The 57,671-nt window shown below is 46.6% G+C and carries 52 protein-coding genes and 1 tRNA gene (2 of these 53 running past the window's edge); 24 read left to right on the plus strand and 29 right to left on the minus strand.

Translation table 11 applies throughout. The annotated features are described in order from the left end of the window. Together L1N97_RS11210 and L1N97_RS11215 are read right to left on the minus strand one after the other, a co-directional pair. A protein-coding gene (locus tag L1N97_RS11210; protein ID WP_236129842.1) for a Nif3-like dinuclear metal center hexameric protein crosses the window boundary here: on the minus strand, positions 1-636 show its 5' portion. Its footprint begins 123 nt before the window's first position; the window shows 636 of its 759 coding nt (coding positions 1-636); the start codon lies at positions 634-636; the stop codon falls past the left edge of the window. Beyond that, positions 633-1,868, minus strand: coding sequence for a glycosyltransferase (locus L1N97_RS11215; protein WP_236129843.1), 1,236 nt, complete (start codon positions 1,866-1,868; stop codon positions 633-635). Before L1N97_RS11215 ends, L1N97_RS11210 begins: the two co-directional genes overlap by 4 nt. A gap of 188 nt (positions 1,869-2,056) precedes the next feature. Here L1N97_RS11215 and L1N97_RS11220 point away from each other — a divergent pair, with 188 nt between their 5' ends. Continuing rightward, the gene (locus L1N97_RS11220) at positions 2,057-3,115 is read left to right on the plus strand and encodes a mechanosensitive ion channel domain-containing protein (protein WP_236129844.1); all 1,059 of its coding nucleotides are present in this window, start codon (positions 2,057-2,059) and stop codon (positions 3,113-3,115) included. A 13-nt stretch (positions 3,116-3,128) separates the two neighbouring features. On the opposite strand, the gene trhA is transcribed toward L1N97_RS11220, so the two are convergent. Continuing rightward, positions 3,129-3,767, minus strand: a complete 639-nt coding sequence (gene trhA / locus L1N97_RS11225) for a PAQR family membrane homeostasis protein TrhA (protein ID WP_236129845.1) — start codon at positions 3,765-3,767, stop codon at positions 3,129-3,131. 202 nt (positions 3,768-3,969) lie between these two features. Here trhA and trxB point away from each other — a divergent pair, with 202 nt between their 5' ends. The 4 genes from trxB (at position 3,970) to infA (ending at position 6,882) form a co-directional block, all read left to right on the plus strand. Then, entirely contained in the window at positions 3,970-4,926 is a 957-nt protein-coding gene (trxB, locus tag L1N97_RS11230; RefSeq protein ID WP_236129846.1) for a thioredoxin-disulfide reductase, read from the plus strand. 194 nt (positions 4,927-5,120) lie between these two features. Continuing rightward, positions 5,121-5,834, plus strand: coding sequence for a leucyl/phenylalanyl-tRNA--protein transferase (gene aat / locus L1N97_RS11235; protein ID WP_236129847.1), 714 nt, complete (start codon positions 5,121-5,123; stop codon positions 5,832-5,834). Between the two features lie 8 nt (positions 5,835-5,842). Further along, positions 5,843-6,568, plus strand: coding sequence for an arginyltransferase (locus tag L1N97_RS11240; RefSeq protein WP_236129848.1), 726 nt, complete (start codon positions 5,843-5,845; stop codon positions 6,566-6,568). A 95-nt stretch (positions 6,569-6,663) separates the two neighbouring features. Then, positions 6,664-6,882: a translation initiation factor IF-1 gene (infA, locus tag L1N97_RS11245; protein ID WP_008610216.1), complete on the plus strand. Its 219-nt coding sequence runs from the start codon at positions 6,664-6,666 to the stop codon at positions 6,880-6,882. A gap of 136 nt (positions 6,883-7,018) precedes the next feature. Here the strand turns inward: infA and clpA are convergent, their stop codons facing one another. Together clpA and clpS are read right to left on the minus strand one after the other, a co-directional pair. Then, positions 7,019-9,283 carry an ATP-dependent Clp protease ATP-binding subunit ClpA gene (gene clpA / locus L1N97_RS11250; protein WP_226750935.1) on the minus strand — a complete coding sequence of 755 codons (2,265 nt, stop codon included), beginning with the start codon at positions 9,281-9,283 and terminating at the stop codon, positions 7,019-7,021. A gap of 62 nt (positions 9,284-9,345) precedes the next feature. Continuing rightward, entirely contained in the window at positions 9,346-9,666 is a 321-nt protein-coding gene (gene clpS, locus L1N97_RS11255) for an ATP-dependent Clp protease adapter ClpS (protein WP_226750934.1), read from the minus strand. Between the two features lie 201 nt (positions 9,667-9,867). Between clpS and cspD the strand changes: the two genes are divergently transcribed. Continuing rightward, positions 9,868-10,080, plus strand: a complete 213-nt coding sequence (gene cspD, locus L1N97_RS11260) for a cold shock domain-containing protein CspD (protein WP_226750933.1) — start codon at positions 9,868-9,870, stop codon at positions 10,078-10,080. Between the two features lie 232 nt (positions 10,081-10,312). Here the strand turns inward: cspD and L1N97_RS11265 are convergent, their stop codons facing one another. After that, positions 10,313-12,541: an NADP-dependent isocitrate dehydrogenase gene (locus L1N97_RS11265; RefSeq protein ID WP_236129849.1), complete on the minus strand. Its 2,229-nt coding sequence runs from the start codon at positions 12,539-12,541 to the stop codon at positions 10,313-10,315. 301 nt (positions 12,542-12,842) lie between these two features. On the opposite strand from L1N97_RS11265, the gene L1N97_RS11270 reads away from it, so the two are divergent. The 6 genes from L1N97_RS11270 (at position 12,843) to L1N97_RS11295 (ending at position 18,416) form a co-directional block, all read left to right on the plus strand. Continuing rightward, a complete protein-coding gene (locus tag L1N97_RS11270; protein WP_236129967.1) occupies positions 12,843-13,388 on the plus strand; it encodes an rRNA large subunit pseudouridine synthase E in 546 nt (181 codons plus the stop codon). Positions 13,389-13,430: 42 nt separating this feature from the next. Next, complete coding sequence (locus tag L1N97_RS11275; protein WP_229585225.1) at positions 13,431-13,886, plus strand: NUDIX domain-containing protein; 456 nt, start codon at positions 13,431-13,433, stop codon at positions 13,884-13,886. Between the two features lie 69 nt (positions 13,887-13,955). Next, positions 13,956-15,059, plus strand: coding sequence for a tRNA 2-thiouridine(34) synthase MnmA (gene mnmA, locus L1N97_RS11280; RefSeq protein ID WP_236129850.1), 1,104 nt, complete (start codon positions 13,956-13,958; stop codon positions 15,057-15,059). Continuing rightward, positions 15,060-15,683 carry a high frequency lysogenization protein HflD gene (gene hflD / locus L1N97_RS11285; protein WP_229585223.1) on the plus strand — a complete coding sequence of 208 codons (624 nt, stop codon included), beginning with the start codon at positions 15,060-15,062 and terminating at the stop codon, positions 15,681-15,683. A 26-nt stretch (positions 15,684-15,709) separates the two neighbouring features. Further along, positions 15,710-17,080, plus strand: a complete 1,371-nt coding sequence (gene purB / locus L1N97_RS11290; RefSeq protein ID WP_226750928.1) for an adenylosuccinate lyase — start codon at positions 15,710-15,712, stop codon at positions 17,078-17,080. A 181-nt stretch (positions 17,081-17,261) separates the two neighbouring features. Further along, positions 17,262-18,416: a ribosomal protein uL16 3-hydroxylase gene (locus L1N97_RS11295; RefSeq protein WP_236129851.1), complete on the plus strand. Its 1,155-nt coding sequence runs from the start codon at positions 17,262-17,264 to the stop codon at positions 18,414-18,416. A 77-nt stretch (positions 18,417-18,493) separates the two neighbouring features. Here the strand turns inward: L1N97_RS11295 and L1N97_RS11300 are convergent, their stop codons facing one another. Next, positions 18,494-18,919, minus strand: coding sequence for a DUF4826 family protein (locus tag L1N97_RS11300; protein WP_229585221.1), 426 nt, complete (start codon positions 18,917-18,919; stop codon positions 18,494-18,496). 383 nt (positions 18,920-19,302) lie between these two features. Here L1N97_RS11300 and L1N97_RS11305 point away from each other — a divergent pair, with 383 nt between their 5' ends. Beyond that, complete coding sequence (locus L1N97_RS11305; RefSeq protein WP_329605555.1) at positions 19,303-20,349, plus strand: Leu/Phe/Val dehydrogenase; 1,047 nt, start codon at positions 19,303-19,305, stop codon at positions 20,347-20,349. Positions 20,350-20,683: 334 nt separating this feature from the next. Here L1N97_RS11305 and L1N97_RS11310 read toward each other — a convergent pair whose 3' ends face one another. The 5 genes from L1N97_RS11310 to L1N97_RS11330 form a co-directional block, all read right to left on the minus strand. Continuing rightward, on the minus strand, positions 20,684-20,887 hold the full coding sequence (locus L1N97_RS11310) for a hypothetical protein (protein ID WP_236129852.1): 204 nt from the start codon (positions 20,885-20,887) through the stop codon (positions 20,684-20,686). A gap of 39 nt (positions 20,888-20,926) precedes the next feature. Further along, complete coding sequence (locus L1N97_RS11315) at positions 20,927-21,421, minus strand: GNAT family N-acetyltransferase (RefSeq protein ID WP_236129853.1); 495 nt, start codon at positions 21,419-21,421, stop codon at positions 20,927-20,929. 116 nt (positions 21,422-21,537) lie between these two features. Beyond that, positions 21,538-23,853 (minus strand): acyl-CoA dehydrogenase, encoded by a 2,316-nt coding sequence (locus L1N97_RS11320; protein ID WP_229585218.1) that lies wholly within the window; start codon positions 23,851-23,853, stop codon positions 21,538-21,540. 18 nt (positions 23,854-23,871) lie between these two features. Continuing rightward, on the minus strand, positions 23,872-24,534 hold the full coding sequence (locus L1N97_RS11325) for a TetR/AcrR family transcriptional regulator (protein ID WP_236129854.1): 663 nt from the start codon (positions 24,532-24,534) through the stop codon (positions 23,872-23,874). A gap of 265 nt (positions 24,535-24,799) precedes the next feature. Next, the gene (locus L1N97_RS11330; protein WP_236129855.1) at positions 24,800-27,019 is read right to left on the minus strand and encodes a S9 family peptidase; all 2,220 of its coding nucleotides are present in this window, start codon (positions 27,017-27,019) and stop codon (positions 24,800-24,802) included. Positions 27,020-27,135: 116 nt separating this feature from the next. Here L1N97_RS11330 and upp point away from each other — a divergent pair, with 116 nt between their 5' ends. From upp to L1N97_RS11345, 3 genes are all read left to right on the plus strand, one after another. Then, the gene (gene upp / locus L1N97_RS11335) at positions 27,136-27,762 is read left to right on the plus strand and encodes a uracil phosphoribosyltransferase (protein ID WP_229585215.1); all 627 of its coding nucleotides are present in this window, start codon (positions 27,136-27,138) and stop codon (positions 27,760-27,762) included. 60 nt (positions 27,763-27,822) lie between these two features. Next, positions 27,823-28,710, plus strand: coding sequence for an alpha/beta fold hydrolase (locus tag L1N97_RS11340; protein WP_236129856.1), 888 nt, complete (start codon positions 27,823-27,825; stop codon positions 28,708-28,710). Positions 28,711-28,771: 61 nt separating this feature from the next. Continuing rightward, positions 28,772-29,893 (plus strand): META domain-containing protein, encoded by a 1,122-nt coding sequence (locus L1N97_RS11345; RefSeq protein ID WP_236129857.1) that lies wholly within the window; start codon positions 28,772-28,774, stop codon positions 29,891-29,893. 106 nt (positions 29,894-29,999) lie between these two features. Here L1N97_RS11345 and L1N97_RS11350 read toward each other — a convergent pair whose 3' ends face one another. The 7 genes from L1N97_RS11350 to L1N97_RS11380 form a co-directional block, all read right to left on the minus strand. After that, on the minus strand, positions 30,000-30,794 hold the full coding sequence (locus L1N97_RS11350) for a PEP-CTERM sorting domain-containing protein (RefSeq protein ID WP_229585212.1): 795 nt from the start codon (positions 30,792-30,794) through the stop codon (positions 30,000-30,002). A 260-nt stretch (positions 30,795-31,054) separates the two neighbouring features. Further along, positions 31,055-31,411: a 50S ribosomal protein L20 gene (gene rplT / locus L1N97_RS11355; protein ID WP_226750916.1), complete on the minus strand. Its 357-nt coding sequence runs from the start codon at positions 31,409-31,411 to the stop codon at positions 31,055-31,057. 17 nt (positions 31,412-31,428) lie between these two features. Further along, positions 31,429-31,626 carry a 50S ribosomal protein L35 gene (gene rpmI, locus L1N97_RS11360; protein ID WP_082122441.1) on the minus strand — a complete coding sequence of 66 codons (198 nt, stop codon included), beginning with the start codon at positions 31,624-31,626 and terminating at the stop codon, positions 31,429-31,431. 91 nt (positions 31,627-31,717) lie between these two features. Continuing rightward, on the minus strand, positions 31,718-32,287 hold the full coding sequence (gene infC / locus L1N97_RS11365; protein ID WP_442967238.1) for a translation initiation factor IF-3: 570 nt from the start codon (positions 32,285-32,287) through the stop codon (positions 31,718-31,720). Between the two features lie 11 nt (positions 32,288-32,298). Continuing rightward, positions 32,299-34,209, minus strand: coding sequence for a threonine--tRNA ligase (gene thrS, locus L1N97_RS11370; protein WP_236129858.1), 1,911 nt, complete (start codon positions 34,207-34,209; stop codon positions 32,299-32,301). Positions 34,210-34,359: 150 nt separating this feature from the next. Continuing rightward, complete coding sequence (locus tag L1N97_RS11375; RefSeq protein WP_229585210.1) at positions 34,360-34,890, minus strand: DUF6436 domain-containing protein; 531 nt, start codon at positions 34,888-34,890, stop codon at positions 34,360-34,362. A gap of 6 nt (positions 34,891-34,896) precedes the next feature. Further along, complete coding sequence (locus tag L1N97_RS11380) at positions 34,897-36,390, minus strand: methyl-accepting chemotaxis protein (RefSeq protein ID WP_229585209.1); 1,494 nt, start codon at positions 36,388-36,390, stop codon at positions 34,897-34,899. Positions 36,391-36,866: 476 nt separating this feature from the next. On the opposite strand from L1N97_RS11380, the gene L1N97_RS11385 reads away from it, so the two are divergent. The 3 genes from L1N97_RS11385 to L1N97_RS11395 are packed head-to-tail and all read left to right on the plus strand — an operon-like array spanning position 36,867 to position 38,745. Then, positions 36,867-37,751: a fructosamine kinase family protein gene (locus tag L1N97_RS11385; protein ID WP_236129859.1), complete on the plus strand. Its 885-nt coding sequence runs from the start codon at positions 36,867-36,869 to the stop codon at positions 37,749-37,751. Further along, on the plus strand, positions 37,748-38,500 hold the full coding sequence (locus L1N97_RS11390; protein ID WP_229585207.1) for a pteridine reductase: 753 nt from the start codon (positions 37,748-37,750) through the stop codon (positions 38,498-38,500). Before L1N97_RS11385 ends, L1N97_RS11390 begins: the two co-directional genes overlap by 4 nt. Positions 38,501-38,544: 44 nt before the next feature. Next, positions 38,545-38,745 (plus strand): CPXCG motif-containing cysteine-rich protein, encoded by a 201-nt coding sequence (locus tag L1N97_RS11395; protein WP_229585206.1) that lies wholly within the window; start codon positions 38,545-38,547, stop codon positions 38,743-38,745. Here L1N97_RS11395 and L1N97_RS11400 read toward each other — a convergent pair. Beyond that, complete coding sequence (locus L1N97_RS11400) at positions 38,739-39,374, minus strand: riboflavin synthase subunit alpha (protein ID WP_236129860.1); 636 nt, start codon at positions 39,372-39,374, stop codon at positions 38,739-38,741. The two genes, L1N97_RS11395 and L1N97_RS11400, sit on opposite strands and share 7 nt — an antisense overlap. Positions 39,375-39,436: 62 nt before the next feature. Here L1N97_RS11400 and L1N97_RS11405 point away from each other — a divergent pair, with 62 nt between their 5' ends. Beyond that, complete coding sequence (locus L1N97_RS11405) at positions 39,437-40,810, plus strand: MATE family efflux transporter (protein ID WP_236129861.1); 1,374 nt, start codon at positions 39,437-39,439, stop codon at positions 40,808-40,810. After that, positions 40,782-41,795: a DUF3080 family protein gene (locus L1N97_RS11410; RefSeq protein WP_236129862.1), complete on the plus strand. Its 1,014-nt coding sequence runs from the start codon at positions 40,782-40,784 to the stop codon at positions 41,793-41,795. Before L1N97_RS11405 ends, L1N97_RS11410 begins: the two co-directional genes overlap by 29 nt. A 29-nt stretch (positions 41,796-41,824) precedes the next feature. On the opposite strand, the gene L1N97_RS11415 is transcribed toward L1N97_RS11410, so the two are convergent. Continuing rightward, positions 41,825-44,674, minus strand: a complete 2,850-nt coding sequence (locus L1N97_RS11415; protein WP_236129863.1) for a S9 family peptidase — start codon at positions 44,672-44,674, stop codon at positions 41,825-41,827. A 273-nt stretch (positions 44,675-44,947) separates the two neighbouring features. On the opposite strand from L1N97_RS11415, the gene L1N97_RS11420 reads away from it, so the two are divergent. After that, positions 44,948-45,024, plus strand: a tRNA-Val gene (locus L1N97_RS11420). 343 nt (positions 45,025-45,367) lie between these two features. Here the strand turns inward: L1N97_RS11420 and L1N97_RS11425 are convergent. The 7 genes from L1N97_RS11425 to L1N97_RS11455 all read right to left on the minus strand — a co-directional run bounded on the left by L1N97_RS11425 (position 45,368) and on the right by L1N97_RS11455 (position 54,019). Then, on the minus strand, positions 45,368-46,378 hold the full coding sequence (locus tag L1N97_RS11425; RefSeq protein WP_236129864.1) for a nuclease-related domain-containing protein: 1,011 nt from the start codon (positions 46,376-46,378) through the stop codon (positions 45,368-45,370). Between the two features lie 2 nt (positions 46,379-46,380). Further along, positions 46,381-47,247, minus strand: coding sequence for a hypothetical protein (locus L1N97_RS11430; protein WP_236129865.1), 867 nt, complete (start codon positions 47,245-47,247; stop codon positions 46,381-46,383). Between the two features lie 70 nt (positions 47,248-47,317). After that, entirely contained in the window at positions 47,318-48,235 is a 918-nt protein-coding gene (locus tag L1N97_RS11435; protein WP_236129866.1) for a restriction endonuclease, read from the minus strand. Positions 48,236-48,277: 42 nt separating this feature from the next. After that, the gene (locus tag L1N97_RS11440) at positions 48,278-49,429 is read right to left on the minus strand and encodes a hypothetical protein (protein ID WP_236129867.1); all 1,152 of its coding nucleotides are present in this window, start codon (positions 49,427-49,429) and stop codon (positions 48,278-48,280) included. Then, positions 49,429-51,084 carry an AAA family ATPase gene (locus L1N97_RS11445; protein WP_236129868.1) on the minus strand — a complete coding sequence of 552 codons (1,656 nt, stop codon included), beginning with the start codon at positions 51,082-51,084 and terminating at the stop codon, positions 49,429-49,431. The genes L1N97_RS11440 and L1N97_RS11445 overlap by 1 nt, the downstream gene beginning before the upstream one ends. Then, positions 51,084-52,424: a restriction endonuclease subunit S gene (locus L1N97_RS11450; RefSeq protein ID WP_236129869.1), complete on the minus strand. Its 1,341-nt coding sequence runs from the start codon at positions 52,422-52,424 to the stop codon at positions 51,084-51,086. The genes L1N97_RS11445 and L1N97_RS11450 overlap by 1 nt, the downstream gene beginning before the upstream one ends. After that, a complete protein-coding gene (locus tag L1N97_RS11455) occupies positions 52,424-54,019 on the minus strand; it encodes a class I SAM-dependent DNA methyltransferase (RefSeq protein ID WP_329605556.1) in 1,596 nt (531 codons plus the stop codon). The genes L1N97_RS11450 and L1N97_RS11455 overlap by 1 nt, the downstream gene beginning before the upstream one ends. 273 nt (positions 54,020-54,292) lie before the next feature. On the opposite strand from L1N97_RS11455, the gene L1N97_RS11460 reads away from it, so the two are divergent. Together L1N97_RS11460 and L1N97_RS11465 are read left to right on the plus strand one after the other, a co-directional pair. Beyond that, positions 54,293-55,027, plus strand: a complete 735-nt coding sequence (locus L1N97_RS11460; RefSeq protein WP_236129870.1) for a class I SAM-dependent methyltransferase — start codon at positions 54,293-54,295, stop codon at positions 55,025-55,027. Beyond that, a complete protein-coding gene (locus tag L1N97_RS11465; RefSeq protein ID WP_236129871.1) occupies positions 55,024-55,803 on the plus strand; it encodes a hypothetical protein in 780 nt (259 codons plus the stop codon). Before L1N97_RS11460 ends, L1N97_RS11465 begins: the two co-directional genes overlap by 4 nt. On the opposite strand, the gene L1N97_RS11470 is transcribed toward L1N97_RS11465, so the two are convergent. Beyond that, on the minus strand, positions 55,739-57,671 hold the 3' portion of the coding sequence (locus L1N97_RS11470; protein WP_236129872.1) for a glycosyltransferase family A protein. It continues 1,136 nt past the right edge of the window; only the last 1,933 of its 3,069 coding nucleotides appear in the window; its start codon lies off the right edge, out of view; it ends in the stop codon at positions 55,739-55,741. The two genes, L1N97_RS11465 and L1N97_RS11470, sit on opposite strands and share 65 nt — an antisense overlap.

Here is a 57,671-nt window from a genome sequence, read left to right on the forward strand (position 1 = left end):
GCCCAGCTCGCGCGCACAGTGGATAGTTTGCTCTGAAACTTCACCGCTGATAAATAGCTGTGCCCCAGCCGCCGCGGCCTGTTCAATATAGCCTTGGCCGCCGCCGCTACACCATGCTAATTTGGTTACTGCACCAATGCCCACATCTTCCACCAACAGGTCGCGCTGCAATTGTTCTGCTAACAACGCCGCAATGTCGGTTAGTGGCGTTGCTTTGGCGAGCTCACCTTGTTGCAATACGCCAAGCGGCTCGACACCTAACACGGGTGTGGCCGTTTCAAGATGTAAAATCTGGGCTAATTGCGCATTATTGCCTAAGGTTGGGTGCACATCTAACGGCAAATGATAACCCAGTAAATTGATGTCATGCGCTAGCAAAAGCTGTAAACGGCGCTTTTTCATGCCAACCACCATGGGCGCTTCATTTTTCCAGAAGTAACCATGATGCACCAGGATGGCATCGGCATTTAAGGCCGCCGCTTGCTCTAATAGCGCCATGCTGGCGGTGACACCGGTGACCACGGTTTGGATCTGTGCTTTGCCTTCTACCTGCAAACCATTAGGGCAATAATCTTTAATGCGCCCACTATCGAGTAACTGATCCAAATAATCGACTAACTGTTGGCGTTCAATCATGGCATTTTCCTATTTTTCGCTTCTATCCACTGCCCCATATAACGGGTACTACGATAAGCATGCGATTGTAACATCTGGCCAGTAAAATTGCTGGCGCGCCGCTCTGCTCGCGTTAAAGCCGTTTCGATCAACAGCGGTTGTAATCGCTGCCAAAAATACTGAGCTTGATCACTGGCAAAGCGCGTAGCTAAAATGTGATAACCTTGCTGTTGCGCGCTTTGCCAAGCGGCAGCATCTTGATACAACTGACAGGCGGCAGCTGCCTGCTCGCTGCTGGTCTGGGCGATCTGACCGGCCCAGCCACTGTCGATGGTCATCCCTTCAGCACCAATGGGCGTCGTCACACTGGGTGTACCACATTGCATGGCTTGCAATAATTTGCCTTTTAAACCGGCGCCAAAGCGCAGCGGTGCTAAACAGACTCGGGCTTGACGCATAACCTGCTCGGCATTATCTACCCAGCCTTTCACTAAAAAGCCTTCTCGAGCATTATGTAAGGCGGTGGCTTTGGGTGGCGGATAGGCACCGTAAATGTGCAACTCTGCTTGGGGTAACTGCGCTCGGATCTGCGGCCACAACTGCTGCTTTAACCACAATACGGCATCCCAATTGGGCGCATGCCGGAAATTACCAATACTGATAAAGTGATGGCGTTCAGCAAAGCCCGGAGCGCTAGCAACCGGCTCAGTTTGCCAAAATGGGCAATAGGCCAGTAAGTTGGCTGGCAGCTGATAATGCTGTTGTAATAATTGCAGCTCATACTCAGAAATTACCAAGGTAAGATCACAGCGATAAATCGCGGCCACTTCACGCATAGCAAGTTCATTGTTCAAGTCAGCTAGCTGCAACGGTCGCTGCTGCTTAACAGCGTCATGCCGGGCATGGCGCAGCGCATGCACGTCTTCCATATCAAGTAAACGTAAAGCCTCTGGGCAAGCCTCGGCTACGCGCCAGCCAAATTGTTCTTCCAGCATAAAACGATCGAACAATACGGCAGCAGGTTGTAACTCAGCGATCCATTGATCAAAACGGCTGTCGTTCAGTGCAATGCTCTGCTCAGTAACACCAATACTTTCTAAAGCAAAGCGATGTGGGCTTTTTTCCGCCGCGCTGGCAAAGATCACCTGCCAGCCCTGCTGTTGAAATAACTGCAGTAAACTGAGCATTCGGCTCCCCGCCGCCGACGAATTGGGTTCAGGCCAAACGTAACCAATAATCACTAACAGTGGCATGTTGGCTCCTTTTCAAAAAGGCCATATTCTACCTGCTCAGCCTGTAAATAGCATCTATGTTGCCCACCGGCATTTCACTGGCGTTGAGATAAAAAGACATTGATTAAAATCAGGTGATTGGCTAGTGTTCATCATTATCAGCAACATCAGGTTGTCTGCATCACTTTGCGATTAAGGAATACGTCTTTATGTCACTGTTGCAAACAGTTAACGAAACGATACTGCTGTTTTTACCGCTAGCGGTTACGGCGATCATCGTCAGTGCAATCTTGTGGATCTCGCACGTATTGTTAATCCAACGCCATCAGGATGATGGCAATGAACGCCTTTTCCCACGGCAATTAGCCATGTTAACGCTAACGCTGATGGGTGTGATAGCCATCGCTCTGTCGTTGCCGGTGAGTGATAGCTCCCGCAACCAAGTGATTGGGTTAATTGGTTTAGTCATTTCGGGGGTATTTGCGTTTTCTTCTAGCACTATATTTTCGAATATTATGGCCGGTACCATGATGCGTGTGACTAAGCCATTTCGTACCGGTGATTTTATTCAAGTTGGGGAGCTATTCGGTCGTGTGGTAGAACGCGGTTTACTGGATACCGAAATCCAAACCGAAAACCGTGAGTTGGTGGCGATCCCCAATACCCTTCTGGTCAGTACCGCAGTTACTGTGACGCGCAGCTCGGGTTGTATTGTCTCAACAACCTTATCTCTGGGCTATGATGTGCATCATGCTCAAGTTGAAACCCTGCTACTTCAAGCAGCGGAAAATAGCCAGTTAACCGATCCCTTTGTGCAAGTGCTTGAACTGGGTAATTTCGCGATTACTTATAAAATCAGCGGTATGTTGGTTGATGTAAAAAGTTTACTCAGTGCTCGTTCAAATTTGCGCAAACAGGTTTTAGATGGCCTGCATGGTGAGGGTATCGAAATTATGTCACCCAGCTTTATGAATCAGCGTAAAGTGCCGGATGATGGCAAGGTGATCCCTGTAGGGCGCCAACCTATTACACCGAGTCACACTGAAAATGTGGCAGAAAGCGTCGTGTTTGATAAAGCCGAAGAAGCAGAGCAACGCGAAAACGCTAAAGCAGGCTTGCAGGCACAAATTGCCGAGTGTGAACAAAGGTTAGGCGATGCCAAAGATGAGCAAAAAGAACTGCTTCAGCAGCAACTAAAAATGCTAAAAGACCAGCTAAAAATATTAAATGATACCCCGGTTGAGCAAGCCGAATCGCCTGCTCAATAAGCTTAAATCACACTTAGCGGGGTGCGGGTAGCACATACCAGTACACCGCTAAAAAGTGCAAAATACTACCGGCCATCACAAACAGATGCCAGATTAAATGATGCATGTACAAGCTTTTCCAAACGTAAAAAATGACACCAAACGAATAACTTAGGCCGCCGGCTAACAGCAGCACTAAAGCCCCCGGCGCTAACTGCTGTAGCATCGGCTTTAACGCCAAAACCGCCACCCAACCTAAGCCAAGATAAAGCGCCAGCGACAGTTTTTTGTATTTCATCGCAGTGAGCCATTCTAGCAACACACCGCCAATGGCAATGGCCCAAACCAGCGCAAACAACGCCAAGCCCCAATGCCCCCGCAAACTGACTAAGGTTATGGGGCTGTAAGTACCCGCAATTAAAATAAAGATTGCGGCGTGATCTAGCTGTCGAAAGCGAAACTTTAATACCGGATCCACCACCGCATGATACAAACAAGAACTGCTATACAGCAGCACCAAAGCACTGGCATAAAGTAGCGCGGCCACCCACTGCCAAACATCCCCCTCTAGGGTATGTGAAAACAAGGCATAGCCACCGACACAAGCCAGTAAGGCACCAATACCATGGCTTAAACTGTGTAATTGATCTTCTAAACGGCTGTAATGACTCATAACATCTTAAAATAGGTGCGATTATGCAACTCATCTTACCAGCTTTATCGATAATGCCTAACCACAGTCGACAATTTTAACTGTCTGTTCGTCTTTATTTACAGCAAAACACCCGCATATCCGCTTTACGGGGTTTCGCTTTGCTCGGCCTTTGCCGTAGAATCCGCCTACTTGTTTTGATGATTGATAATGGAGCGCTCTGATGTCAGAGATAAAACACAGCAAATTACTTATTCTTGGCTCAGGCCCTGCCGGTTACACGGCCGCCGTTTATGCCGCCCGTGCTAACTTACAACCGGTATTAATTACGGGGATGCAGCAAGGTGGTCAATTAACTACCACCACTGAAGTCGAAAACTGGCCGGGTGATGCGCATGGTTTAACAGGCCCGGTGTTAATGGAACGGATGCAGGCTCACGCAGAAGCCTTCAATACCGAGATCGTGTTTGACCATATTCATACCGTGCAATTACAACAGCGCCCCTTTATTTTAACGGGTGATAACGGCCAATACAGCTGTGATGCGCTGATAATCTGTACCGGCGCTTCGGCTAAATATCTAGGTTTAGAGTCAGAGCAAGCTTATAGCGGCCGTGGCGTTTCAGCGTGTGCTACCTGCGATGGTTTCTTCTATCGTAACCAAAAAGTGGCAGTGATCGGTGGCGGTAATACCGCAGTGGAAGAAGCGCTGTATTTAGCCAATATCGCTGCAGAAGTACATTTAGTGCACCGCCGCGATACCTTCAAAGCGGAAAAAATCTTAATCGACCGTTTAATGGCTAAAGTGGCCAGCGGTAACATTATTCTGCACACGCACCGCACCTTAGAAGAAGTGCTAGGCGATGATATGGGCGTGAATGGTGTACGTTTGGCCTCAACCCAAGGGGAAGCGACTAAAGATATCGCCTTACAAGGCGTCTTTATTGCCATTGGTCATAAACCGAATACCGACATCTTCGCTGGCCAGCTAGAAATGAACGGCGGCTACCTGAAAGTACACAGTGGTACTGAAGGCAACGCGACGCAAACCAGTATTGAAGGCGTTTTCGCTGCCGGTGATGTTGCCGACCATATTTATCGTCAAGCCATCACTTCAGCCGGTTCAGGCTGTATGGCTGCACTGGATGCCGAGCGCTACCTAGACGCCCTTGCCAAATAAGCCATCCCCGTTAACATCTTAAACGTCTCAGAGTGAGGTCCAACCACACTCTGAGACAGGTTAGACCACACTCAGAGACAGGTTGGATCACACTCAGACACTGGTCAGACCGCACTCTGAGACAGGTTAGACCACACTCAGAGACAGGTTGGCGTTGTGACGGGGTTTTTAGCGCTTTTTAACCGGACATTGCTATGCCGATTTATTTGCCTGAGCTAACTGTTAATTCACTTGTTTTCCCCCCGGTAAGTCAAGCGTTGACCGAGCCGGATGGTTTGTTGGCGATGGGCGGGGATTTATCGGTGGCACGGTTAACGTTGGCCTATCAATCTGGTATTTTTCCTTGGTTTGCCGATGGCGACCCGCTGCTATGGTGGAGCCCGGGCACGCGTACGGTATTTCCTCCTAACACGCTGCAATTAAATCGCACCTTACGTAAACAATGGCAAAAATCCGAGCTGCAGATTACCCTTAATCATGACTTTGCTGCCGTGGTGAAACTTTGCGCGGCCCCCCGACCAAGCCAAGCACAAACATGGATCTTGCCTGATATTCAGCAAGCCTATATTGCGCTTCATCAACAGGGCTTAGCGCACAGTATTGAAATCTGGCAACAGCAGCAGTTAGTTGGAGGGTTGTACGGTGTACAATTAGGCCAGTTGTTTTGTGGAGAATCGATGTTCAACCGTATCGACAATGGCGCTAAATTCGCGCTCGTCGCGCTACAACAACATTTACAGCGTTATGCACCGGGCTGGATTGATTGTCAGCTACCCAACCCTTTTTTATTAAAACAAGGTGCCAGTACCATGCCAAGAGCCGATTACCTCGAATTGCTGCAACAACTCCGCACTCTACCTGCTCCGGCAAAACATTGGCAAGCGCAAACCTTAACGTTGCAGTATTAAGGCTCTGAATGGAAAATATTGCCTTACAATTTGGTTTAACGCAGCCGACAACCTGCAGTTATCTCCCTGAACAACAAGAACAATTAGCCGTATTGATTGGTCCTGAGCCAATTGAAGCCGATACCTATAGCCAACTCATCGCCTATAATTTCCGGCGCAGCGGGGATCAAATTTATCGACCGCACTGTGCAGCATGCAGTGCCTGTCAATCATTACGGATACTGGTGAGCGATTTTCAACCCAGTGCCGCACAGCGACGCATATTAAATAAAGCACAGCGCGAACATTGGCATTATCAATTGAGTGACGCCCCCCAAATTGATAGCGCAGAATACACTGAGCTATTTACCTTATTCAGCCGCTATATCGCTTTTAAACATGCCGACAGTGTGATGTTTCCGGCTACAGATGAACAATTACACTCGTTATTACATAGCCACTGGCAACCTATCCGCTTGTTAAAGCTGTATCAAGCTGATGTGTTAATGGCAGTCAGTATCATTGATGATCTCAGTGATAGCTTTTCAGCGGTCTATACTTTTTTCGCTGCTGAAGGGGCTCGGTTTTCACCGGGTAAGCTGGCGATTTTATATCTATTAGACTTCGCCGCGACCACCGATCGGCGTTTTGTCTACCTTGGCTATCAAATTGAAGGCTGCCAAAAAATGGCCTATAAGAGCGAATTTCGACCTCATCAGCGTTTTTTTAATGGTTACTGGCATTCATTTGCGTAAAAAAGCGCTTGCTGCTTTACTTATCGACGGCTTTTCGGCACAATCTGCGCTGTTTTTCGAAGGCACCCAATTTTTTATAGAGGCGAGTACGCTGAATGGCGAAAGAAGATGTAATTGAGATGCAAGGTACCATTTTGGATACCCTGCCAAATACGATGTTCAAAGTTGAACTTGAAAACGGTCATGTTGTGATCGCTCATATCTCTGGCAAAATGCGTAAGAACTATATCCGCATCTTAACTGGTGACAAAGTAACGGTTGAACTGACGCCGTACGACTTAACCAAAGGCCGGATCGTTTTCCGTCAGCGTTAAGCATTAGCCAAAAACGAACACGCGTTTCGTTTATTGGACAAACCCGGCATTAGCCGGGTTTTTGCGTTAAATCATTTTTGATGATGCGCAGTAAAGCAAGCAGCCACTACCCTATTAGGCAGCGACTGCTTACTCATCAGGCATCCGCTAAAGCTTGGCTCGATTGATAATCAAACTGCAGCGCATCAGCAACTAAGCTGACTTTCACGTCGCCGCCACTGCTTAAACTACCAAATAAGATTTCGTTCGCTAACGGCTTTTTCAAATGCTCTTGAATAACCCGCGCCATCGGCCGTGCGCCCATTGCCGGATCATAGCCTTTGTCTGCTAACCATTGTCTTGCTTCGGCAGTTAACTCTAACGACACCTGTTTTTTATCTAACTGCACTTGCAGATCACAGATAAACTTATCAACGATTTGCAAAATAATGGCAGGATCTAAATGCTTAAACCAAATAATGCCATCTAAGCGGTTACGAAACTCAGGGCTAAAAGTCCGGTTAATTTCGGCTAACGCATCATGGCTGTGATCTTGTTGCTTAAAGCCAATGGTTTTACGGATGGTTTCTTGTACACCCGCATTGGTGGTCATCACCAACACCACGTTTCTAAAATCAATCTTGCGGCCATTATTATCGGTTAGGGTGCCATGATCCATAACCTGCAGCAGAATGTTGTAGATATCGGAGTGCGCTTTCTCAATTTCATCTAACAACACCACCGAATAGGGATGCTTTGACACGGCATCGGTTAGCATGCCGCCTTGTTCAAACCCGACATAGCCTGGCGGTGCGCCAATTAAGCGGCTCACCGCATGGCGTTCCATATATTCAGACATATCAAAGCGTAATAACTCTACGCCCATCACTTTTGCCAATTGCTTGGTCACTTCGGTTTTACCCACACCGGTTGGCCCCGCAAATAAGAAATTACCAATCGGCTTTTCTTCATTGCCCAAACCTGAGCGAGATAAACGTATGGCCGAGGTTAATACATCAATCGGTTCGTTCTGACCAAACACCACCATTTTTAGATTACGATCTAAATTGGCTAACACATCTTTATCTGAGGCCGATACCGACTTCTCAGGGATGCGCGCAATTTTGGCAATAACTTGTTCAATCTCTGCCACGTTAATCGTTTTACGGCGCTTAGAGGCCGGTAATAAGCGTTGTGACGCGCCGGCTTCATCTATGACATCGATGGCTTTGTCTGGTAAATGCCGTTCATTAATGTATTTTGCCGATAACTCCGCTGCCGCACGCAACGCTTTTTGGGTGTATTTAACATTGTGATGTTTTTCATAACGCTCTTTTAAACCAATTAAAATACGCGTCGTGTCGTCAACACTCGGTTCTAACACATCAATTTTTTGGAAACGACGTACCAAGGCGGTATCTTTTTCAAAGATACTTTTAAATTCTTGATAGGTTGTTGAACCCATGCAGCGTAAACGCCCACTGGATAATAACGGTTTAATTAAATTCGAGGCATCCATAACGCCACCAGAGGCGGCACCAGCACCAATTACGGTATGAATTTCATCAATAAATAAGATGGCATTTTTTTCTTGTTCCACTTCTTTTAATAACGATTTTAAGCGTTTCTCAAAGTCACCACGGTATTTGGTACCGGCCAGTAACGCGCCCATATCCAATGAGTAAATCGTTGCGTCAGCAATCACCTCAGGCACTTGTTGTTGCACAATACGCCACGCTAAGCCCTCGGCTATGGCGGTTTTGCCCACCCCGGCTTCACCAACCAATAAAGGGTTGTTCTTTTTACGCCGACATAAAATTTGTACCGCCCGCTCGACTTCGGCATCACGGCCAATTAACGGATCAATTTGACCATTTTTCGCTAATTGATTTAAGTTTGCCGTGAAGTTTTCTAAATAACGATGCTCATCAGCCGAGGATTCGCCCATTTCTTCAGGGGGCGTATCGTCATGCTGCTCCAGCTTTTCGGTTTTAGCGATGCCGTGTGAAATGTAATTAACCACATCTAAGCGTGTGATATCGATTTTTTTCAGAAGATACACCGCCTGAGACTCTTGCTCAGAGAAAATCGCCACCAACACATTGGCGCCGGTGACTTCTGACTTACCTGAAGACTGCACGTGAAATACCGCGCGCTGTAAAACCCGTTGAAAACCTAAAGTAGGTTGGGTATCGCGCTCGAGTTCGCCTTCGGGCAATACGGGTGTAGTGGAGTCAATAAAGCTGGCCAATTCGTGACGCAGTTTATCAATATTAGCCCCGCAGGATTTTAACGCTGCTCCTGCTGCAGGGTTATCGAGTAAGGACAACAGCAGATGTTCTACTGTCATGAATTCATGACGACGGTCACGCGCGAACCTGAAAGCCGCATTCAGTGTCAACTCAAGATCTTTATTTAACATGCACTACTCCTAATCCACCTGAGTTAGATAATTCTCCGACCACAGTCGGTGTTCCCATTGGATTATGCTCGCTCCATGGTGCATAACAGCGGATGCTGATGCTCCTTGGCATAATCACTGACCTGCTGTACGCGAGTTTCTGCTATTTCTGCCGTGTAGATGCCACAAACAGCTTTACCCTCATAATGAACTTTCAGCATAATTTCTGTTGCCTGCTCGTACTGCAGGTTAAAAAACCGTGACAGCACATCAATAACAAAATCCATAGGCGTGAAATCGTCATTGTGCAAAACCACCTTGTACATAGGGGGTGGCGCCAGTCGTTGCCGCGTTAATTCTGCAATGTCATCAAAGTGTACGTTTGGATTGTTATTACCGCTCATAAATAAACTATAGCCATGCGCGCGCCATCCAGCAAAGGCGCTTCAATTAAAATTGCGTAAAAGTATTTAGCATATTTCAGCAAATACCTTGACTGTCTGTACAAATTATCTACATTAGATAGTGGAGCAACCAAAAAGCTCCTCTAACATGAAGCTCAAGCATACAGAATATAGCTAAACTTAGAGAAGGATGTAAGTAGTATGGCTACCGGTAAAGTAAAATGGTTCAATAATGCAAAAGGATTTGGGTTTATCCGGGAAGATGGGCGCGACGAAGATATCTTCGCGCATTATTCAACCATCACCATGGACGGCTACCGCACGCTAAAAGCGGGTCAGGATGTCGAATTTGACTTGTCTGAAGGGCCTAAGGGCTTACATGCAGTTAATATCAAACTTCCTGGCGAAGAATAAGTAAGCGAACACGTTACGGTTATTTCGGTAAGTTCATTAGCCATAATGTTAGCTTGCCCCAATAACCGATGTGGCTTACTAAACTGCCCGAGTTCAATCCACAACCTTGCTGAGCTATTTCAAGTTCACAACGTTGGCTGTTTTCTCTACATTACAGTGACTACAGGCAGAAAAAAAGGCGCTAACCCGAGGGTTGCGCCTTTTTGCTTAACCAAGCAACTTGCCCAAATGCTTACAGGGCAGTTAAGGCGGCGTTTAGTGTTGCGCTTGGACGCATGGCCGCTGCGGCCTTGCTTTGATCCGGACGGTAGTAACCACCGATATCCACTTCACGACCTTGCACACCGTTTAACTCGGCCAATATTTGCTGCTCGCCAGACTGCAGTGCGTCGGCTAGCTTAGCAAAACGGCTAGCTAAAGCAGTATCCGCAGTTTGTTGCGCCATCGCTTGTGCCCAGTACATGGCTAAATAGAAATGGCTACCACGGTTATCTAACTCACCCGCTTTACGGCGCGGTGATTTGTCGTTATCTAAAAACTGAGCGGTCGCTTTATCTAACGTATCCGCTAAGATCTGCGCAACCTTGTTATCAGCAACTTGGGCTAAATGTTCTAACGACGCGGCTAACGCTAAAAACTCACCCAATGAATCCCAACGTAAGTGGTTTTCTTGCACGAATTGCTCAACGTGCTTCGGTGCTGAACCGCCTGCACCCGTTTCAAATAAGCCACCACCGTTCATCAATGGCACTATAGATAACATCTTGGCACTGGTACCGAGCTCAAGGATGGGGAATAAGTCTGTTAAGTAATCGCGCAATACGTTACCGGTTACCGAAATCGTGTCTAAACCTTGTTTCATACGCGCTAAGGTATGACGGGTTGCCTCTACCGGCGACATGATTTGAATATCTAAACCATCAGTGTCGTGATCCGCTAAATAAGCATGCACTTTCTTGATTAATTCCGCATCGTGAGCACGTTGGTTGTCTAACCAGAAAATGGCTGGCGTGTTGCTTAAACGTGAGCGATTAACCGCTAATTTAACCCAATCACGGATCGGCTCATCTTTTACTTGGCACATACGCCAAATATCACCGGCCGCCACTTTATGGCTGAACACGGTTTCGCCTTTGCTGTTGGTTACCACAACAGTACCTGCCGCGGCGATTTCAAACGTTTTATCGTGTGAACCGTATTCTTCGGCTTTTTGCGCCATTAAGCCAACGTTAGGCACTGAGCCCATGGTACGGGGATCAAAGGCACCGTTTTGCTTACAGAAAGCAATGGTTTCTTGGTAAACACCGGCATAGCAACGATCAGGGATGACCGCTTTGGTATCTTTTAATTGGCCATCTGGCCCCCACATTTGACCTGAGCTACGGATCATCGCTGGCATAGACGCATCGATAATCACATCGCTTGGCACGTGCAGGTTGGTGATACCCTTATCAGAGTTTACCATCGCCATGGCGGGTTTATCCGCATACAGCGCGGCGATATCAGCTTTAATCGCGTCTTGTTCAGCTTGAGGTAACTGCGGTAACTTGGCGTATAAATCGCCGATACCGTTGTTAACATCTAAACCCAGTTGAGTAAAGGTTGTGGCGTATTTCGCGAAAATTTCTTTGTAGAACACTTTAACCGCATGACCGAACAGGATCGGATCCGACACTTTCATCATGGTGGCTTTTAAGTGTAACGAGAACAACACGTCTTGCGCTTTGGCATCTTCAATCTCAGCGGCGTAAAACTCGCGTAAGGCGGCTACGCTCATCATGGTAGCATCGACTACTTCACCGGCTAATACTGGCACTTTTTCTTTAAGTACTTGTACGCTGCCATCGGCTTGCTGCAGGCTGATTTTTAACACATCCGCTGCCGCCATGGTGGCAGATAATTCAGAGCCATAAAAATCGCCGGCACTCATGTGAGCAACGTGTGATTTCGAGCTGCTGCTCCAAGCACCCATGCTGTGCGGGTTTTTACGCGCATACTGCTTAACCGAAGCCGGCGCACGACGATCCGAGTTACCTTCACGTAAAACCGGGTTCACGGCTGAACCTTTGATCTTGTCATAACGCGCTTTGACGTCACGTTCTTGCTCGGTTTTTGGCTCTTCTGTGTAATCAGGTAAAGCATAACCTTGCGCTTGTAATTCTTTTACCGCCGCTTTTAATTGCGGTAATGAGGCGCTAACGTTCGGTAACTTAATAATGTTGGCGTCTGGCTGTTTGGCTAATTCGCCCAATTCAGCTAAGTCGTCGTTGATCCGTTGCTCTGGTGTCAGAAACTCAGGGAAGCTGGCAATAATCCGACCTGACAATGAAATGTCGCGGGTTTCAACCACTACGCCGGCAGCGGCAGAGAACGCCTCGATAATTGGCAATAATGACTGAGTCGCCAATGCTGGCGCTTCGTCAGTTATGGTATAAATAATTTTTGCACTTTCATTCGACATGTTAGTTCCTGTATTGTAATCGACGGATCGCATTGACAGGGCCATTGCCACCCGAGTGTGGAAATTGTTTTAAACGCAGCCAAAAAACCGACTGATTATATCAGCATCAATCAGATTAAAACAGGCGCAGTATGACCGACCAGTAAATGTTCTAATACACGCGGTAGGATGCTCACTGGTAACGGCGGCGGTTTGCCCCAGATTAACGTCGAGAATTTGTGTGAAAAAATCAACATCAGCAGCCCAATCCAAACATAAGGGCTTTTTCAAAAAAAACAATGGCGAGAGTGTTACAACACCGATCTTAGTGCTTTTTAATAAGCCTTTTGATGTGTTAAGCCAGTTTACCGACAACAGTACCCCACCGCGCGCTACGCTGGCAGACTTTATTGATATTCCAGATGTGTATGCGGCAGGTCGTTTAGATCGAGATAGTGAAGGCCTGTTATTACTGACCAACTGCGGTAAAACCCAGCAACGCATCAGCGATCCGAAATTTAAAGCCCCCAAAACCTATTGGGTGCAAGTTGAAGGTGACATTAGCGAACAAGCACTGCAGCAATTGCGCCAGGGTGTGCAACTGAAAGATGGCCTCACCCTGCCCGCCCAAGCACAACGGATGGCCGAGCCCGCGCTATGGCCTCGCACTCCAGCCGTGCGTTATCGCGCCAATATTCCAACCAGTTGGCTAAGTTTAACCATTAGCGAGGGCCGTAATCGGCAAGTTAGACGGATGACCGCTGCGGTCGGCTTTCCTACGCTGCGCTTAGTGCGCTGGCAAATCGGTGATTGGCAACTGGCCGATCTAGCACCGGGTATGAGCCGTACTATCCCGCTAACCCGTTAAACGGCTCTGTTAGGGGCCCTTTGCTTTACAGGATGACACTGCATGAGTAGAAATCGATTACATTTGACCGTGGCTGCGGTTATTCAGTATCAAGGCCGTTTTTTATTTGTGGAAGAGCAAGACAAGCAACACGGTCATAAAGTACTGAATCAACCGGCTGGACATATGGAAGAAGATGAAGATGTACTCAGTGCCGTATGCCGCGAAGTAACAGAAGAAACCGGTTTAATGCTCACGCCTACCGCTTGGCTTGGCATCTCACAATTAGCGGCAAGCAACGGCCATACTTATGTACGGGTTAACTTTTTATTTGAACCCGACTCGCTACCGCAACACTACCAACCGCAAGATAACGATATACTCGCCTTGCATTGGCTAAGCGCCGACGAATTACGCCAGCACCCCGTGCCGGCACGCAGTCGACTGGTGCATGATGCCATCAATAGCTACTTACAAGGCACTCGGCTGGCACTTAATCTGATTGAGCCGCTGCGTTAGCATTTTGCCCGACTAAATTTGGTGGTATAATCCGCGCCTTTAATTTTCAGCTAAGTTAAGTGCGGTGTCATGTCAGATAACAGCAGTAAAAAAGTCATCGTCGGAATGTCTGGCGGCGTAGATTCCTCAGTATCAGCCTGGTTACTCATACAACAGGGTTATCAGGTTGAAGGCCTGTTTATGAAAAACTGGGAAGAAGACGATAATGACGAATACTGTGCTGCCGCCGAAGATATGGCCGACGCGCAAGCCGTGTGCGACAAGCTCGGCATTAAGCTGCACAAAGTCAATTTCGCCGCTGAATATTGGGATAACGTGTTTGAGTACTTTTTGGCTGAATACCAAGCCGGTCGCACGCCAAATCCCGACATCATGTGCAATAAAGAAATCAAATTTAAAGCCTTTCTTGAATTTGCCGCTGAAGCCTTACAAGCCGATTATATTGCTACCGGTCATTATGTGCGCCGCCGCTTGCAAGACGGTCATTGGCAAATGCTGCGTGGTTTAGATCAAAATAAAGATCAAAGTTACTTTTTATACACGCTCGCTGAACAGCATATTGCGCAAACTTTGTTTCCGGTAGGTGAGCTAGAAAAGCCGGCCGTACGTGCTATTGCAGAACAACAAGGCTTGATCACCCACGACAAAAAAGATTCCACCGGTATTTGTTTTATTGGCGAACGCAAATTTAAAGATTTTCTACAACAATATTTACCGGCACAACCAGGCGACATTGTCAGTATTGATGATCAGAAAGTGATTGGGCAACACGATGGCTTGATGTATCACACCCTTGGCCAACGTAAAGGCTTGCGCATTGGCGGGCTTCGTGATGGCAGCGACGAACCTTGGTATGTGGTGGGTAAAGATCTTCAGAAAAATCAATTATTAGTGGCACAAGGCCATGACCACCCGGCTCTGTTGTCTAGCGGCTTAATTGCCACGCAATTAGACTGGGTTGATCGCACGGGGCCGCAACAACCACAACGCTTAACGGTGAAAACTCGTTACCGTCAAACCGACATTGCTTGTTTGGTTACGCCGTTGCCTGAAGGTCGGTTAAAGGTCGAATTTGATCAGCCACAAAAGGCCGTTACTCCAGGTCAGTCTGCCGTATTTTATTTAAATGAAGTCTGTTTGGGCGGCGGCATTATTGATGAGGCGTTAAACTAAATGGAAGCATCGTTACAAACTCAATTGATTGCTTTAGCGGGCCTGTGCCAAGCGGTAAAATTGGTGCAAACGGTTGCTCGCAGCAGCGAATCGCAACAAGGTCAATTAGCCATTGCGCTGGGTAGTGTTGTTAATCTCAACCCAGCTGAACCGCTCGATATTTATGGCGGTGAGATGCAAAACTTGCGACAGGGTTTTGAACTAATTATCGAACAACTTGCTGATAAACCAAAGAAAGATGTCGAATTAACCCGCTATTTAGTCGGTGTATTAGCGCTAGAGCGCCGTCTGAATAAAAACAGCAAGAATATGCAGCAGCTCGGCAATCAGTTACAGCAGATGGACCGTCAATTACAGCACTTTACCGTAACGGACGAAACCATTATTGCTAAGTTAGCAGACATCTACACCGAATGTATCAGCAGCTTGGGGGCCCGTATTCAAATTTACGGCCAACCCGACTTACTCAGTCAAAACAGTGTGCAGCATAAGGTACGAGCATTACTGCTTGCCGCCGTGCGAGCAGCAGTGCTTTGGCGTCAAGCGGGCGGAAGCCGGCTGCATTTTGTTTTTAAGCGACGTAAATTATTGGCTGCGGCAGAAGCCGCATTAAACAGTATCTAACTAAGCACGATACCTCAGGAGATTTCATGGAACTTAATGCCCTTACCGCAATTTCGCCGGTGGATGGTCGCTACGGTAGCAAAGCGGCTGCCCTACGCCCAATTTTCAGCGAATTCGGTTTAATTAAATACCGGGTCACTGTCGAAGTGCGTTGGTTACAACAACTGGCGGCAGAGCCAAAAATTGCTGAAGTACCGGCTTTATCTGCCGAAGCGAATGCCATTTTAGATAAGATTGTCAGCGAATTTAGTTTAGCAGATGCCCAACGTGTTAAAGATATTGAGCGCACAACGAACCATGACGTTAAAGCGGTAGAATATCTGTTAAAAGAAAAAGTTGTTAACAACAGCGAATTAGCGGCCATCAGTGAATTTATCCACTTTGCCTGTACGTCTGAAGACATCAACAACTTATCGCACGCGTTAATGCTGCACGATGCGCGCAGCCAAGTCTTATTACCTGAGTGTGATGCACTGCTTAGCGCACTGAAAACGCTAGCGGTTGATTTAAAAGCCGTCCCTATGATGGCCAGAACGCATGGTCAGCCAGCTTCGCCAACCACCATGGGTAAAGAGATGGCCAATGTTTACATGCGCTTAAAGCGTCAGCGTGAACAAATCGCGGCGGTCAGCCTACTGGGTAAAATAAATGGCGCGGTAGGTAACTACAACGCACACTTATCGGCTTATCCGGATATCGATTGGCATCAATTTGCTGAGCGTTTTGTCAGCTCGCTGGGTATTACTTGGAACCCGTACACCACACAAATCGAACCGCATGATTATATTGCCGAATTGTTTGATGCCATTGCGCGTTTCAATACCATTTTGCTGGATTTTGACCGTGATGTCTGGGGCTACATTGCCTTGGGTCACTTCAAACAAAGAACGATTGCCGGTGAAATTGGTTCATCGACCATGCCGCATAAAGTGAACCCGATCGATTTTGAAAACTCAGAAGGTAACTTAGGTATTGCTAATGCGCTATTTAACCATCTTTCGGCCAAATTACCGGTATCTCGTTGGCAGCGCGATCTAACTGACTCAACCGTATTACGTAACCTTGGCGTCGGTTTTGGTTATACCCTAATTGCTTATCAAGCCACGTTAAAAGGCATCAGCAAGTTAGAAGTAAACGAAGCCAATTTACGAGCCGAATTAGACGCTAACTGGGAATTACTGGCCGAGCCGGTGCAAACTGTTATGCGTAAATATGGCATCGAAAAACCTTACGAGAAGTTAAAAGAACTGACTCGCGGTAAGCGGATCAGCGCCAATGATCTCGCCTTGTTTATTGATGGCCTAGACTTACCGGCGCAGGCTAAAGCGGAAATGAAACAGCTTAGCCCAGCCGGTTATATTGGTGATGCGATACGGTTAGTTGAGTTATTAGACTAACCACTTAGTTGTCACTGCAGCTTGATGTGGCATTGACGAATAAAGGCGAGCAACTCGCCTTTATTCGTTTTAAGCTAGCAAGCTGCAAAGCGTTGAAACGTTTAGTTAGCGGTTTCACGTACAACCCAAGCTAACCGGCCAATTGTGCTAACCCTTTCGATCCTTTATTCGGTGCCTAAATATGTACACATTACACCTCGGACAGCTTAGCCTTGCAGACTTTATGCAGCTGTATTGGCAAAAAAAACCGCTGCTGATCAAGCAAGGTTTTCCAGACTTTAAAGATCCTTTATCCGCCGATGAATTGGCAGGCTTGGCCTTAGATGAAGATGTCGAGTCACGTCTGGTGCAATGTCATGCAGGCAACTGGCAATTAGAAACCGGCCCCTTTGAAGATTTTAATCGTTACGGTGAACGTGATTGGACGGTGTTAGTTCAAGCCGTCGATCATTGGCATCCGCCAGCGGCGGCGTTATTAGAGCCGTTTCGTTTTATCCCGAATTGGCGGATTGATGATTTGATGGTCAGCTTTTCTACGCCAGGTGGTGGTGTTGGCCCGCATTTGGATCAATACGATGTATTTATTATCCAAGGCGAAGGTAAACGCCATTGGCGCGTGGGTATGCCCGATGCTTCACTGAAGCAACATTGCCCGCACCCACGCTTATTACAAGTTAGCCCTTTTACAGCCTGTATTGATGCCATTTTAGAACCGGGTGATATTTTATATATTCCACCAGGTTGCCCGCACGATGGTGTGTCTATTGATAACAGCTTAAATTACTCTGTGGGTTTTCGAGCACCGGCACAAAAAGATCTACTCACCGGTTTGACCGATTATTTAATTGACCATGAGATTGTTGGTAAACGTTTCACCGATCCTGCTCGGCAATTAACCCCGCAAAACGGCGCGATCAGTGAACAAGATTTAGATCAGGTGCAGCAATTATTACTACAACTGATAAGTGATCGACAATTACTCCCGCAATGGTTTGGCCAATACATTACTCAAGCTAAGCATGAATTAGATCAGCAAGAGCCTGATCCGCATTATCAAGCCGAAGAAATTGCGGAATACTTAGAAGAAGGCTCCGTACTGGCCAGTATCGGCGGTTTACGCTGCAGTTATTATCAGCAAAAACCTGACAGTGATATTTTGTTGTTTATTGATGGTGAGAAAATCGTGTTACCCGCAGAGGAATTACACACCGCGCAACTGCTGACACAGAGCCCCACCATTAGCCAGCAAGACTGTATGCATTTTATTGCCCGCGAAGAGCGTTTGCTGCTGCTAACCGATTTGATCAATCAAGGGTTGTGGTACTTTGTTGAGTAAGCTCTCTGCCTAGAAAAAAACCGCTTAGCAGCGGTTTTTTTGTAAAGATTAAACTACAGATTTAAGTGCAGTTTGTGCTAGCTCTGCCACAATTGTTCGTCATCAAACAAGTCGTATAAACCGTGCGCACGAGCAACCAATAAATTAGCAAAATCATGCTGAGTTTTATCAGACACACCCGCTTGAATAATTTGCTCGGCCTTTAACTGCCAATGTAACGCAAAAGCACGGATCGCTTCCCGCGCATTAGGGGCCGCGCCGATCGCCATATGGTCGGTTGGTAAGTCGCCACTGATCACCCAAAACGATTTTTTCTCGCGGGTATTCAGTTTCCAAATCGCCACATAAGGCGGTAAATAACGGCTTTCACTCACGGCAACGTTATCGGGGATAATACCTTTAGTTGCAAGGTATTCGTTGGCTTTTTGAAACTGCGTTCGCACCCACTCTGTGCGCTCCGCATCACTGATTTCAGCATTATTCTGAGTTAACGACTCACTCATAAACGGCTTCCTATGTTGTAGTTGCCGCTACTTTAGGTGACTCGCTGCCGACAATCAAGTCTTGATAGCGCAGAATCAGCCCATCCCACCCCAAAAGTTCACTCGTCAACCCCATATCACCTCCGACCACACTCAGACACCGGTCCGACCACACTCTGAGACACATCTGACCACACTCTGAGACAATTTAGAGCTGAATGATGCTTTGCTGGCAACAGACAGATCAGACCTGTCTCTGAGTGCGGTCTGACCAGTCATTATTTCATGGGAAAGCTGGCATAAAGTAGGACTAAATGGTAAATTCCGCGCCATAAACATCGGCTACAGTTAACGTAAACGTAAACGGTAGCGCTTTATCCGCTTTTATTCCAATGGAGTTCATTGTGGCAGTATTTAATCATCCTGAATTTGATCAACACGAACAAGTGGTTTACTGCAGTGATCAGGAATCTGGCTTAAAAGCCATCATTGCTGTGCACAGCACCCGCTTAGGCCCGGCTGTCGGCGGTTGCCGCATGTGGGATTATGTCTCAGATGAAGATGCACTGGTCGATGTACTGCGCTTATCTCGCGGTATGACTTACAAAAACGCTATGGCCGGTTTGCCATTAGGCGGTGGTAAGTCTGTGATTATCGGTAATGCTAAAACTATCAAGTCTGAAGCCTTGTTTCGTGCCTTTGGTCGTATGGTGCATCGCTTAAATGGCAGCTATTACAGTGCTGAAGATGTGAACATTACCACACACGATATTATGCAAGTGAACCAGGAAACGCCTTTCGTGGCTGGTTTAGAAGGCAAAAGCGGTAACCCTGCACCCTTTACTGCGCTAGGCACCTACCAAGGTATTAAAGCCGCTGCGATGCATCAATTTGGCTCGGCCGATCTGAACGGTAAAGTTGTCGCGGTGCAAGGTTTAGGCAGCGTGGGTTTTTACCTGTGTGAATATTTGCACGCTGAAGGCGCGAAACTGATTGTTACTGATATCAATGAAGACGCTGTCACTCGGGCGGTGAATCAATTTGGCGCAACAGCTGTAGGCTTAAATGACATCTATGCGGTAGATGCAGATATCTATGCCCCCTGTGCTCTGGGGGCTACATTAAATGACGACACCTTGCCACAGTTAAAAGTAAAAATTATCGCAGGTTGTGCCAACAACCAGTTAAAGCGCGCAGAGCATGGCCAGAAGTTGCGTCAAATGGGTATTTTATATGCGCCAGACTATGTGATTAACGCCGGTGGCATTATCAATGTCGCCTTTGAGATGCGGCCACAAGGCTACAGCAGCTCTGAGTCAACGGCAAAAGTGAAGCAAATCTACGACACCTTGTTGACCATTTTTGAACGTGCTGATGCAGAAAATTTACCCACCAGCACCGTAGCGGATCTGATGGCGCAAGAAATTATTGCTCGCGGTAAACTGTTATAACGTTTTTTAATGCAGCATTGTATAAAGGAAATGATGGCTTAAGGCAACGCGGTTAATGAGCCGCGGTTTGCTTTAAGCCATCAATGCCATGGCTGGCAAACACAGCATCTTACTCGGATCTACTTTGCAACACTGGCCTGCCAGTGCTGCAAGGTAGACCGCAGCTAAAACTTAAACCTCTGTTTGGCGTGTTAACAAGCTCAAGCGCGTTATCTTGCACACTAAACTGCACAGTAACACGCTGATATGCTCTTTGTGGCTCATTAATACAGACAACCCACACCATTTCAGCCTGGCCAGTTTACGACAAAACAACGCCGCAACAGCTCAAGCCCTACAAGATAAACTTAACGATTAAATCCCAGCCTATGAGTAAGATTGATAAGATAATCAATAAAAAAATACTGACATGTAGCCAAAACATCGATTGCGGCTTTGCCTTACTCACTCGCTGTTTGAGCACAACCTTAGCCGGTTGCTTATTGCTAGAGGAAGACGCTGCGCCAGCCGTTGCTGACGCTTTTTTCACTTGAGCCATTTTCAACAACAATCCTTCAGAAAATGTTAACGCCACTCATTAATGCGGATAAGAGGCCGCTAATGCCTGTAATTCCGCCCCAGCAACACGAGTGATCCGCCAGTCATGCATAACACTGGCACCTTGCGCTTGATAAAAATCGATTGCCGGTTGATTCCAATCCAGCACTGACCATTCAAAGCGGCCACAGCCACGTTCTACGGCCAGTTTTGCTAAATAGCTTAATAATAATTTACCTAAACCCTTACCCCGATATTCAGGTAGAACAAATAAATCTTCTAGATAAAGCCCAGGTTGCGCTAAAAATGTGGAGTAATTATGAAAAAACAAAGCAAAGCCCGCTGGCTGCCCTTGATACTCAGCAATCACCACTTCGGCTGCACGCTTCTCGCCAAACAAGCTTTGTTGTAACTTTTCGGTGGTGGCGACCACCTGATCTGCCATTTTCTCATATTCAGCTAAGCCCTGAATAAAAGCTAAAATTAAGGCGCAATCAGCCTCGGTTGCTATACGGATAGTGCTGTGATTAATCATAAAATACCTTTGAAATCATAAAATGTCAGGCTAGGCTCAAATTGAGATACTACTATAGCCTGCGTTATGGCGAAAAAAAACCGGAGTATACTCCGGTTTCTTCAACGCGTTAGCGATTACGCTGCATCTTTACTCGGTAAACTGAATTTTTCGAGTTCGCCGGGTTTAAAGCTATCCACACTGATGGCTTTAAACCGCAATTCATTCATTTTATGCAGCGACGCAGCTTCAGCTTCTGAAATAATCTTCGCCGCTAACGCTTGCTTAATGGTATCCACCATCGGTTGCTTACGCGCTAACTGACCAGACTTTTGCGCCTGAGCTATTTTCTTCAATAATGGTTGAGCTTCATACATCGCAACAAAAGCCGCTTCCATTAGCCCTGTGGCATCATCCGCGCCTTCACCGACATAACACAGATGCGTTAAGCGATCGCGCACCACATTGGGTTTAGACAGTGTTTCGCAAATTTGCTGCGCCACTTCATCGGTTGGCAGTTTGTAGCCGATACCAAATGGGAACACCAAAGTACGTAACGTGCGTGCCACAATACGATTAGGGAAGTTAGCAAAGAAACCATCAAAGGCTTTACCAATTTCATATAAAGCACGCGCCACACTGTAATGCACAAAGGGCAGATCCGCTTGCTGACGGCCGTTATCTTCATAAAACTTCAATACGGCCGAAGCAATATACAACTGGCTTAACACATCGCCTAACCGCGCAGACAGCATTTCTTTGCGTTTTAAATCACCGCCCAGCATCAACATAGATACATCAGCACTTAGTGCTAAGGCACGGCTCATGCGGCTTAATTGCTTGTAATAACGAGCCGTGTCACCCGACACCGGTGCAGTGTTAAAGGCACCGGCCGTTAAGCCCTGCCATAACGCTGAAAACGTATTGCCTACCGCAAAACCAACATGCGCCATTAATAGCTTATCAAACTGCGCTAAACCTTCATCGGCATTCGGGTTGGCTGCGGCTTCTAACTCCGCTAACACATAAGGGTGACAACGCGTGGCACCTTGACCAAAGATCATCAAGTTGCGCGTTAAAATGTTCGCCCCTTCAACGGTAATCGAAATAGGCACGCCCATATAACCGTGTGCTAAATAGTTCATCGGTCCGCACTGAATGGCTTTGCCGGCATGAATATCAAACGCATCGTTTAATAAAATACGTGACATCTCCGTCATGTGATATTTAGCAATGGCGGTAACGACGGCAGGGCTAAGTTTTTGATCAATCGCACCCGCGGTCATCACGCGCATGGCTTCTAATGTGTAAGTTAAGCCCCCGATACGCGCTAAGCCTTCTTGCACACCTTCAAATTTACCAATTGATAAACCAAACTGCTGACGCACATAACCATAAGCGCCCGTCATCCGAGCCGCTAAGTGACCCGTTGCGGTGGCCAGCGCCGGTAATGAAATACCGCGACCTGCCGACAAGCACTCGACCAGCATACGCCAGCCACGACCGGCATATTCTGGCCCACCGATAATCCAATCAATGGGGATAAATACGTCTTTACCGTAAGTGGTACCGTTCATAAAAGCCATATTCATTGGGAAATGACGATCGCCTATTTGCACACCAGGATGGCTGGTCGGAATTAACGCACAGGTGATGCCTAATTCTTCTTTCTCACCCAGTAACTTATCAGGATCAGATAATTTGAACGCCAAGCCCAACACCGTTGCCACAGGTGCTAAGGTGATATAGCGCTTATCCCAGTTCAAACGAATACCCAGTACTTCGTTACCTTCAAATTCGCCTTTACACACTACGCCGGTATCAGGAATACCGCCCGCATCAGAGCCCGCCTCTGGGCCGGTTAAGGCAAAACACGGCACATCAGTACCATTGGCTAAGGGTGGCAACCAGCGGTTCTTTTGCTCTTCTGTACCGTAGTGCATTAACAATTCACCGGGGCCTAAAGAGTTAGGCACCATGATGGTCACGGCGGCGGTTAAGCTGCGCGTAGCAATGCGCGACACGATGGTCGAGTTGGCTATCGCTGAAAACTCACGCCCACCATAGCTCTTAGGAATAATCATGGCGAAGAAACCTTCGCTTTTAATGTAATCCCACACGGCTTTAGGCAGGTCTCGCTCTTCTTGCACAATCTTGTAGTCATCCAGCATTTTCAGCAAGGTTTCAACTTGATTGTCCATAAAGGCTTGCTCATCGGCCGATAACTCGGCTTTAGGAATGCTGTGCAGTTTTTGCCAGTCTGGTTTACCTTTGAACAGTTCACCATCCCACCACACATCACCCGCTTCCATCGCTTCACGTTCAGTATCTGAAAGAGGCGGTAAGATTTTTTTGAAAATGCCAAACACAGGTTTGGTGATCAGACTGCGTCGAATGGAGGTGACACCGAATACCACCACCAGAATAACGATAATTAATAATAAAAAGACCATTTCAGCTTCCTTCCAGCATCAGGCTACGGTTTGTGTTACGCCTGTCGGCATAACATTCGTCAACACAGGCGCAGCAATGGCTGCCGCCAAATAAGGGATCAAGCGTGCTATCACGCCTTCGATATCAACCGACTCGTTAAAATCGGCTAAGGCAATTTCTGCCAACGCATCGTTGGATGCCATGGTAAAGACAATGGAACCCAGTGAAAAATGCAACCGCCAAAACAACACGCTCGCAGGCAAATGTGGACAGCTTTGTTGCACAAGTAACACAAACTTATCTAGGGTTTGGCCATAATGATGATTAATAAACCAACGCAAGTGGCCTTGCACATCGGTATAACCGCGCCCTAACAGTTGCAAGAAAGTACGGGTGCCTTTGCGCTGCACATGGTTAAGCTCTAACAAGGGCTTAACGAAAACAGCGAGGATATCCGGTAAGCTATGCGGCTGGGTTTTCGCCAGTAATTGATCAAACTCATGATCTAAACGCGGCATCAACACTTGCAAATAACGCTGAAGCACCGCTTGGATCAGTTCTTTTTTCGAGCCAAAGTGATAATTAACCGAGGCCAGATTCACTTCCGCTTTGGTCGTGATCTGGCGTAGTGAAGTATCATTGAAGCCGGCTTCGGCAAACAGATTTTGCGCCGCATCCAAAATTTTTAGTTGTGTATTCACTTTCACACTCATTTTATTCAAACATGTTTTTTAAACACCTGTTTGAAATGTACGTTTGAATCACTGGTCTGTCAAGTGACATTCTGCAGTGAGTGCAAGTAATACCGTGATGTTGCGTTAGTCAGATAAAGGGTTTTAGGCAGGCGGTTAAGTTTGCCATTCGCTGTATAGCGGCGTTTCAGCGCGTTGATCTCGCCAAGTTATCGCTTTTTTTAGGTAGGCAAAGTAACAGGCCGACTGAACCGCCGACCTGTTAGCGTGGTTTTTACTTCAGAGTACGCTCAAAAAAGCGCGTAATGCTTTTATGTAAATGCGTTTGAACCGGCTGACCAAACATCGAGTGTTTACTGCCTGGGTAGTCAATCATCTCAAACAACAGGCCTTTATCCTGTAAGTGTTTATACAGCTTAGTACTGTGGGTAAACAACACATTATCATCTGCCATACCATGATAAATCAGCAAATCGCCTTTTAGCCCATCGGCATAAGGGAAGACAGCGCTATCACGATAACCCTCGGCGTTTTGTTGTGGGTGCCCTAAGTAACGCTCAGTGTAATGAGTATCATACAAGGCCCAGTCGGTAACAGGCGCACCCGCAACGCCGGCGGTGAAGTAATCACCGGCTTTAAACAGGGTCATGATGGCCATATAACCGCCATAACTATGGCCATAAATCGCTATTTTCTGCGGGTTAACATGAGGCAAAGTACGCAGGTACTTAACACCGGTGATTTGATCATCCACTTCGACCTCACCGAGTTTTTTATAGATCGGATCTTCAAAGGCTTTACCTCGATTGTACGAACCACGATTATCTAATTGAAATACCAGATAGCCTTGTTGCGCGAGGTAATGCAAATACAAATTGCGCTGACTCCAACTGTTCGTCACGCGCTGAGCATGAGGCCCGCCGTAGACACTGACGACCACAGGGTATTGTTTGCCTGGCACGATATTTTTGGGTTCAAATAAACGGTAATGTAAGGTTTGACCATCTTCGGCCTGTAACGTGCCAAAACGCGGGGCATTCAGCTCGCTATGATAAGGGCTTAACGGATGATCTGCGTTCAAGGTGTTTTGCGCTAACCAGGTGAGTACCTGACCATCAATGGCCCGCAGCGCTACTTTATCGGGCGTTGTGACATTGGAGAAACTATCTATAAAACTGCTACCATCTTTGGCCACAACCACGGCATGATCATAACCGGCTTCTGTGATGCGTTTAATATTGCCATCTTTTAAACTCACCTGATACAGGTGACGTTCTAGCACGCTATCTTTGCGCCCGGTAAAGTACAGCAAACCTTGCTGCTCGTTGACGGCATCTAGCTGATCCACCACCCAGTCGCCCGCGGTGAGCTGACGCAGTAACTTGCCATTAAAATCATAGTGATATAAATGTTTATAACCACTGCGTTCAGAGGCCCAAATAAAGCCTTGATTATTACTTAAAAAATGTAGGTCATCATGCAGGTTCAACAACGTGTTGCTGGTTTCCGTTAACAGTACTGTTTGCTGATCCGTTTTAAGATCAACCAAGCGCAGTTCTAATTGCTGTTGGTTACGGCTTTGCCATTGATAACTTACATACCGCGCGTTTTTGCTCCACTCGACTCTTGGCAGATAAATATCAGCATCATCACCGTGCGGTAGCCACTTCACACTACCATCGTTTAATGTCACAACACCCAATTGGATGGTCGCATTGGCGGTGCCGGTATAAGGATAACGCTGTTTAAACAATTTAATTTCGTCAGCATAAATTTCATTACGAACGACTTCGGCAACCCCACTTTCATCAGTGCGGGTAAAGGCAATTTTACTGTCATCCGGAGCCCACCAATAGCCTGTCATGCGGCCCATCTCTTCCTGTGCTACAAACTCGGCCATCCCGTTTTTAATATCACCACCGCCATCAAAGGTCAGTTGGGTTTCTTTGCCGGTTGCTATCTCTTGCACAAACAAGTTTTGCTCGCGAATAAAAGCAACATAACGGCCAGTAGGTGAAATGGTGGCATCGGTTTCAAACTCTGGGGTATTTGTCAGCTTTTTTGCTTTATTGCTGGCGAGCTGGTAGTAATACAAATCACCATTTAAAGGGAATAATAAAGCGTCACTACTTTTAGACCAACTGTAACTGACAATACCCGAAGCAAATAAACGTAGTCGCTCGCGGCGGGCTTTTTCTTCATCAGACAGTGTTTCTGCACCACTAATTAAATGGTCGGCATTCACCAGTACACTGTGTTTGCCCTCTTTAATATGGTATTGCCACAAATCTAAACGGTTGGCATCTTCAACTTTGCCCTTAAGATAGGTAACACGGCTACCGTCAGGTGCCATGGTCAAAGAACGAGGCGTCGTGCCGCTTAACACTGGATCGGCGAACAGTCGCTCCAGTTCAAGTTGCTTTGCATCAGCCATAGCGGCACCTCCAAGTAATAAACTGAGTGTTATCAAAACACGTGGTAATTTCACTGGCATTTTTGTTCCTGTGTTTTTACTGTAATTAAGCGTAACGTTTGTATAATGCTTCGATATAAACTGCAAGCGAAAGCAGATTGCGTTAGGCTTATCTGCGCTGAACAGAGGAAATCTTGATGAAACTGACCGAAGTAAAACACCCACTGGTGCAGCACAAAATTGGTTTATTACGCGCAGCCGATATTAGCACTCGCCAATTTCGCCAATTAGCCGCAGAACTAGGTAGCCTCCTGACTTATGAAGCAACCAAAGATCTGCCAACTGAGCAACTGACAATAGAGAGCTGGAACGGCCCTTGCGACGTGCAACAAATTCAAGGTAAAAAAGTGACCGTAGTGCCCATTCTGCGCGCCGGCTTGGGCATGTTAGACGGCGTTTTAGATTTAATCCCCAGCGCTCGCATAAGCGTGGTGGGTATTTATCGTGATGAAGAAACACTGCAACCGGTACCCTACTTTCAAAAACTCGCTGCCGATTTGGATCAACGCTTAGCGATTGTTGTTGATCCCATGTTAGCCACGGGCGGCTCGATGATTGCAACCATCGATTTACTTAAACAGCATGGTTGCCAACAAATCAAAGCTTTAGTGCTGGTTGCCGCGCCTGAGGGGATTAAAGCGTTAAGCGAAGCGCATCCTGACATTGAGCTTTATACCGCAGCAGTAGACCAAGGTTTAAATGAGCAAGGTTATATCCTGCCAGGCTTAGGCGATGCCGGTGATAAATTATTTGGCACTAAATAAGCCGTTAGTGCCCAGGTACAGTATTAAATGCTTAATGCGTATTTTTTGAAGTGAAAATTCATGCAGTTGATCCCATGGTCTTATAACAGCGCACAGGGTCTAACCGTGCGCGGACAACACAGCGTGCCTAGTGGCAAGCCTGTATTACATTTTATGCACGGTAACGGCTTTAGCGGCCTAACCTACAGCCCCATGCTACGCCAACTAAGCCTACACTATGATTTGTTCTTGTCGGATGCCCAAGGCCATGGTGATAGTGATCATGGTGAGCAGTTTTTAGGCTGGAATAACATTGCGCAGATTGCCGCAGAAGCGTGGTTAACCCATCGCCCATTGTTTGGCACTGCGCCCGTTTACGGCATAGGCCATAGTTTTGGTGGCGTATTAACCGCCCTGATCCACGCCGAGCATCCACAGTTATTTCAAGGGGTGGTATTACTTGATCCGGTGTTATTTCCCCCCTCTATGCTATTACTGGCCAGAACCCTTGAAGGTGTGCGGCTATTTAAAAAAAATCCGTTAGCCAAAGCCGCGTTAAGGCGACGCCAACATTGGCCGGATCGCCCTACTGCCTTAAGTTACTTTCAAAGCCGTAGCCTATTTCAAAGCTGGGATGCACAGGCGCTTAATGCTTATGTTGAACACGCCTTAGCTGACCAAGAAGATGGTGTGCGCTTAAAGTGCTTACCAGAGCGTGAAGCCGATGTGTTCAGCTCCTACCCAAGAGGGCTATGGCCGGCGCTTCGTAAAGCAAAGGCACCGGTAAAAATCTTTTATGGGGAACAAACCTTTCCATTTGTCGTCAAAGCCGTGGCTAAATGGCAACAATTAAACAACGGGGTGCAAAGCCGGCAAGTGCCTGGTGGCCATTGCTTTATGCAAGAACAACCGTTACAAAGTGCACTTTGGGTGCGCGAAGCATTACAAGGGTTTGCACCGATAAAATAGGCCTGTTTCCTAAGTGTGCATGCGTTATAATGGCCGAAATGTTTAGGCAGGGATTTCTAAGATGAAAAAGCTAGTTGTCGTCACCGCATTATTATTATCGGCCTGTAGTCAATTACCCGATATCGGCGCTGACAAACCCACCACCTTAAGTGCCGAGAAAAAACCGGTATTAGCCGTACCCATCCCGGCACCGGTTACCGATGCCAACGAAGTGGCTAATAACGATACGACCGAATCGTTAGCAACCGATTTCGAACATATTTTCATTGATACTGATATGACTTTTGAAGGCGTCTTGCCGTGTGCGGATTGCAGCGGCATCGCATATCATATTAATCTGTATCGTGATGGCCGCTTTGAAGCGCGTCAAGAGTATCTTGGCCGTGGCCAAGTGCAATTAATTAGCGGCTCTTGGTTGTTAGAAAAACGCACTTTGCATTTGATTAATCAGCAAAGCACGCTGCCGGTTTTTCATTTTCGCAGCAATCAGCACTTAGTGATGACGGATTTGGCCGGTAAGCCCATTTTATCGTCTGAAGCATATCAATTAAGCCGTTATGCCTCGCTGAAAAAGCTCGACCCACGCCAACCGCTACTGGGTATGTATCAATTAAAAAACAATGTTGCGACCTTTATAACCTGTCAAAACGGTGACACCTTACCGGTGGCTAATACACAAAATCATTTACCCATGATGCGCCTGTATCAACAAGATACACGCTTAAATAATAAACCGGTTATTGCCACCTTAGTTGGGCGTAAAAGTGCGGATCAGCACGGTATTGACACGCTTTACATCGATAAATTTGAACAATTTTGGCCTAATGCCACCTGCCCTGATCAATTTGCCCAAAAACAGTTACAAGGTATTGTCTGGCGTGCTGAGAAAGTGGCTAACCGTTATATTCCACACCAGTTAAATGTTCGGCTAATTTTTGAAAAAGACCGTTTATACGGCTTTAGCGGGTGTAATAACTTTAACGCCAGCTATCAGCAACAAGCCAATACCCTGAGCGTGCAACCGCTTGCCAGCACGCGAAAGTTCTGCGCTGAGGCCAGTAACATTGAGCAGCAATTTACCGAAAAACTGCAGCAAGTTGACCGCGCGGAAGTGAACGCCGATAAACTGCAATTATTTTATAATAACCAAGTTATTTTAGAATTGGTGCCTGCGGTTAACTAACACAGCTCATTGTTATTTAACATATACCGAAAATCTTCTACGCATAAAAAACCCCAGTGCATGACAACACTGGGGTTTTAAAATAGCCATTAATTATCAGATTGAATTAATTCTTCTTACTATTGCGCCGACGTCTGGCAACCGCACCTAACCCCATAAGCCCACCAAACATCAGCATTAATGCTGAAGGCTCTGGCACACTAGCAGGTACTTGACCAAAAATAATGTCGATCGACGTTGAGGCAGATCTGTTGTTTTGACGATCAAAGGCTGACAACGTAATGGTATACATACCCTGAGTTTGCACATCGAAGCCTAAAGGTTCAAAAAAGCCCAAATTCCATGAATTCTGTGCGACATTATTTGTTGAAAGGTAAGATAGATAATCCGAAACAGAAGAAGTGGTTCTTAAATCATTTGCACTAGTGGTTGTATTATTGCCAATTGAATGATCAAAAAGTGGGTAATCTGCACTGGGATTAATTAGATCAAATTCCACAAAATCAACATTGGCGCTGGGATCATAATCAATCTGCAATAAGTAGGTAAATTGGTTTAAAAATGTTCCCTGATTTCCAGTTGGATCGACGTTAATCGACCAATCAAAACTAAACAATGAACGGTCTACTGGGGCTACACCATCACTAGGCTGAAAAGTATAGGTTTTATTACCATCATAGTTATAGATGCCTGCGGGTTGACCTGCCAAGTTGTAACGCAATTTACCCCGTAGCGCTAACTCAAAAAAACCATCGTTTATACCGGTAAATGACCCATTCGCATTACCAGAACCAAAAATGACATTGGGTGTTACATTACCTGTACCGTTAATTAAAGCGGCATGTGCGGGCACTGCAATTAAGGTCGTTGCTAAAGCTAAGACTGCTGGAAAATATTTCATGATGCATCCTTGTTGTTTATATAACGGTTTATTTTACTGTACAAAAAAACAAGCAAAACTTTAGCATAAATTAAGCCAATAAATTAATCGCATTAAAATCAGCAGCCTACAAATTAAGGTTTTTATTTTTTTGTTTATTTGTAAAATTTACTGACAGCCAATAGTTGAAAATACCCCCTAGCCGCTCATTCAAATTACAAAAACTTAAATTGCGGACATAAAAAAACCACCCTAGGGTGGTTTTTTTATTCAAGCAGTGTTTAGACTAAAGCTTCTTTTGCTTTTGCTACGATAGCAGTAAAAGCGGCTTTGTCATAAACAGCGATGTCGGCCAGGATCTTACGGTCGATTTCAATTGAAGCCTTTTTCAGACCTGCAATTAAACGGCTGTAAGACATACCGTTCATCCGTGACGCTGCGTTGATACGCGCGATCCACAGTTGACGGAACTGACGCTTACGCTGACGACGGTCACGGTAAGCATATTGACCGGCTTTGATAACAGCCTGGAAAGCAACCCGGTAAACACGACTACGGGCACCGTAGTAACCTTTAGCCTGTTTTAATACCTTCTTGTGACGAGCATGTGCCGTCACACCACGTTTAACTCTTGGCATTTCTGACTCCTATTAAATTATGCGTACGGCATGCAACGGACTAAGCCGGCAATATCCACTTTTGCGACTAAGGTTTTTGGACCTAACTGACGCTTACGCTTAGAAGTCTTCTTCGTCAAGATGTGGCGAAGGTGAGATTGCTTACGTTTAAAGTTACCTGAAGCAGTCTTTTTAAAACGCTTCGCGGCACCTTTGTTGGTTTTCATCTTTGGCATAGTATTGAAACTCGCATTGTTAAATGACAACGAATAATAAGGCGTTAAAAAACTGCGGCAAGCCGCAGTTTAATAAACTTGAAGGCGCTTATTACTTCTTATTTGGGGCTAGCATCATGATCATCTGCCGACCTTCTACCCGGTTAGGGAAAGATTCACAGATGGCGATATCGCTAAGATCCTCTTTAATACGAGAAAGCATTTCGATACCGATTTCCTGATGCGCCATTTCACGACCACGATAACGTAGTGTTACTTTAGCTTTATCACCCTCTTCAATGAAGCGACGCAGGTTGCGTAGTTTTACCTGGTAATCGCCTTCATCAGTTCCAGGCCGGAATTTAATTTCCTTGATCTGGATCTGTTTTTGCTTTTTCTTTTGTTCTTTAAGAGCTTTGCTCTTTTCGAACAGGAACTTACCGTAGTCCATCAACTTACAAACTGGTGGTTCTGCTGTAGGGCTGATCTCTACTAAATCAGCACTTGCTTCTTCAGCTAACCGAATTGCTTCTGTCGTGGTAACGACGCCCAGCTGTTCACCTTCCATACCAATTAATCGCACTTCTGGCAGATTAATTTCTTCGTTTATCCTGTTAGGACGGTTGGCCGGTAATGTTTTCTTTCCTACTTTAATAGTATGTTCCTCCGAAAATTTTATAATTCACTTAAAGCTTATACCCGGTTTTTAATTTCAGTCAGCATTTTCTCGACAAAGCTGGCAACCGGCATTTTGCCTAAATCATCAGCTTTACGTGTTCTGACTGCAATATCACCTGCTTCGACTTCTTTATCACCGACGACAACGAGGTACGGAATGCGCTTAAGTGTGTGCTCGCGAATTTTAAAGCCTATCTTCTCATTTCTCAAGTCACTTCTCACTCTAATACCGTGAGATTTGAAAGTTTTTACTAATTCTTCGACATATTCGGCCTGATTATCGGTAATATTCATAATTACCACCTGCGTGGGTGCTAACCACGTCGGGAAAAAGCCGGCGTACTCTTCGATGAGAATACCAATAAAGCGCTCTAACGAACCTAAGATAGCACGGTGAATCATCACCGGAACCAGTTTTTCGCCGCTTTCAGACACGTAACTGGCCCCTAAACGACCCGGTAACGCGAAGTCGAGTTGCACTGTGCCACATTGCCATGCACGATTTAAACAATCGTGCAAGGTGAATTCAATCTTCGGACCATAAAAAGCACCTTCACCAGGTTGCAGTTCATAGGCAATATCATTGGCTTTTAATGCGTCCATCAAGCCTTGCTCGGCACGGTCCCAAATCTCATCAGAACCAATCCGTTGTGCCGGACGTGTCGATAGCTTCACTACGATGTCTTTAAAACCAAAGGTACTGTAAGTATCAAACACCATCTTGATACATTTAGTCACCTCTGCCTGCACTTGATCTTCAGTACAGAAGATATGCGCATCATCTTGGGTAAAGCCGCGCACGCGCATCAAGCCGTGTAAGCCACCTGAAGGCTCATTACGGTGGCAACAACCAAACTCGGCCATACGCAGCGGTAAATCACGGTAAGACTTTAACCCCTGGTTAAAGATTTGCACGTGGCCCGGGCAGTTCATCGGTTTGATAGCGTACTCACGATGCTCAGACTGGGTAGTGAACATATTATCGGCATACTTTTCCCAGTGTCCCGATTTTTCCCACAACACACGATCCATCATTAATGGACCTTTCACTTCGTCGTAGTCGTACTGACCCAGCTTCTCGCGTACAAAAGTTTCTAGCTCACGGAAGATAGTCCAACCATCGTTGTGCCAGAACACCATACCCGGTGCTTCTTCTTGCCAGTGAAATAAGCCCAGTGCTTTACCAATTTTACGGTGGTCACGCTTCTCGGCTTCTTCTAACTGGGTTAAGTAGCCCGCTAATTGTTTCTTGTCTGCCCAAGCCGTACCGTAAACACGCTGCAGCATTTTATTTTTTGAATCGCCGCGCCAATAGGCACCGGCCACTTTCATAATTTTAAAGTGTTGGCAAAAGCGCATGTTGGGCACGTGCGGGCCACGACACATATCAATGTATTCTTCATGATGATACAGCGCAGGGGTGCTATCACGCGGAATATTTTGCTCAAGAATTTCTTGCTTGTAGCTTTCGCCACGTGCAGCAAAGGTATCCCAAGCTTGTTGCCAGCTCACCTTGTTTTTTACCACATCGTATTCGGTTTTGGCTAACTGCAGCATGCGCGCTTCTAGCACCGCTAAATCATCACTGCTGATCGGCTGTTCTAAATCAACGTCATAGTAAAAACCATTATCGATAACAGGGCCGATAGCCATTTTCACGTTTGGCCAAAGTTGTTTAATCGCGTGGCCTAATAAGTGTGCACAAGAGTGACGTAAAATCTCTAAGCCTTCTTGATCTTTGCTGGTTACGATACTTAAGCTGGCATCTTGTTCAATCAGTTCACAAGCATCAACAAGTTCACCATTAACTTTACCGGCAATGGTGGCTTTAGCTAAACCTGGGCCAATGTCTTTCGCAACATCAAGTACAGTAACGGCATGGTCAAAGGCGCGCTGACTACCGTCAGGCAGAGTAATAACTGGCATGATCAATCCTTTTACAGTGGTGGCCCAAACCAAGGGTCACTTGTTTATCTAAGATAAGAGGTTTCGTCACCTTGCTGTGCAGTTAATGGCTTACACGAAAAGCCATCTGCAGAACGTCGGCAGCGAAGCAAAAAAGCGGTGGCTATAGTATCACTTCATGCTGGGTGTGACCAGACAACGACAGGCTTTTACTTCACCGTTTAACCAAAGCCCTGGTAATTGCAGCGTATTGCGCAAAATGGGGGCAATTAAACTGTCGTCAACCGAGCAAAGTGGGCCTGTGGCATAAGGCCCGGCATAAATTAACTGCCCCTGTTCAAATATGAGCACTGCCGGTGCAGCCGGCAAACTAAAACCTGCTGCCTGCAATTGTTCGGCAGAGAATTGAAATTGCCGGTTAGCGGTGATTTGATAACTGTGGGTAAATAAATCGCGATGTTCAGCTGCTAGGCGATTGCAGACACAACCGGTTTGGGTTACGTGCACAACCTGCTTATCATTGGCGGGGGCGATACCCAAGCGTTCGATAGCAAAGGCAGCCGATGTTTGCCTTTGCCATACCCCCGTTTGATCAAACAAGCCATAGTACTGCTGGCCAAAAAGATACAAACCAATACTTGCGATAGCGATCCAACTGATAAAGAGTAATGCGACCAAACGCACTCGATGTTGCATCTGCATCAGCGGCTACACATTAAACTTTAACGATTCGTTATTTAGCGCCTGCGTAATGTGCTCTAAATTGTCTGCCGTTTTTAGCACCTTTCGGCCTTGCTCATTTTGCTCGCTGGTCATGTGGCTCAACTGCTGGGCACTTTGCGCAATTTCGTTACTTGAGGCACTTTGTTGCTGTAATGAATTGGCCATAATATCGGCTGAAGTACTGACTTGCTGCGCTTGTTGCAAAATCGTTTGCAGCAATGTGCCGCTTTGCTTTGCATGCTCACGCGTATGTTGTAGCTGTTCAATACTGCGCTTTACTTCGGTAACCGACTCGCCGCTGTTTGCCAGCAAGCGCTCAATCATGACTTTTATTTCATCGGTAGAGCCGCGTGTACGAGAGGCTAAGGTACGCACCTCATCGGCAACAACAGCAAAGCCACGGCCTTGCTCGCCCGCGCGGGCGGCTTCAATAGCGGCGTTTAACGCCAGTAAGTTAGTTTGCTCGGCGATAGATTGAATCACATCTAAAACTTTACGAATATCCACGGTTGCTTGAGCAACGTCATCGACCTTTTGGCCAGTATCATTTAATTGTTCTGACAGTTTCTGTACCGAGGTAACCGTGCTTTCAACAGAGCTTCTACCTGCCGTCGCCGCTTGCTCGGCTGCTTTAGCAAACTGCTGTACCTGCTGAGACAAATTAAACACTTCTTCAATGCTATGCGACATTTGTTCAGTCGCCGCGGCAATTCGATCCACTTCTTTCATCTTTTGTTGCATGCTGTCAGACAAGGCCCCGCCTTCGGCCAGCATGTTTACGGCCTCTGTTCTTAGCGCAACCGTTTGTTGATCGATGATCTTTACCGTACCTTGCAGGGTATCAAGCACCTCATTGAAACGTTTAATCACGCGCGAGTTTAAATCGGCACAGCGCCCTGTTAGCACTATTTTACCGTCCTCGGTTAACAAGGCTTCTGTACTGTCAAACAAGGCTTGCCCCACTGTCGCCTCACGGTAACTTTGCCGAGCAATCACGATTAATACTGCTGACTCCAGCACCACAAAAGCGGCATGTATCATAATAATACCGAAGCTTAAACTTTGTACGGGTACCAAATATACGCCAACATCTTGCATTTGTAGGTACATAAACAACAGATGGTGCACGGCTATCGTGACCGCTGCGGTCAAGATCACCCAAAAGTCGCGAAAGGCAATTAACACCGCTAATAAGGCAAAAATACTAAAATGCATTTCTAACATGCCGGCTGATTGATGAATGTGCAACGCGGCAAAAAACATAAAACTGACACCAAAGCTAACTCTGGCTAAATAATGATCCCCGAGTAAACGATAAAACATGATCGGTAATAAGGCGCTAGGTACACCAACAACAATAGCGGCCAGCCAACTGCCATGCCAACTGGCGAGAAACAACGCCACTAGCAACAACAGAATATTCACAAGGCTCATAATGGAAAATGCGTGCAGACGAAAGCGTGGAGCGATAGTAGACATGGCTACTCCTATTTTTGCAGTCTGAAGAGACTACGACCTTAAGTTTAGCAGTGATTGAGCAACCTCGGCACATTGATATTAGGGTTTGTTGACATTTGATGGTTATTTTTGCAGCTGAGTGGCTGGTATTTATTCAAGGCAGAGCTTGTGCCGTGTAGTTATTCTACATAAACAAGCGATAACGAAGTAGAAATGCCAGCCACACGCTGCCCGAAGGGTTCGTCTGGCGATGCTTTGCTCTTTGTGGCCTACATGGATGTAGGTCAGGGGCGAGAGCAGGACGCGGTAGCTTCACTCGTCGTTTATTTAGAATAACAAACCGGGTACCGCGTACTTCACTCCTCATTTCGCGAGCAAAACATCGCCAAAAGAACAAAATCTAATCAGCAAACGTCAACAAGCCCTAGCATTATTAAAAATTGTTCAGAATTTTCAGCCATAATTATAGAAGAGCAAGCAAACAAAGGATCAGTCGCATGTGGCAACAAATAGCAGCACAAATTAGCTTGGAGTTGGATATCGATTTTCAGGTCGAGCGCAAGATTTCGCTTACCGGTGGCTCTATTAATCTGGCGTATAAAATATCCGGCGGTGGCCATGATTTTTTTGTCAAATTGCACCATCGCGAACAACTAGAACAATTTGAAAACGAACAATTATCCTTAGTTTGCCTTGCGCAAACACATTGCGTGCGAGTGCCTAAGGTTATTTGCGTGGGTCAAACGCTCGACAAGGCTTTTTTGGTACTCGAGTATTTACCGCTGGAGCCAGCCAAAGCCGATCACCCCGCCTCGTGGCATCGCTTAGCCGAGCACATCGCTAAACTGCATCAACAACACGAACAAGCCATGTTTGGTTTTGATTGGGACAATCAATTAGGGCTAACCACCCAACCTAATCAATGGCAAGGTAACTGGAGTAGTTTTTTTTCTGAACAACGCTTGGGTTGGCAATTACAATTGCTGTTAGAGCAAGGGTTTGGTTTTGGCAATATTGATCATATTGTTGAACAGTCTCGACAGCGCTTAATGCATCACAAACCCAAACCCAGTTTATTACACGGCGATCTATGGCGCGGCAATGTCGGTTTTACGGCAGAAAGCCCAGTGATTTTTGATCCCGCCAGTTATTTTGGTGATCGAGAAGCGGATATTGCTTGTAGTAGCCTTTACGGTAGCTTTCCTGCCGAGTTTTATGATCATTATCAGCAATATTACCCCTTAGCGGCTGATTTTGAAGAACGAAAAGCGCTGTATAATCTGTATCATATTTTAAACCACGCCAATTTGTTTCGTGGTAATTATCTGATCCAGGCACAAGAACAGATCAAACTACTTTTTCACTTAAAAGGCCAAGCATGACCGACTCGAATCACCCGGTAGCATTAGTCACCGGCAGCGCCCTGCGATTGGGCAAACAAATGATTATCAGCTTGCACCAACAAGGTTATCGAGTACTGATCCACTATCGCCGTTCTGCAGCGGCGGCCGAGCAACTCGCCGCGCAATTAAACCAACTACGCGCTAACAGTGCAGCCACGCTTTGTGCGAACTTAACCGACGATGCGGCAATTGCCCCCCTCGCCCAGCAAGCCATTGCTTGTTTTGGCCGTTTAGATTTATTGGTTAATAACGCTTCAAGTTTTTATCCGACACCGCTGGCTAACGCCCAGTTGGATGATTGGCAAGAGCTGTTTGGCTCGAACGTCAAAGCGCCGTACTTTTTAAGTAAAGCTTTAAGTGCCGAACTGACAAAGCGCCAAGGCTGCATTATTAATATGGTGGATATTCACGCCGATAAACCCTTAGCTGAGCACAGCATTTATTGCATGGCCAAAGCGGCCTTGCAAATGATGACCAAAGCCTTAGCTCGCGAGCTGGCGCCAGCAGTTCGGGTTAATGGTATCGCGCCAGGCGCCATTTTATGGCCAAGCCAAGCACTCGACGATGCCGATAAAGACATGGTATTACAGCAAGTACCCCTGGCACGCTTAGGTGAGGCCAACGACATTGCCAATACTCTGCTATTTTTAGCACAGGCACCTTACATTACGGGGCAAATTGTTGCGGTAGACGGTGGCAGAAGTTTAGGTGGTGCCAATAAAGCGTAATATGCCGAGCCCTAAACCGCTCAGGCAAAACGGGAGAAGGCAGTATGAAACCCATATTTCAAAGTGTGAATTGCCCTTTTTGTGGTTATCCCAGCGATATTTGCGTGGAAGCCTCAGCAGAGGATCAAGATTACATCGAGGATTGCAGCAATTGCTGCAATCCGATGCATATTCGAGTGCATACTGATGATCTGCAGCATCGTGTGCAGATCTTCGTCGATGCCGATGACGAACAGTATTACTGAGCTTGCTCAGTGTTGGCAAAGCGTGCTGCCATCACGCGCTCAACGGTGCGAATAATCGTCACGGTTTGTTGATCGAGTTCGATATTAATGCGATCGCCAATCACTTTATCGCCTAAGGTTGTTAGCGCCAAAGTTTCCGGGATCAGATACAAACCAAAGCCTTCGGCAGTGACTTCGCCCACGGTTAAACTGCAGCCTTCCACCGCGATAAACCCTTTCGGTTGGATGTAAGGCAGCATGGCCGGATCCACTTTCAGCAGCAGCTGACAGTTTTGCGCATCTTGGGTTTTCCCGATCAATTCGGCCGTTGCTTGAATGTGGCCCGAGACAATATGGCCGCCAAGCTCGTCGCCAAAACGCAGAGAACGCTCTAAGTTCACTCGGCTACCGACTTTTAGCGTACCAAGATTGGTTTTATCTAACGTTTCAGCAATAACATCAAAGCAAACCCAACCAGCCGCACTGTCAAAGTCGGTGGCGGTAAGGCAAACACCATTAATCGCAATACTGGCGCCACGTTGCAATTGCGCCAGATGTGTGGGGGCAACGTTTAGGGTTAAGGTCCTAAGACCGGGTAAATCAGCAATTTGCTTGATGGTGGCGGTGGTTTGCACTATTCCAGTAAACATAAAACCTCAGTTGTGTTAAATTGCGCGGCTGACAACACTGTAGCAAAATTAAGACGGCGCTCATGTTACCTTTTTCCCGCTTTGAAGCCAGAACCATTTTAAAATTATCCGGCCCGATCATTCTGGCACAAGTCACGCAAACCTTAATGATGTTTGTCGATACTGTGATGGCCGGTCGTTACGGTGCTGTCGACATGGCCGCTATTGCGGTTGCGTCAGGCTTATGGCTGCCAATTGTGATGACCTTACAAGGTTTGTTGCTGGCGTTAACGCCGATTATCGCCCAGTTTTTTGGCAGCAAACAAACCAGCTTAGTCAGCCACTATACGTTACAAACCAGTTATTTGGGTTTACTGCTCGCGGCATTATTGTTTGTTTTAATGCTGTTTGCTGAAATTCCCATCAGTAAATTACACATGGAAAGCGAACTGCAAACTAAGACCCTGCAATACCTGTACTACGTTAGTTTTGGGCTGTTTCCTGCTGTCGGTTACATTGTTATGCGTAATTTATTTGAAGGCCTTGGCAATACTAAAGCCAGTATGTGGATCAGCTTTGTGGGCCTGTTAGTGAATATCCCTGCCAATTACGTGTTTATTTATGGCAAATTGGGTATGCCCGCGCTTGGGGGGGCCGGCTGTGGTATTGCCACCAGTTTAGTGTTTTTAGCGATGTTTTTGGCGATGCTTTGCTACGGTTGGTTTAGCCGCTCGACTCGGCCTTATCGGCACTGGCCAGTCAGTTTAAAATTAAATTGGCCAGCACAATGGCAAATTTTTCGTATCGGCACGCCCATTGCCGCGTCTATTTTCTTTGAAGTCACCTTATTTGCCTGTGTGCCGCTGATGATTGTGCATTTGGGGCCGGTGATCGTCGCCGGTCATCAGGTAGCGCATAACTACAGCTCGATTATCTTTATGATCCCGTTATCACTGGGTTTAGCCACTACCATCCGCGTCGGTCACTTAGTAGGCGAGCAAAATTTGCAAAGCCTGAAAAAGTCCATCGGTTCGGCATTGATCCTCTCAATGCTGCTATCCATCATCACTATTGTGTTTACCTTGCTGATGCGCCAGCATGTGGCAACCTTGTATTCGCCCGATCCTGCGGTGATTGCCTTGGCCAGCTCATTGTTAATTTTAGCCAGCTTTTATCAATTTTCAGATGCCATCCAAGTGGTGTCGTCTTGTGCCTTACGCGGCATGAAAATTACCATGCCGGTATTTTTTATCACGCTGATTTCCTATTGGCCAATCGGTTTTGGCCTTGGCTGCGTACTAGGCTTAACGAACTGGTTGGTTGAACCGATGGGCGCACATGGTTTTTGGATCGGCATTATTGTTGGCTTAACGGTTTCTGCCATTGCCTTAGGTTTCGTGTTACGCAAACAATTAAACAGGATGGAACATGAACATAACGCAGGGGCTACTGCTTAGTGTTGCTACCACACTTTTACTTGGCTGCAGCAAGCCAGCAGGTAAAGCGGAACTCGCGGATTATCAACAACGTTTAACTCGGGTGTTGGCTTTAGACAAAGCTAACATCTCGCTCTTACCTACTACTCCGTTACCGGCCAAAAATAGCCTACTAGTGCCGCAACCTGATTTACGCATGGATCTTTTAGATGCGTTTGCAACGCGCCAGTGTGGTTTAGATCAGCTTATTGCCGAGCGCAACAGCAGCATGGGCCGCGTATTTAGCGTGAGTAAACGGCTTAACTACGAATTACGTTTACTGGCGGTGTTAGCTGATTGCGATCAGCAAGATTGGCCTGAGCCATTAAAACAACAAATAACGGAGGTTTATCAGCAGAAACTCGCCCAAATCAACAGCGTGTTTTTAAACATGCTGCAAACCGATGACACCTTGCGCAAACGTTGGCACAACAGTGACAGCATGCTCGCGCCCAATGATAGCAGTGGCTTTAACGAAAGCTTGGCCGCTTTACAGTTGCTAGTAGAATTGAAACATGCCATCAATGCCAAAGATTGGCAACGCGCCAGCCAAATGGATCCTGAGCGCGCGCTAGAAAGTTTATATCGTTATGATTTTCTGTCAAAACTGCAATACAGTTTGCGCTATACCCGCAGTTGGTTTGTGGCGATTAACCCCAAATTACAACAGATCGCCCCGCGCACACTGTGCACCACTAACCGCAATACCGAACAGTTAACGATATTAACCACCGTCTTTCGCAAGTTTTTTATCGGCGATATCCAAGCCTATCTTGCGCAGCTTAGTCGCTTTCAGCAACAAAGTTGGCCGCTGTTAGATGAACTGTACCAAGATACGGCGCTGCATCCTGTGTTAGCGCAGCGCTACTTAGAGCAAGCAGAGCAATTACAACGTTTATTGTTAGCGCACGTGGGATGGTATCAAGAGCTTAATAAGGTGTGCCCGGTAGGCTTAACCTCAAGCTAAGCACACACTTAGCTTGAGGTTGTTGCAGGTTATTTACTGGTAGGTTGATAAGGCATACCTTGTTGCCACCACTTGGGTGCCGGCTTACCTTTTAAATAATGGTCAAAAAATTCAAGCATTTTAATGGTGTAGTCAATTTTATTGGCATATTGCTTTAAATGATGCGGCTCACCTTCGTATTGCAACATCACCACCGGCTTATTAAGGCGGCGCAGCGCTAAATAATACTCAATGCCCTGCTCCCATGGCACTGCGCCATCGTCATCCCCAAATTGAATTAACATCGGTGTGTTAATGCGCTCGGCAAAAAACACTGGCGAGTTATCAATATAGGGTTTTAAATTTTCAAACATCGAGGGGCCAATCCGGCTTTGCCCGGTTTCATACTGAAACTGCCGCGCTAAACCTGACTCCCAACGAATGCCACTGTAAGCACTGGTCATGTTCGACACCGGTGCACCCGATACCGCTGCGGCAAACATATCGGTTTCGGTGACCACAAAGGCGGTTTGATAGCCAGACCAGCTGTGGCCATGTAAGCCAATGGCTTTAGGATCAGCAATGCCCAAATCAATCAATTTTTGCACGCCCGGCACTAACGACTCAGTGGCGCTTGGCCCCGGCGCGCCCTCACGAAAGCGCACATCCGGTAAAAACACCACATAATCTTGGCCTAAATAAAACGGAAAATTCGGCCGGTGGTTAATCTTCATTTGATTATAATGGTTTAGGCGCTGTGAAAACTGCTCATAGTAATACACCATAACCGGATAGCGTTTATTGGCATCATAACCATCAGGCGTTAACACCACCCCTTGTAAACGCTCGCCATCGGCGGTGGTCCAGTCAATTAAATGGCTGTCACCCCAAATAAACTCGCTTTGCTGCGGGTTAACATGGGTTAACTGCAGGCGCTCGCTAAAGTCATAACTGGCTTGCCACAGATCCGGGAATTGCCGGAAGCTTTGCTCGGTAAACAGGTAGCGTTGTTGTTGCTCAAGTGCTTCGACAAAGTCATAGCGCTTTGCACCTTGTACTAAGGTGGTGAGCGTACCATTGGCCAGTTCAAACTTGGCAAAACCATAGCCCTTGTTTTCTTCGTGATACATGGCCAATAACAAGGTGGCGTTTGGCGCGAAGGCAAGCGTCTCATCGGTTTTTTCTACCCGATATTGCACCTCATTGGCACGGCCTTGCTGGGTCAGGTTTTGGCTAGTGCCATCTAAAGCCAAGGCCCAAATGTCAAAGCGATCATACACCAGTACGGCTGAGCTATCCGCAAGCCAGCCGGCTACGCCATAGCTTCGCGCTGGCATGGGTACGTCATTTTCTTCATCGACCCAAGATACGTTAACGTCTTTACCCAGCAGTTGCTGTTGACCGGTTTGACTATCAAATAGCCGATATTGCGCATCATGCAAATACACGACAAAACGACCATCAGGCGATAGGTGCGCCCATTCTTGGCTGCGATTCGCGGTAAATATCGGCTGGCGTTTGCCGGTTGTTAAATCCACATGCCACATATCATGCAAACGGCCGTTCCAGCTCAGCTGTTTCAGGTGAGCACGGCCATTACTGATTAACTGCGCACTGCTGTGTTCGGTTAAGCGCAGCCGATCTTCGATATCATCACTTAACGCCACCATCTTTAAGCTATCAAGCCAAATCACCGCAGGGGCAGTACGTTTTTGTGCCTCTTTATATTCGGCTTTTTGTTGGCTATTGATGCGCTCATCTTCGCCATGCCATACCTGCAAGCGCCGATCAGCTAATAAGCGGTTGATGTCATACAATTCTGCTTCGGTTTGCGGTAAGCCCGGCTTCGCCATTTGCTCGCCCAGAGCGGGCCGATGCCCTACAAATAAGCGCTGGCCATCTTGACTAAAGCGCGGGGGATAATGCTCGCTTAACAGCCAGCCGCTACGCGCAGTGTTCACTGCTTGTGCCGCTTCAGTATCTACTGACCAAAGCCATAATTGCTGCGCGGCTTCTGCTTGTTTACTGGCAGTAAGCTGCGTTTTAGTAGGGCCTGAGAAAAACGCTAACTGCGTGCCCTGCTGATTAAATTGCAGCTGCTGCAGTTTTTGCTCAGCGTGAGCTAAAGCAGCATATTGCTGATTGGCGACACTGTCCCAGACAATCAGCGCTTGCTTAGCGGCGCTCTCAGTATCTTTTTCCTGCTCGCTTGCCTTATCAGACTGCTGAACAACCCAAGCCACTAAGGGCCCGGTTTCAGCTGCCGCAAAGTCTGTCACCTGCCCTAAAGTTGTGAGTTTACCGCTGGCTAAATGCAGCGCTTGTAAGCTTTGCGTCTCGTCTTTGCTGTCGGCTTTACGTACCAATAACAGCGCATAGTGGCTGTCACCGCTAAAAGCAAAACGGTCAATATTGGCAATCACCTGCCGTTCGCCGGTGGCGGTATTAAGTAACACCGCGTTTTGTTCAAGCGCATCACGAGCTTTTTTATCTGCGGCTTGTTCACGGGCTAATAACGGCGCTTGCTGGCGAAACAAAGCAAAAGCGCCATTGGCGCTTACTTGGCCGCGATCGGCATTTGGCACGCTAAACTGTTGCCCTGTAGCAATGTGCACGACATAACCGGTGCTGTCACCAAAATCTGGCATGGCGGTATACACCATAACCTGCTGATTTTTACTGACTTGGCGCTGGCTAATCTCCCGAAACTGCATGATATCGTTCAGGCTTAACGGTTTAAGATTGGCGGTACTGATTTGACTGGATTGGATCACAGCCGAGGTTGTGACATCGCCGCGTGCCATAGGTGTAGTGCTTTGATACTGGCTACAGGCGACACTGGCAAAGGCCAGAATCAAACAGCCAGCTAGGCGGCTAAAGCCGCGAACAGTATTAGACATAGAACCCTCAATAACGGTGTTTATCGTTTTATTTTGTCAAAACTTACCACAAGCCAACAACGTTGTGGCAAGCCATAGCCTGAGCACCACCCTAGATACGACCAACTCCAAGCCATGTGCGGTTAATTACCCTACAATAGCGCCCACCGCAGGCCAACACGGCTAAATTTCAGCCAAACACATCAAACAGGCAGAAAAACACTTGCCAACAGGCCACTAGCGCAATAACATAGCGCCCGTTGTCGATGACAGTTATCAACAACCACTCAGTGTGCGTCCTTAGCTCAGCTGGTTAGAGCACTACCTTGACATGGTAGGGGTCGGTGGTTCGAGTCCACTAGGACGCACCAAAAATTCTAATGAAAACGCCACCTTACGGGTGGCGTTTTTGTTTTCAGCATTTAAAAAATCCAGTGCGCACAAACATTACGCAAACATGAGTAGTTGCAGCATGACTTTTCACCCACTACAGCGCCCCCGTCTGCGCTACGCATGGCGTACCTGAGACGCCATCTAACGATCTAAACGCAACAAACTATACCGCTACAACGCTCCCGTCTCCGGTACGCTTGCCGTACCTGAGACGCCATCTAACGATCTAACCGCGACAAACCTAGGTGTAGCAAGGCTGAATAATCAGGTAAACAGGTAAACAGGTAAACCGGGGTTTAATACTTTAGCTGCAGCCGTCCTTCACTTCGCCTTGAAAACGTCGACTTTATTGCTGCAATCCTGGCAGATTAGTTGATACAACAACCCCGACTTACTCACTTTGGTATTCTGGCTGTTACATGACAGGCAAGGTCGCTTAAGCGGTGTATTACCGCCACAGCTAGCGCATTGCACGTAATAACCATAACGGCCAGATTGCGCGGTTAAACCGCTGCACTGGCCACAGTGTTTACACTGCGCACTGATTGACGTGCTTTGTACTGGTTTAGCTAAGGGCTTGTTTGCGGCCACATACGGCTGCTTGGGTGGCATTGCAAAGGCATGCGGTTCGGCGTTTTTGGTAACTGGCGATGCTGCAGGCGCTTCATTCAACGCATCGTTAGCTTGCTGTTGGGTGTTACCGAGTAAAAAGTGGCAAATCTGGTGCAGCTCGTCTCGGTTAAATGTTGGCCGGGTATCGTAAATCTTGCCTACAACATTATAGAACTTTTTAAAGTTCATCTTCTTGTCTAGGGCGTCGGTAACAAACTCCGATTTCACCAGTTTATCGGCAATGCCCTTCGGCGCTTTGGTACGGTCAATAATGGCGTCGCTGGATATAGCACAAAACACATCGTAGCAACGCGCACCCAGCCCCTGCTGAATTCCCAGAAACTTACCAATTACCTTTTCGGTATTGGCGCATAGGTATTGTTTAAGCAATTTTAATTGCAGCTCCGCCTGCTTGATCGGTGATGGCATGCCACTCCATTGGCCTTTGTAGCTGCGGCTCCACTCACCTTGCTCATTCACCACTACTTCGCCGCGAATGCTCTTCGATTCAACTACAATAAAGCCATAGGTATACACAATAAGGTGATCTATCTGCGCGCTCTCACCATCATGCTCAATACGCAGGTCATTAAGCACCATAACCTGGTCACTGTTCTTATAGGCCCGGCGCAGGTAAAACGCCACGCCGTGCTCTTGCTTAATGCCAGCGTCGAGTTTGATAGAGGCAGAGCTGGTCTGGGTTTTGTCTTTTAGTATCATAATCAGTATCTAGCTAGGCCAATTTCTACTAGCAATAACGACAGACAATGCAACGCTGTTTGCGCATCTTCTTCAGAAACGTCTCGAGTGCCATGTTGCGCCTGAGCGTTAGGTTTTACTCGTGCATGTAAGCGGGCAATAATATTACCAGTGTATTGGCTAAGCATATTTTGCGGCATCAACTCAGCGAGTTTTTTTAATGCTTTGGCTAAATCTGGAACAGGGTCACCGATAGCAATACCCACCGCACAGGCCGCAGCACTGCGACAGCTTTCCACCAGATGAAATGGACTTATTTTGCGGTTGGCTATTTGAACTTCATCTATAGTAATGGCTAGACGCTGATAATCTTCTGCATTCATAGTGCTAGGTAATATCACAGGCAGCACTCCATTTGAGCGAGTGCTTTTCAGTGTCACAACAATGTCACCACCAAACACTTGCTCAGCTGCTATTACTTTCCAGAATGTTGCATACTCTCCACTACCAAGAATCGCTTGATTGTTATTTGCATCAGAGATGAAGTGCCGCATTTTATAAATATAGTACTGATAAAAGGCTTGTTCCTGATGATATATCTGCGCAATACCGGCTCTCTCAACTTCTTTTACAAATTGACTCTGCATCCATACATTAGTCATTGTTGGATTGCTAAATACCCTGCCGCGTTTAATACCTGCAGCGGGCTCGTAAGTATCTTCGAGAAAGATAAATGCAGGATACTCACCAAGACAGATGTTATCTTTTGAATCAATGACCGGAAAGATAATCGGCATGATAAGTTGATTTACAGCTATAGATCTGCCGTAAATAGCACTATCGCCAATATAAACATTCTTAGTTTTATCGCTGATCCCAATGACTGACATAGCAACTCCTTTGCAAACTGTTATTTTAATTAATTCAATTGATTAAACTGCATTCATTCAGAACAAACTCTTAATCTTCAAAATAGTCGCTGTCGAACTTAGGAATTTTAACAATGCGAGTCGATACACCAATCTCATAGTCGATCATGAACTCAGCGAGTTTAATTCCATCAACCAGCACAATGCGTTCAACCGATTTAGCAAACTCAACTGCCTGCGCGGTGTAGGCTGATGTAGTAATAAACACGCCCTTGGTTGCACGCTGTCCAGCCAATGCGCCATAAAAACCCTGAATTTCTGGCCGGCCAACACTGCTTTGCCAGCGTTTAGCCTGAACATAGACCTTTTCTAAGCCTAACTTGTCCAGTGAGATCACGCCATCAATACCGCCATCACCCGAGCCACCGACCCGCTGCAGGTCATTGCGGTTTGCGCCGTACCCCATTTTATGTAGCAAGTCTAAAACTATCGTTTCAAAGTAGGTTGGGCTAACCTTCGCTAATGTTTCCAGCAAGTCAGCGGCTACGCTTTCACGCATCTCTATTACTGCAGCACCTAAGCGCTCCTCTGGGCTTGATGTCTCTGCTGTACTTTCGTTTTTCGTAAGAGCGCTTGCAGGTTCAAGAGTTGATGTAGCCTCTCTTAACCTTACATCAGTAAAGCCGGACGCCAGTTCCAGAACTTGCTCTACTGATAATAGATTTGGATGCGATGCTGCAAAATTTTGACCCTCATCCGTTAAGCACCACAAACCTCGCTTTGCCGAGCTAGACAAACCAGCCCGCTTTAACCGGTCGTGCGCCCAACCTATACGGTTTTTATATACTTGCTGTGCCTGGCTGGGTAATAGCTCTGCACGCTCTTCATCTGTTAGCTGCATCGCATCAGCTGCAGCCTCATAAACCTCGCGAGCCAAAGCACCATCGGGACGAGTGGCTAAAAAACGAAGTACGGGTTCAATAAATTGGTCATAAGTTGGTATTGGCATTTATTCATTCCCTTCTAGTTTTTCGTTATGGGCTTATACAGCTCACACCCCAAACTCTGCATTCAACGCCTGTTGATTCGTTTGCTGTATATTCCATTCCATTAATGCCCATACGCTCTGAAGTAAAATGTCGTCTTGTTGTGAAAGATATTGATAAAGTCTAAACAGCCAAAACCGCCACTCAGTCCGTTTAACATCTAGAGGAACATTCGCAGCATAATGCCGTAAGCGACTGGTAAACTCTTGAAAGCTGGTAGGTGCTAACAGGTCTGTAGTTAACCGCACTACTAGACTATCAGCGATAAAGGATTTTACACGGCTAGGCACTTGAAATGCGTCTATCCATGTATTTATCTTTTGTTCAATATTATAACTTGCGTTAGTAAAGCTAATCATGACATCACCTAGGGGTTGCTCCCAGTTGCCAACTGTCAGCTCATGCAGCTGTTTTATCCCCATAGTTACCGACATGTAACTACTACAACTTTCTTGCAAAGGTGGTAAGGGATAGAAGGCTAAACGCCGCTGATTAGCTGCTCTGTATAGTAGATCAAACGAACCTTTGGCTTTTGAATTGCAAATGTGGCATGTGGGGATAAAGTTACCTGGATGAACGCCATAAATCGGATGTTTATCCTTGCACAAAAGATGGTCGTAATCAGCTCGCCATTGCTCGTTATCAGGACGCCCTATTCTATCTTGGGACAACTGACTTGTGCCGCAGACATAACACAGTTGGGTATTTCCGTTTGCTTGCCTAAATAACTGAAAATGAGCTTTGACTGCAGTGCCTGCCTGCCTTTCTATATTGACTAAGCTTGCTGTTCTAGTGAAAAGATGTGTGGTTAGCTGCTTCAACACGTTAAATTGGTTATCTGGCAATCTAGGTGGTGAATTAAACGTATCGCTAAAAAAAGTATTGATTGTCTGGGCTGCGTTAATTTGATCATATAGCTGTTGCCTTTGAGGTACGTCCTGTGGAAGCTCATTCCAGAGCACCTGAAACTTCACCCGAGTAGGTTCATTTTCCCAACATTCACTTCTAAGGATGTTTTGCCCATCCTGATATGTTGAAAATAATGCATCAGAAAACGCTGTTGCATTCACGCTTTGACACAGAAAATGCAGTAATTCGTCATTCAATACTCTGAATACATCGCACTGTGGTGTATTGGGGTTCAAAGAAAATAACATTAGCGCTGTAGCTTCCCTAGCAAATAAGCCTTTTCCATCGACTCGCCTAAATTGGTTTCAATCCATTCTCTGGCTTTCGTCAATTCTCTGCGGTCAGTCTCTTTATCAACAAGTTTGTCTGAGTTTAAGTACTGTTTCACCTCGGCAACTGCACTTTGCGAAATAGTCGATTTGAGGCCAAAATGCCGTTTGATTAAAATCTCAAATGTAGTGCCGTAGGTCTGTTCACCAATTGGCATCATTTCTATTCGATCATTTTGCCCCCGCTCAAACATAAAAACATTATTTTTACGCAACGACGAAATCATAAAAGGCGAATGGGTCGACAATAGCACTTGTGTATTTAGCTCAAACTCAGGTTTCAGCGCTTTTGATAAATGCTTATGAAAATAGGTGCGCCATGCAGGGTTTAGATGGGTTTCCGGTTCATCCAGCAAATACAAGGTATTGTCGCTGCTAAACAATCTTGCCATGCCCATAATCTCAATAAGCTGAGCTTCCCCATCTGACAGGTCATCATAATTAACTGTCGCAAATTTTCCATCCGACAGCAAAAGCTCTTTAATGGTGATAGGCAATTTACTTTTCAGTGGCTTTTTAACGTTACCGAAATAGTTATCACGTCTTAAGCCTCTTACATCATCAGCACGCCACTTTTTAATCCCAAGCTGTTGTGCTTTAAACAAACGCTTAAAGAACAGAAACGGATTACCATAATTTGCCTCATACAACCTAGCACGAACAGAAGGATCGTTTAAATCTAAAGTGATTTCACCAGACATATTATCTAGCTCGAACATCTCGTATTGCAGTTCCGTTGATTGCTTACCAATGCCCAGATAATTAGCCTCTCCAGCAACTCGTCTAAGCATTTTTATGTCACTCACCGTATCGGCTTCAACTTGGTCATTAATAAGGGCATATGCAAAGACGATTTTTGATGGGTATTTAAATTTGCATTCGGGAAATACATCATCAAGATCCTCCTTAGATAACATGCCTAGTGAACTAATCATCAACCTTGCGCTGTCGTAATCCAAGAAAATTAACGAGCTTATTCCTGAAGGTGATTCTCGTATTTCGCCGTAACTGTCTTTCTCGAATAAATGAGGGTATTTTTCAACATACCGTTGATTTATCTCATAATACTGTTTGTCATCGGTATTCTTGAATGACAACTCTTTTTGGCGCTTCAGCTTGATGCGTTGTACATCAAAATACTGCACCATATTTTTTAAGAAGCCACCTTGCAAATTCGCATTTAACCCAGATGAGTACCCAACAATATGATCCGGAACAGGTATTTCATTGCCCCATGGGAACCAACCAACGTCATCCTGATAGGTATATGGCTCGGGCTCTTTCTCTGGTTTTATTACAATTTTAAATAGCGTCTGCCTTGCATCAGGGCTAAGCAGTTGTATCTGGTAAACAACCTCCACACCAAAATTAAACCCTGTATTGGTTATAAAATCCTGTCTTTGCCAGCGCTCTACATAAGCAAATATTTCAGCTATCAGCTCTAGTAGCTGTGATTTCCCTGCGCCATTAAGGCCAATAAATGCCTGTATATTGCTGTCTATGCAGCTAAAATCAAACGCCTGATCTCTTAAGCCTTTGTATTGACCATTTAACTTTACCGACACGATTCGCATCAGGCTTTCTTCCTTATTTTAACCTTCGCCCGCTCCGTCTTTATCCGCTCCAACAAAGCCTCAGCGCTATTCTCACCACTTAACAGCTCGGGGTGAGCCGCACGCCAATCGGCGGTGAGTTCGCCGCGAAAGGCTTTGGCGAGGATGGATTGGGTCAGGTTATTTACCCGGCTAAGCGCGGCCTGGGCGGCGTGTTCAATGCGGTCGGCAAAGGCGAAGAGTTCTTCTACCCGACAGACGATTTCGGTTTGAATATCTATAGATGGCAGGGATAACTCAATTGACATAATATGCTTAGAACCAACGTTCCCTTGATTTACGCCACCCGTTTCACCAGCAAAAAATTGATCCCTAAACTTATCTGAGCGAACAAAGATATTTAAATATGCAGGCAAAACGCTTTTTTGATTAGGCATAAGCCTTCCAACGCGTTGATTAATTAAAAGGTTTTTCTGATCATTAACTAGACAACCAAAACCATAATCCTTTTTAAAACGAGTACCGGTCATACTTAAAAGTGTATCGCCAGTATTTGGAGTAAATTTTGCGAACTCTTCCGCAATAGAATTAGAGACAAATGCTGGAGAATTTTCTAAAGCCAAATACCCATCTCTAATGTTGCCTAGCTTTATTACTTGGTATTGGCCAGTCGTTTCAAACCATTCACTTTTGAAAGCAAAGCCGTTCTGAAATTCAGCCACTTCAGCCAAAGTTGATTCTGTTGAACACCACTCCTCCGTCAACTTGCCACTTACCGCTGCGGCGAGCACGGATTGGCGGAAGCGTTTTAGGATCTCGGGGATGCGCTCGAGGCGGGCTTTGGTGTTGTCGACCTGTGCCAGCATGGTGACGAGTTTTTCGGCGATCACTTTTTGTTCGGCTAGTGGGGGGAGAACAAAAGGTGCTAACAACCCATCTTGTGTTCCAAGCCTGGGCATATTTACACCATAGCTAACCTCAACCACGTAATTTAAAAAAGTTTCGCCTTTTAACCAGTAAAATAAATACCGGTTGTCGATATGAGGCGCTGCATCCAGCGGAATAATTTCCGTTGAACAAACGCCATTCTGATCAGCAATAACAACCTTATTCAGGTACGGCCGCAGCTTGCCGTACAATACTTCACCTTTTTTAAACTTATTTTTTGTACTCTTAAACGGTCGTGCGGCTGCATTTAACCTCTGAACAATTCTGGAGCTCTCTTTCTCGACGTCTTCAAGCTCTAGTATCCAAGTATCGTTAGAGACATCTGATAGTTCGCACTTCTGTGTTTTGCCATACTCAACGACATCGCCAAGCTTGATGTATAACCAATCTGAAGGTAAATCGTCAAAGCACATTAGGCTGCACCTTCCAACGCCTTAAGCAATCCATCCAGCTCACTAAGCGCTGCCTCGAGCTCGTCTTTCGCCTCCCGGGCCAGTACATCAGGTTCTGGCAAATTGGCGGCATCGACGCTGTCTTTATCTTTTAGCCAGCTAATATCCAGCGAGTCGGCTTTATGCTCGCGGATCCACTCGCGGCTGAATTTGCGCCAGCGGCTGTGGGCTAAACGCTCGTCTACGCCGTCGTTTTCTTCCGTGGGGGCCACTTCCACTTGCTCGGCATTAAAGCTGTACTCACCCTCTTCACGTGGGCTTAGGCCATTGGCATCTTCGCCATACACGGCTTCAAACGGTGTTAAGTGGCTATCAGCAAACGGCGTGCGTTTACCGAAGCTTGGCATATTGGTACGCAGGTCATACACCCAGACACTCTCAGTACAGTTTTCTTGCTGCAACTTGTCTTTGCTGCTGCCTTTGGTAAAAAACAGCACGTTGGTTTTAACGCCCTGGGCGTAAAAAATACCGGTAGGCAGGCGTAAAATAGTGTGCAGGTTGCACTTGTGCATTAAATCGCGGCGTACGTCGGTGCCTACGCCGGCTTCAAATAGTACGTTATCGGGCAACACTACTGCAGCACGGCCGCCGGGCTTTAGGTTACGGTAAATATGCTGCAAAAACGCCAGTTGTTTATTGCTGGTTTTATAGGTTAAATCGTCGCGGGTGTTACTGGCCTCACCGCCTTTGCTGGTGCCAAACGGTGGGTTGGCTAAAATAATATCGGCACGGGCTAAAGCTTTACCGGTATCGCCCAAGGCATTACCTAAATGCACCACGCCCTCGGCATCGCCCTCCATGCCGTGCAATAAGCAATTCATTAGCGCTAAACGGCGGGTGCCGGGCACCAGTTCGATACCGACAAAGGCTTTATTGCGCTGGAAAGTTTGGTCAGCAGCCGTTAAATCATATAAGTCATCGGTATGTTTTTTAATGTAGGCATCGGCGGCAATTAAAAAACCTGCCGTACCGGCCGCCGGATCCTGCACAATTTCGCATGGTTTAGGTTTAATGCAGCGCACCATGGAGTTAATTAAGGCTCGTGGAGTAAAATATTGGCCGGCGCCCGATTTGGTTTCACCGGCGTTTTTCTCCAGCAAGCCTTCGTATAAATCGCCCAGGCCGTCTTTGGCGGCGCTAAACCAGTCTATTTGGTCCAACGTTTTAATCATTTGCTCTAAATGGCGTGGCTCGCGCAGGCGGGTTTGTGCATCGGCGTAAATGGCGCTGATCAGCGGGTCTTCATGTACCTGCACTTCAATGGTTTTACCGACATTGTCTGGATCAGCAATCAGGCGTTTACCAGTAGAGAGTGCAAATAAAATCGCTTTGTAGTCGTTTAGCAGGTTTATGCCCGACTTGCCGTTAATATCAGTCCAGCGGCAGCCCTCTGGCAATGGGTGTTTTTTTAAGGTGCCGGCTTCGGTGTTTTCATGCACCATTTTAATAAACAGCAGTAGCACTAATTCGGTGACGTAATCGCTGTAATTAATGCCGTCGTCTCGCAGTACGTCACACAGGTTCCAGAGTTTTTGTACGATGTCGTTATTGTTCATGTTAATCCTTGTTAGAAAATCATCCTGCTTGGGTAACGCTGGCAACCTTGTTTCGATAACACACACAAATGTGCTACAGAACTGTGATAAATTCAATAAAATAAAAGCTGTTTATCAGGTAATTAACCGCTTTAGGATGGCAGGGTTTTAATGCTGCCCTATGATATAAGCCGCAACCCATAGCAGCAACCACTGTGTAACCTTTGTGGTATGTTTTAGCTTAGGTAACCCAGCCAATTAATATAGTGCTTCAGCAAGCAATAAGGACGCTTAGTGTTAGCCCGTTTAAGTTATCGTTTTATCTATCGGTTTATTAAACCGTTACTGCCCTATTCTGCATTTAGCCAATACCTAAAATGGAAGCTGGCACTGATGCTAATTGGTACTGAGTTTCATCAGGATAACCTGCAAAATAACCGGGAAAAGTTAGCCCGGCATTTTGATGCGAATGCGCCACTGCAGCCTGAGCTGGCAGCTTTATTGCCAGCAAAAAGTATGCATTGTTTAAAGGTGCTGGACATTGGCGCAGGGCCAATGAGTAAAGTAGGTAAACGCCATAACGGCAGCAATATTGAGCTGGTTGCCATCGACCCAATAGCCGATAAATATCAGGCGTTGCTTAAACAGTTGGCCTTAACACCGCCCGTAGCTACTCTACCTGGCTTTGGTGAACGCTTACGGGAGCAATTTAGCGATAACAGCTTTGATCTTATTCATGCGCGTAACTGCATTGATCACTGTCGCGACCCGTTATTGGTTATTCAGCAGGCCATTAGCGTGCTTAAACCGCAATGTTATTTTTACTTAAATCATTATCGCAATGAGGGCATTGCCGCAAACTACTATGGCCTGCATCAATGGAACTTTGATGCAATAAACGGCAACTTTGTTATTACCGGCGCCTTTGGCAACACAACCAATGTAAACCAAGCGATAGCCTCGCAAGCAAAAGTGACATCAATAGAAACCAGCGCTGAGCGCCTAGTAGTGGTAATACAAAAACGATGAGCTGGCATATTGTAGGTAACGGACCAAACACTGGTCATGCAATTGAAAACAACAACCCGCTCGCTAATCAGCAGCATATTGTTTTTAACCATGGCTACCCACAGTGGCTTAATAGCTGCCGTATTAGCAACCAGCGTTTAGCGGGCGGTAATAACGCTTTAAGTGTTAGCGGCACACTACCGTTCACGGGTTTTGCCCAGGCACTAAACCTGCAGCACCAACAGTTACAGGTAGCACTAAATGCTGTGCCATCCAGTGGTTTGTGCTGCCTAATGGTATTTGCCCTGGCAGGCATACCGGCAACGGTAAGCGGTATGACACTGCTGCCCAGCCTGGCGCGCACTGGCGGCTTGCAAGTGCGCCAGCCAATGGCTAGCTATTTTCATAATTGGTTGGCCGAGCGCAGGTTATTAATGCCATACATAGCTACATTAGATTGGCCGCAGTTTTATTTAACGCCGTTACCGGCGGCTAATGGCGCGGCTACTAAGCACACTGCTGCTAACCCTTACGACCAACTTAAACAGCTCACACAGCTTGATAAACAGGCCGGTATGGCGGTTATTCGCGTGCTTGCCGACTTAGCGCCAGCCAACTGGTTAAACCACACCAATTCCGATAGTGTTAACGCTATGGCGCCCCTGTTTTACTTATCACGCACTGAAACACAGAGCCCAAACTGGTGGCTATTTGATGATGTGGCATCGCAGCTTATGGCTCGGGTGCAGTATCAACTGGCATGGGCGCAGCAACAGTATTTGCTAGCGCAGGTTTAGCTAGCAACTCAGCAATAAGCTGATGTTCGCGCTGCTTTTCTGCAAAGCCGTAATCAAGCCGCTGATGCCAGTAAGCATAACCGGTGTCTAAATACATGGGCTTGGTAGCTAACTCTACCATGGGTAGCATGGTGACATAGTCGGTTACCCTGTCGAACCAGGTATCACCGTTTTTGAAGTATGCTTTGGGTACCCGCTCGAACAAGTATTTTTTAAATACCCGCAAGTGTGCCCATACATTTGCCGCAGCCTTAGCGCGTGGCGAAGTGTAATTGGGTATATACAACTTTAGCGGTTTATTAGGCCGGAACATCGGCAGTTGTATCAGATCGGCGCCTTGCTCTGCTGCCTTAATTAACTGGCTAACAACGGTGTTTTGCATAAGGCAATCGTCCTGATCAAGCACGGCAATCAGCGTATCTGGGTTAGTGCATAACTGCTCAATGGCCTGAATAAAGTTTGGCATACGCCCCTGGTGCTGGTTATGCCGCACTAAGGTGGTTTTGGGCATTAAGTCGGCTAACAGCAGCGGATACTGCCAGTTGTGCTCAGCACCACTGCCATCGTCAATTAATATAATGCCAAAGCACTGCTCTGTTTGCTGGCGCAGTGAAGTTAAGCAGCGTTGCAGTAATACCGTTTCAGTGAGGCGGCCTTTTAGTAAAAACACCACTGGTTCGGCCCGGCTTGGGTATTGCCAGCGGGCGTCTGGTTGTAAATCAAATTGCTCAGCTTGGTCAGGCGGTATGGTTCCCTGTGCAATTAAATCGCGGATCACGCCAGAACATAAAGCGGCTTTATGCTCGTTTCTTGGGTGTACATAAAAACTGTCGGGGTTGCCACCACGCACAGAGCGAGCGCCGCTTAGTTTTTGCTGTGCCTGCAACGCCCGATGCCAGGTTAAACAAAAACGGCTATCTTGCACTGGGTTCGCTATGGGTAAACAGGCTTTAAGACGGGCAAGATCTAGCAAGCCAAAACGTACTTCAGGCGGAAACTGTCCAGGCTCGCCGTGGTAAGGTAAAAAGCCTGCTGTGCCTTTGGCGGTATCTTTGGATATGTTAAAGCCAACGCAGTGCACATCAGCGGGCGCTATTGCATCTAGCATGTCGGCCAAATAATCATGCTGCCAGCACTTTCGGCCAATCAGCACATCGCTGTCGCACTGCAGCACATAGCGAGTAGTTACCTGGCTAAATGCCCATATTTGCGGCAACAACGGTGCGTTATTTACCGTATGGCTGGCCGTTACCTGGTTATTACCAAACCACTGCTGATAATACTGCTGGGCGCAGGCAACTGCCTGCTCTGTTTCTGCCCCGGGTGACAGCCATACATCATCAATTAGCGAAGCGTCTTTTAATGCCTGGGCCTGGGCTATTACAACTGGTAAGTCCGCTTTAGCGTACTGGCGTAAAAACGGCCCGCTAAAACTGTCGATTAACAGCACCACCTTTGCAAATCGCTGTGGAAAGCTAAGCTGAGTAACAATGTGCGCAATTTGCTGCTGTAGCCCTGCTGCATCCTGCGCACAAGCTTTAATCAGCAAGGTAACGTTAGTACATACTGGCACAGGGTTGTCGTTGTGTTTAACGGCAATATAATGCGGGTGCAAAGCGCTGATAAGTTGTTGGTAAAACGCCGCGAAACTCGGCAGTTGCATTAAAGCGGCATCAGCTTTACGGAGGCTTTTACGCCGCACCAACTCTTCATCGTCATTGCCTAATACACCAATAGAATATAACCGCGCCGCCATATCTAAAAAGTAGGCGGTGGTTAGTGGCTGAATGTCTTTACCAATGTCGATATATAGCAGGGTGTTATCGGCATCAAGCAGTAAGTTATCGCGCTTTATATTCAGGGCGCAA

The organism is Rheinheimera sp. UJ63 (assembly GCF_021568285.1).
Taxonomy (GTDB): Bacteria; Pseudomonadota; Gammaproteobacteria; order Enterobacterales; family Alteromonadaceae; genus Alishewanella; species Alishewanella maricola.

What these genes read in the sequence shown, in the direction of transcription:
- L1N97_RS11215 (WP_236129843.1), bottom strand. Translation starts at nt 1,868, where the DNA reads ATGCCACTGTTAGTGATTATTGGTTACGTTTGGCCTGAACCCAATTCG.
- L1N97_RS11340 (WP_236129856.1), top strand. Translation starts at nt 27,823, where the DNA reads ATGCAGTTGATCCCATGGTCTTATAACAGCGCACAGGGTCTAACCGTG.
- L1N97_RS11400 (WP_236129860.1), bottom strand. Translation starts at nt 39,374, where the DNA reads ATGTTTACTGGAATAGTGCAAACCACCGCCACCATCAAGCAAATTGCT.
- trhA (WP_236129845.1), bottom strand. Translation starts at nt 3,767, where the DNA reads ATGAGTCATTACAGCCGTTTAGAAGATCAATTACACAGTTTAAGCCAT.
- L1N97_RS11345 (WP_236129857.1), top strand. Translation starts at nt 28,772, where the DNA reads ATGAAAAAGCTAGTTGTCGTCACCGCATTATTATTATCGGCCTGTAGT.
- L1N97_RS11220 (WP_236129844.1), top strand. Translation starts at nt 2,057, where the DNA reads ATGTCACTGTTGCAAACAGTTAACGAAACGATACTGCTGTTTTTACCG.
- clpA (WP_226750935.1), bottom strand. Translation starts at nt 9,283, where the DNA reads ATGTTAAATAAAGATCTTGAGTTGACACTGAATGCGGCTTTCAGGTTC.
- rpmI (WP_082122441.1), bottom strand. Translation starts at nt 31,626, where the DNA reads ATGCCAAAGATGAAAACCAACAAAGGTGCCGCGAAGCGTTTTAAAAAG.
- L1N97_RS11455 (WP_329605556.1), bottom strand. Translation starts at nt 54,019, where the DNA reads ATGAACAATAACGACATCGTACAAAAACTCTGGAACCTGTGTGACGTA.
- L1N97_RS11315 (WP_236129853.1), bottom strand. Translation starts at nt 21,421, where the DNA reads ATGATTAATCACAGCACTATCCGTATAGCAACCGAGGCTGATTGCGCC.
- mnmA (WP_236129850.1), top strand. Translation starts at nt 13,956, where the DNA reads ATGTCAGATAACAGCAGTAAAAAAGTCATCGTCGGAATGTCTGGCGGC.
- clpS (WP_226750934.1), bottom strand. Translation starts at nt 9,666, where the DNA reads ATGAGCGGTAATAACAATCCAAACGTACACTTTGATGACATTGCAGAA.
- thrS (WP_236129858.1), bottom strand. Translation starts at nt 34,209, where the DNA reads ATGCCAGTTATTACTCTGCCTGACGGTAGTCAGCGCGCCTTTGACCAT.
- L1N97_RS11395 (WP_229585206.1), top strand. Translation starts at nt 38,545, where the DNA reads ATGAAACCCATATTTCAAAGTGTGAATTGCCCTTTTTGTGGTTATCCC.
- L1N97_RS11435 (WP_236129866.1), bottom strand. Translation starts at nt 48,235, where the DNA reads ATGCCAATACCAACTTATGACCAATTTATTGAACCCGTACTTCGTTTT.
- L1N97_RS11300 (WP_229585221.1), bottom strand. Translation starts at nt 18,919, where the DNA reads ATGAGTGAGTCGTTAACTCAGAATAATGCTGAAATCAGTGATGCGGAG.
- L1N97_RS11410 (WP_236129862.1), top strand. Translation starts at nt 40,782, where the DNA reads ATGAACATAACGCAGGGGCTACTGCTTAGTGTTGCTACCACACTTTTA.
- L1N97_RS11440 (WP_236129867.1), bottom strand. Translation starts at nt 49,429, where the DNA reads ATGTTATTTTCTTTGAACCCCAATACACCACAGTGCGATGTATTCAGA.
- trxB (WP_236129846.1), top strand. Translation starts at nt 3,970, where the DNA reads ATGTCAGAGATAAAACACAGCAAATTACTTATTCTTGGCTCAGGCCCT.
- L1N97_RS11295 (WP_236129851.1), top strand. Translation starts at nt 17,262, where the DNA reads ATGTACACATTACACCTCGGACAGCTTAGCCTTGCAGACTTTATGCAG.
- L1N97_RS11415 (WP_236129863.1), bottom strand. Translation starts at nt 44,674, where the DNA reads ATGTCTAATACTGTTCGCGGCTTTAGCCGCCTAGCTGGCTGTTTGATT.
- L1N97_RS11275 (WP_229585225.1), top strand. Translation starts at nt 13,431, where the DNA reads ATGAGTAGAAATCGATTACATTTGACCGTGGCTGCGGTTATTCAGTAT.
- rplT (WP_226750916.1), bottom strand. Translation starts at nt 31,411, where the DNA reads ATGCCAAGAGTTAAACGTGGTGTGACGGCACATGCTCGTCACAAGAAG.
- L1N97_RS11350 (WP_229585212.1), bottom strand. Translation starts at nt 30,794, where the DNA reads ATGAAATATTTTCCAGCAGTCTTAGCTTTAGCAACGACCTTAATTGCA.
- L1N97_RS11405 (WP_236129861.1), top strand. Translation starts at nt 39,437, where the DNA reads ATGTTACCTTTTTCCCGCTTTGAAGCCAGAACCATTTTAAAATTATCC.
- aat (WP_236129847.1), top strand. Translation starts at nt 5,121, where the DNA reads ATGCCGATTTATTTGCCTGAGCTAACTGTTAATTCACTTGTTTTCCCC.
- upp (WP_229585215.1), top strand. Translation starts at nt 27,136, where the DNA reads ATGAAACTGACCGAAGTAAAACACCCACTGGTGCAGCACAAAATTGGT.
- L1N97_RS11320 (WP_229585218.1), bottom strand. Translation starts at nt 23,853, where the DNA reads ATGGTCTTTTTATTATTAATTATCGTTATTCTGGTGGTGGTATTCGGT.
- L1N97_RS11445 (WP_236129868.1), bottom strand. Translation starts at nt 51,084, where the DNA reads ATGCGAATCGTGTCGGTAAAGTTAAATGGTCAATACAAAGGCTTAAGA.
- L1N97_RS11385 (WP_236129859.1), top strand. Translation starts at nt 36,867, where the DNA reads ATGTGGCAACAAATAGCAGCACAAATTAGCTTGGAGTTGGATATCGAT.
- L1N97_RS11240 (WP_236129848.1), top strand. Translation starts at nt 5,843, where the DNA reads ATGGAAAATATTGCCTTACAATTTGGTTTAACGCAGCCGACAACCTGC.
- L1N97_RS11390 (WP_229585207.1), top strand. Translation starts at nt 37,748, where the DNA reads ATGACCGACTCGAATCACCCGGTAGCATTAGTCACCGGCAGCGCCCTG.
- L1N97_RS11425 (WP_236129864.1), bottom strand. Translation starts at nt 46,378, where the DNA reads ATGATACTAAAAGACAAAACCCAGACCAGCTCTGCCTCTATCAAACTC.
- cspD (WP_226750933.1), top strand. Translation starts at nt 9,868, where the DNA reads ATGGCTACCGGTAAAGTAAAATGGTTCAATAATGCAAAAGGATTTGGG.
- L1N97_RS11310 (WP_236129852.1), bottom strand. Translation starts at nt 20,887, where the DNA reads ATGGCTCAAGTGAAAAAAGCGTCAGCAACGGCTGGCGCAGCGTCTTCC.
- L1N97_RS11380 (WP_229585209.1), bottom strand. Translation starts at nt 36,390, where the DNA reads ATGTCTACTATCGCTCCACGCTTTCGTCTGCACGCATTTTCCATTATG.
- hflD (WP_229585223.1), top strand. Translation starts at nt 15,060, where the DNA reads ATGGAAGCATCGTTACAAACTCAATTGATTGCTTTAGCGGGCCTGTGC.
- L1N97_RS11375 (WP_229585210.1), bottom strand. Translation starts at nt 34,890, where the DNA reads ATGCAGATGCAACATCGAGTGCGTTTGGTCGCATTACTCTTTATCAGT.
- L1N97_RS11465 (WP_236129871.1), top strand. Translation starts at nt 55,024, where the DNA reads ATGAGCTGGCATATTGTAGGTAACGGACCAAACACTGGTCATGCAATT.
- infA (WP_008610216.1), top strand. Translation starts at nt 6,664, where the DNA reads ATGGCGAAAGAAGATGTAATTGAGATGCAAGGTACCATTTTGGATACC.
- L1N97_RS11265 (WP_236129849.1), bottom strand. Translation starts at nt 12,541, where the DNA reads ATGTCGAATGAAAGTGCAAAAATTATTTATACCATAACTGACGAAGCG.
- L1N97_RS11330 (WP_236129855.1), bottom strand. Translation starts at nt 27,019, where the DNA reads ATGCCAGTGAAATTACCACGTGTTTTGATAACACTCAGTTTATTACTT.
- L1N97_RS11430 (WP_236129865.1), bottom strand. Translation starts at nt 47,247, where the DNA reads ATGTCAGTCATTGGGATCAGCGATAAAACTAAGAATGTTTATATTGGC.
- purB (WP_226750928.1), top strand. Translation starts at nt 15,710, where the DNA reads ATGGAACTTAATGCCCTTACCGCAATTTCGCCGGTGGATGGTCGCTAC.
- L1N97_RS11450 (WP_236129869.1), bottom strand. Translation starts at nt 52,424, where the DNA reads ATGTGCTTTGACGATTTACCTTCAGATTGGTTATACATCAAGCTTGGC.